This is a genomic window from Faecalicatena sp., from assembly GCF_058819085.1.
Genome location: NZ_JBZUUL010000013.1, coordinates 1 through 57671 on the forward strand (window position 1 = coordinate 1; position 57671 = coordinate 57671).

The 57671-nt window shown below is 47.7% G+C and carries 52 protein-coding genes and 1 pseudogene; 15 read left to right on the plus strand and 38 right to left on the minus strand.

All coding sequences use genetic code 11. From position 1 onward, the window contains the following. From AC4OGX_RS06285 to pepI, 3 genes and pseudogenes are all read left to right on the plus strand, one after another. Window positions 1-1128 (plus strand): annotated as a pseudogene (locus AC4OGX_RS06285) (DUF4368 domain-containing protein); the annotation flags it as partial. A 75-nt stretch (window positions 1129-1203) separates the two neighbouring features. Further along, complete coding sequence (locus tag AC4OGX_RS06290; RefSeq protein ID WP_493329479.1) at window positions 1204-1554, plus strand: amidohydrolase family protein; 351 nt, start codon at window positions 1204-1206, stop codon at window positions 1552-1554. A gap of 110 nt (window positions 1555-1664) precedes the next feature. Further along, window positions 1665-2546, plus strand: a complete 882-nt coding sequence (gene pepI, locus AC4OGX_RS06295) for a proline iminopeptidase (protein WP_216241310.1) — start codon at window positions 1665-1667, stop codon at window positions 2544-2546. Between the two features lie 76 nt (window positions 2547-2622). Here pepI and AC4OGX_RS06300 read toward each other — a convergent pair whose 3' ends face one another. The 8 genes from AC4OGX_RS06300 to AC4OGX_RS06335 form a co-directional block, all read right to left on the minus strand. Beyond that, window positions 2623-3822, minus strand: coding sequence for a glycine C-acetyltransferase (locus tag AC4OGX_RS06300; protein ID WP_493329183.1), 1200 nt, complete (start codon window positions 3820-3822; stop codon window positions 2623-2625). A 20-nt stretch (window positions 3823-3842) separates the two neighbouring features. Next, a complete protein-coding gene (gene tdh / locus AC4OGX_RS06305) occupies window positions 3843-4907 on the minus strand; it encodes an L-threonine 3-dehydrogenase (RefSeq protein WP_493329185.1) in 1065 nt (354 codons plus the stop codon). A 157-nt stretch (window positions 4908-5064) separates the two neighbouring features. Beyond that, the gene (locus AC4OGX_RS06310; RefSeq protein WP_493329187.1) at window positions 5065-6039 is read right to left on the minus strand and encodes an ABC transporter ATP-binding protein; all 975 of its coding nucleotides are present in this window, start codon (window positions 6037-6039) and stop codon (window positions 5065-5067) included. Between the two features lies 1 nt (window position 6040). Then, a complete protein-coding gene (locus AC4OGX_RS06315; protein ID WP_493329188.1) occupies window positions 6041-7015 on the minus strand; it encodes an ABC transporter ATP-binding protein in 975 nt (324 codons plus the stop codon). 11 nt (window positions 7016-7026) lie between these two features. Continuing rightward, window positions 7027-7941, minus strand: a complete 915-nt coding sequence (locus AC4OGX_RS06320) for an ABC transporter permease (RefSeq protein ID WP_493329189.1) — start codon at window positions 7939-7941, stop codon at window positions 7027-7029. 4 nt (window positions 7942-7945) lie between these two features. Then, window positions 7946-8962, minus strand: a complete 1017-nt coding sequence (locus AC4OGX_RS06325; protein ID WP_493329191.1) for an ABC transporter permease — start codon at window positions 8960-8962, stop codon at window positions 7946-7948. A gap of 150 nt (window positions 8963-9112) precedes the next feature. Further along, window positions 9113-10693 carry an ABC transporter substrate-binding protein gene (locus AC4OGX_RS06330; protein ID WP_493329193.1) on the minus strand — a complete coding sequence of 527 codons (1581 nt, stop codon included), beginning with the start codon at window positions 10691-10693 and terminating at the stop codon, window positions 9113-9115. 360 nt (window positions 10694-11053) lie between these two features. Then, window positions 11054-11779: a FadR/GntR family transcriptional regulator gene (locus tag AC4OGX_RS06335; RefSeq protein ID WP_493329194.1), complete on the minus strand. Its 726-nt coding sequence runs from the start codon at window positions 11777-11779 to the stop codon at window positions 11054-11056. A gap of 152 nt (window positions 11780-11931) precedes the next feature. Here AC4OGX_RS06335 and AC4OGX_RS06340 point away from each other — a divergent pair, with 152 nt between their 5' ends. Beyond that, window positions 11932-13332: a Sapep family Mn(2+)-dependent dipeptidase gene (locus AC4OGX_RS06340; protein WP_493329196.1), complete on the plus strand. Its 1401-nt coding sequence runs from the start codon at window positions 11932-11934 to the stop codon at window positions 13330-13332. Here AC4OGX_RS06340 and AC4OGX_RS06345 read toward each other — a convergent pair. From AC4OGX_RS06345 to AC4OGX_RS06360, 4 genes are all read right to left on the minus strand, one after another. Then, complete coding sequence (locus AC4OGX_RS06345; protein ID WP_493329480.1) at window positions 13329-14198, minus strand: DMT family transporter; 870 nt, start codon at window positions 14196-14198, stop codon at window positions 13329-13331. The two genes, AC4OGX_RS06340 and AC4OGX_RS06345, sit on opposite strands and share 4 nt — an antisense overlap. A gap of 133 nt (window positions 14199-14331) precedes the next feature. Continuing rightward, window positions 14332-15255, minus strand: a complete 924-nt coding sequence (locus AC4OGX_RS06350; RefSeq protein ID WP_493329198.1) for a SufB/SufD family protein — start codon at window positions 15253-15255, stop codon at window positions 14332-14334. Further along, entirely contained in the window at window positions 15245-15991 is a 747-nt protein-coding gene (locus AC4OGX_RS06355) for an ABC transporter ATP-binding protein (RefSeq protein WP_493329200.1), read from the minus strand. The genes AC4OGX_RS06350 and AC4OGX_RS06355 overlap by 11 nt, the downstream gene beginning before the upstream one ends. A gap of 18 nt (window positions 15992-16009) precedes the next feature. Beyond that, window positions 16010-16894: a LysR family transcriptional regulator gene (locus AC4OGX_RS06360; RefSeq protein ID WP_493329201.1), complete on the minus strand. Its 885-nt coding sequence runs from the start codon at window positions 16892-16894 to the stop codon at window positions 16010-16012. A 312-nt stretch (window positions 16895-17206) separates the two neighbouring features. Between AC4OGX_RS06360 and AC4OGX_RS06365 the strand changes: the two genes are divergently transcribed. Further along, window positions 17207-18214: a YeiH family protein gene (locus AC4OGX_RS06365; protein WP_493329202.1), complete on the plus strand. Its 1008-nt coding sequence runs from the start codon at window positions 17207-17209 to the stop codon at window positions 18212-18214. Window positions 18215-19048: 834 nt separating this feature from the next. Here the strand turns inward: AC4OGX_RS06365 and carB are convergent. From carB to AC4OGX_RS06380, 3 genes are all read right to left on the minus strand, one after another. After that, window positions 19049-22252 carry a carbamoyl-phosphate synthase large subunit gene (gene carB / locus AC4OGX_RS06370; protein WP_493329204.1) on the minus strand — a complete coding sequence of 1068 codons (3204 nt, stop codon included), beginning with the start codon at window positions 22250-22252 and terminating at the stop codon, window positions 19049-19051. Then, the gene (locus AC4OGX_RS06375; RefSeq protein WP_493329206.1) at window positions 22252-23322 is read right to left on the minus strand and encodes a carbamoyl phosphate synthase small subunit; all 1071 of its coding nucleotides are present in this window, start codon (window positions 23320-23322) and stop codon (window positions 22252-22254) included. The genes carB and AC4OGX_RS06375 overlap by 1 nt, the downstream gene beginning before the upstream one ends. A gap of 225 nt (window positions 23323-23547) precedes the next feature. After that, window positions 23548-24771, minus strand: a complete 1224-nt coding sequence (locus tag AC4OGX_RS06380; protein ID WP_493329208.1) for a transglutaminase domain-containing protein — start codon at window positions 24769-24771, stop codon at window positions 23548-23550. A gap of 631 nt (window positions 24772-25402) precedes the next feature. Here AC4OGX_RS06380 and AC4OGX_RS06385 point away from each other — a divergent pair. Further along, entirely contained in the window at window positions 25403-25552 is a 150-nt protein-coding gene (locus AC4OGX_RS06385; protein WP_493329210.1) for a hypothetical protein, read from the plus strand. Between the two features lie 179 nt (window positions 25553-25731). Further along, complete coding sequence (locus tag AC4OGX_RS06390; protein WP_493329212.1) at window positions 25732-26061, plus strand: hypothetical protein; 330 nt, start codon at window positions 25732-25734, stop codon at window positions 26059-26061. A gap of 50 nt (window positions 26062-26111) precedes the next feature. Here AC4OGX_RS06390 and AC4OGX_RS06395 read toward each other — a convergent pair whose 3' ends face one another. The 10 genes from AC4OGX_RS06395 to AC4OGX_RS06440 form a co-directional block, all read right to left on the minus strand. Next, window positions 26112-27398 carry a peptidoglycan-binding domain-containing protein gene (locus tag AC4OGX_RS06395; RefSeq protein ID WP_493329214.1) on the minus strand — a complete coding sequence of 429 codons (1287 nt, stop codon included), beginning with the start codon at window positions 27396-27398 and terminating at the stop codon, window positions 26112-26114. Window positions 27399-27486: 88 nt separating this feature from the next. Next, window positions 27487-28521 carry an RIP metalloprotease RseP gene (gene rseP, locus AC4OGX_RS06400; RefSeq protein WP_493329216.1) on the minus strand — a complete coding sequence of 345 codons (1035 nt, stop codon included), beginning with the start codon at window positions 28519-28521 and terminating at the stop codon, window positions 27487-27489. Window positions 28522-28527: 6 nt separating this feature from the next. Beyond that, the gene (locus AC4OGX_RS06405) at window positions 28528-29670 is read right to left on the minus strand and encodes a 1-deoxy-D-xylulose-5-phosphate reductoisomerase (protein ID WP_493329217.1); all 1143 of its coding nucleotides are present in this window, start codon (window positions 29668-29670) and stop codon (window positions 28528-28530) included. Between the two features lie 84 nt (window positions 29671-29754). Beyond that, window positions 29755-30564: a phosphatidate cytidylyltransferase gene (locus AC4OGX_RS06410; protein WP_493329219.1), complete on the minus strand. Its 810-nt coding sequence runs from the start codon at window positions 30562-30564 to the stop codon at window positions 29755-29757. Beyond that, window positions 30557-31273: an undecaprenyl pyrophosphate synthase gene (gene uppS, locus AC4OGX_RS06415; protein WP_493329221.1), complete on the minus strand. Its 717-nt coding sequence runs from the start codon at window positions 31271-31273 to the stop codon at window positions 30557-30559. The genes AC4OGX_RS06410 and uppS overlap by 8 nt, the downstream gene beginning before the upstream one ends. Window positions 31274-31353: 80 nt before the next feature. Beyond that, window positions 31354-31905: a ribosome recycling factor gene (gene frr, locus AC4OGX_RS06420; protein ID WP_493329223.1), complete on the minus strand. Its 552-nt coding sequence runs from the start codon at window positions 31903-31905 to the stop codon at window positions 31354-31356. 14 nt (window positions 31906-31919) lie between these two features. After that, the gene (gene pyrH, locus AC4OGX_RS06425) at window positions 31920-32615 is read right to left on the minus strand and encodes a UMP kinase (RefSeq protein ID WP_493329225.1); all 696 of its coding nucleotides are present in this window, start codon (window positions 32613-32615) and stop codon (window positions 31920-31922) included. Window positions 32616-32682: 67 nt separating this feature from the next. Next, a complete protein-coding gene (locus AC4OGX_RS06430) occupies window positions 32683-34254 on the minus strand; it encodes a ClC family H(+)/Cl(-) exchange transporter (RefSeq protein WP_493329482.1) in 1572 nt (523 codons plus the stop codon). A 115-nt stretch (window positions 34255-34369) separates the two neighbouring features. Then, window positions 34370-35047 (minus strand): LrgB family protein, encoded by a 678-nt coding sequence (locus AC4OGX_RS06435; protein ID WP_493329227.1) that lies wholly within the window; start codon window positions 35045-35047, stop codon window positions 34370-34372. Then, window positions 35047-35406: a CidA/LrgA family protein gene (locus tag AC4OGX_RS06440; protein ID WP_493329229.1), complete on the minus strand. Its 360-nt coding sequence runs from the start codon at window positions 35404-35406 to the stop codon at window positions 35047-35049. The genes AC4OGX_RS06435 and AC4OGX_RS06440 overlap by 1 nt, the downstream gene beginning before the upstream one ends. A gap of 316 nt (window positions 35407-35722) precedes the next feature. Here AC4OGX_RS06440 and aroF point away from each other — a divergent pair, with 316 nt between their 5' ends. The 3 genes from aroF to aroE all read left to right on the plus strand — a co-directional run bounded on the left by aroF (window position 35723) and on the right by aroE (window position 38713). Further along, the gene (gene aroF, locus AC4OGX_RS06445; protein ID WP_493329231.1) at window positions 35723-36736 is read left to right on the plus strand and encodes a 3-deoxy-7-phosphoheptulonate synthase; all 1014 of its coding nucleotides are present in this window, start codon (window positions 35723-35725) and stop codon (window positions 36734-36736) included. Window positions 36737-36825: 89 nt separating this feature from the next. Then, window positions 36826-37881: a 3-dehydroquinate synthase gene (gene aroB / locus AC4OGX_RS06450; protein WP_493329233.1), complete on the plus strand. Its 1056-nt coding sequence runs from the start codon at window positions 36826-36828 to the stop codon at window positions 37879-37881. A gap of 1 nt (window position 37882) precedes the next feature. Further along, the gene (gene aroE / locus AC4OGX_RS06455; RefSeq protein WP_493329235.1) at window positions 37883-38713 is read left to right on the plus strand and encodes a shikimate dehydrogenase; all 831 of its coding nucleotides are present in this window, start codon (window positions 37883-37885) and stop codon (window positions 38711-38713) included. Between the two features lie 62 nt (window positions 38714-38775). Here aroE and AC4OGX_RS06460 read toward each other — a convergent pair whose 3' ends face one another. After that, window positions 38776-39567: a Cof-type HAD-IIB family hydrolase gene (locus AC4OGX_RS06460; RefSeq protein ID WP_493329237.1), complete on the minus strand. Its 792-nt coding sequence runs from the start codon at window positions 39565-39567 to the stop codon at window positions 38776-38778. A gap of 179 nt (window positions 39568-39746) precedes the next feature. Between AC4OGX_RS06460 and pdaA the strand changes: the two genes are divergently transcribed. Continuing rightward, window positions 39747-40640 (plus strand): delta-lactam-biosynthetic de-N-acetylase, encoded by an 894-nt coding sequence (gene pdaA, locus AC4OGX_RS06465; protein ID WP_493329239.1) that lies wholly within the window; start codon window positions 39747-39749, stop codon window positions 40638-40640. A gap of 59 nt (window positions 40641-40699) precedes the next feature. Here pdaA and AC4OGX_RS06470 read toward each other — a convergent pair whose 3' ends face one another. From AC4OGX_RS06470 to AC4OGX_RS06480, 3 genes are all read right to left on the minus strand, one after another. Next, entirely contained in the window at window positions 40700-40987 is a 288-nt protein-coding gene (locus AC4OGX_RS06470; protein ID WP_493329241.1) for a BMC domain-containing protein, read from the minus strand. Between the two features lie 15 nt (window positions 40988-41002). Then, a complete protein-coding gene (locus AC4OGX_RS06475) occupies window positions 41003-41302 on the minus strand; it encodes a BMC-T shell protein (RefSeq protein WP_216241222.1) in 300 nt (99 codons plus the stop codon). 146 nt (window positions 41303-41448) lie between these two features. Further along, window positions 41449-42513, minus strand: coding sequence for an XdhC family protein (locus AC4OGX_RS06480; RefSeq protein WP_493329245.1), 1065 nt, complete (start codon window positions 42511-42513; stop codon window positions 41449-41451). Window positions 42514-42779: 266 nt separating this feature from the next. On the opposite strand from AC4OGX_RS06480, the gene AC4OGX_RS06485 reads away from it, so the two are divergent. Both AC4OGX_RS06485 and AC4OGX_RS06490 read left to right on the plus strand, forming a co-directional pair. Then, window positions 42780-43361: a TetR/AcrR family transcriptional regulator gene (locus AC4OGX_RS06485; protein ID WP_493329247.1), complete on the plus strand. Its 582-nt coding sequence runs from the start codon at window positions 42780-42782 to the stop codon at window positions 43359-43361. 51 nt (window positions 43362-43412) lie between these two features. Then, window positions 43413-44177: a nucleoside phosphorylase gene (locus AC4OGX_RS06490; RefSeq protein ID WP_493329249.1), complete on the plus strand. Its 765-nt coding sequence runs from the start codon at window positions 43413-43415 to the stop codon at window positions 44175-44177. A gap of 104 nt (window positions 44178-44281) precedes the next feature. Here the strand turns inward: AC4OGX_RS06490 and AC4OGX_RS06495 are convergent, their stop codons facing one another. From AC4OGX_RS06495 to AC4OGX_RS06525, 7 genes are all read right to left on the minus strand, one after another. Further along, window positions 44282-46177 carry a PTS sucrose transporter subunit IIABC gene (locus tag AC4OGX_RS06495; RefSeq protein WP_493329250.1) on the minus strand — a complete coding sequence of 632 codons (1896 nt, stop codon included), beginning with the start codon at window positions 46175-46177 and terminating at the stop codon, window positions 44282-44284. After that, on the minus strand, window positions 46164-47855 hold the full coding sequence (locus AC4OGX_RS06500) for an alpha-glucosidase (RefSeq protein ID WP_493329251.1): 1692 nt from the start codon (window positions 47853-47855) through the stop codon (window positions 46164-46166). The genes AC4OGX_RS06495 and AC4OGX_RS06500 overlap by 14 nt, the downstream gene beginning before the upstream one ends. Beyond that, window positions 47845-48717 (minus strand): HAD family hydrolase, encoded by an 873-nt coding sequence (locus AC4OGX_RS06505; protein ID WP_493329252.1) that lies wholly within the window; start codon window positions 48715-48717, stop codon window positions 47845-47847. Before AC4OGX_RS06505 ends, AC4OGX_RS06500 begins: the two co-directional genes overlap by 11 nt. A gap of 171 nt (window positions 48718-48888) precedes the next feature. Then, entirely contained in the window at window positions 48889-49659 is a 771-nt protein-coding gene (locus AC4OGX_RS06510) for a MurR/RpiR family transcriptional regulator (RefSeq protein WP_493329253.1), read from the minus strand. After that, complete coding sequence (locus AC4OGX_RS06515; protein WP_493329254.1) at window positions 49625-50425, minus strand: MurR/RpiR family transcriptional regulator; 801 nt, start codon at window positions 50423-50425, stop codon at window positions 49625-49627. Before AC4OGX_RS06515 ends, AC4OGX_RS06510 begins: the two co-directional genes overlap by 35 nt. 390 nt (window positions 50426-50815) lie before the next feature. Continuing rightward, a complete protein-coding gene (locus AC4OGX_RS06520; RefSeq protein WP_493329255.1) occupies window positions 50816-51802 on the minus strand; it encodes a diaminopimelate dehydrogenase in 987 nt (328 codons plus the stop codon). Between the two features lie 132 nt (window positions 51803-51934). Further along, the gene (locus tag AC4OGX_RS06525; protein ID WP_493329256.1) at window positions 51935-52117 is read right to left on the minus strand and encodes a hypothetical protein; all 183 of its coding nucleotides are present in this window, start codon (window positions 52115-52117) and stop codon (window positions 51935-51937) included. 217 nt (window positions 52118-52334) lie between these two features. On the opposite strand from AC4OGX_RS06525, the gene AC4OGX_RS06530 reads away from it, so the two are divergent. Then, window positions 52335-53015 carry an ABC transporter ATP-binding protein gene (locus tag AC4OGX_RS06530; protein WP_493329257.1) on the plus strand — a complete coding sequence of 227 codons (681 nt, stop codon included), beginning with the start codon at window positions 52335-52337 and terminating at the stop codon, window positions 53013-53015. After that, on the plus strand, window positions 53015-55696 hold the full coding sequence (locus AC4OGX_RS06535) for an ABC transporter permease (RefSeq protein ID WP_493329258.1): 2682 nt from the start codon (window positions 53015-53017) through the stop codon (window positions 55694-55696). The genes AC4OGX_RS06530 and AC4OGX_RS06535 overlap by 1 nt, the downstream gene beginning before the upstream one ends. A gap of 57 nt (window positions 55697-55753) precedes the next feature. Here AC4OGX_RS06535 and AC4OGX_RS06540 read toward each other — a convergent pair whose 3' ends face one another. Together AC4OGX_RS06540 and AC4OGX_RS06545 are read right to left on the minus strand one after the other, a co-directional pair. Further along, window positions 55754-56992: a sensor histidine kinase gene (locus AC4OGX_RS06540; RefSeq protein WP_493329259.1), complete on the minus strand. Its 1239-nt coding sequence runs from the start codon at window positions 56990-56992 to the stop codon at window positions 55754-55756. Beyond that, window positions 56989-57669, minus strand: a complete 681-nt coding sequence (locus AC4OGX_RS06545; RefSeq protein WP_493329260.1) for a response regulator transcription factor — start codon at window positions 57667-57669, stop codon at window positions 56989-56991. Before AC4OGX_RS06545 ends, AC4OGX_RS06540 begins: the two co-directional genes overlap by 4 nt. Window positions 57670-57671 lie beyond the last annotated feature (2 nt).

The window sequence follows — 57671 nt, forward strand, 5'->3', positions numbered from 1 at the left end:
CACGTCGTAAAACAGATTTTTGCAATGTATGTACGGGGCGACCGTATGTGTGAAATCCAGAACTGGCTACGGGATAATAAGATACTGACCGTCGGGGAACTGCGCTACCGTAGGACAGGAAGCAAACGACACCCCCGCCCGCAGCTCAACGCATGGTACAACTGGCCGGATAAGACGCTATATGACATTCTGACAAGGAAAGAGTATTTAGGGCATACCATAACCGGGAAAACCTACAAGGTATCTTATAAGTCGAAAAAGACGAAAAAGAACCCGGAGGAAAAAAGGTATTTCTTCCCCAACACGCACGAACCTCTGATTGACGAAGAAACCTTTGAACTTGCACAGAAGCGGATTGCCACCCGGCACCGCCCGACAAAGGTAGATGAAATCGACCTATTCTCTGGGCTTTTCTTTTGCGCTGACTGAGGCTATAAAATGTACGCAGTACGCGGAGCCGGGACACCTGAACGCAAACACGCCTACACTTGCGGCAACTATCGCAACCGGGCAAGAAATGATATGCTCTGTACTACGCATTATATCCGCAAAAGCGTACTGAAAGAACTTGTCCTTACAGACTTGCAGCGCGTAATGTCTTATGTGAAAGAACATGAACAGGAGTTTGTTGAAACTGCCAACGAGTACAGCGCAAAGGCAATCCAAAAGACGCTTACGCAGCAGCGGAGAGAGTTTGACAAGGCGCAAAGCCGGATTGACGAGCTGAACATCTTATTCCGCAAGCTCTATGAGGACAACGCTTTAGGGAAACTTTCAGATGAACAGTTTGCTTTTCTGATTTCCGGCTATGATGAAGAAAAAAAGACGCTGACCCGGAAGATTGCGGAGCTGTCACAGGAAATCGACACCGCCACCGAGCGCAGCGCGGACGTGAAAAGGTTTGTCGTACTGGTACGCAAATACACCGCGATTGAAGAACTGACTTACGAAAACGTCCATGAATTTATTGACCGTATTCTTATTCACGAACTGGATAAGGAAACGAACACCCGTAAAATCGAAATCTTTTATAGCTTTGTCGGCAGAGTTGATACAGGCGACAAGCCTACCGAAAGTATCTCCTATTTCAGACAGATAGGAGCCGACGTAAAGAGCTATGCTATCTAACATACATAAAAAAAGAGGTAAGATAACGCCCTCTGCAAAAAAGGTTACGTTATCTTACCTCAACAAAAGACATGCCTGGAAAACGACATCCCCGTAGGGCTTGGTACAGATACCGGATGCCCGTACACTATCCATTATGATATGTGGCGTGAGGTCAACTATTTCCATAAATACTGTGGTGTTTCCAACACCTTTGCTCTGTATACCGCCACAAAACGCAATGCTGAATTAGCGGGACTTAGGAACATCACCGGCTCCATTGAAGAAGGAAAATGCGCTGACTTTATTGTTACTAAGGACAATCCGCTGGAGGATCTGACCGCACTTCGCAGCATCAGTATGGTAGTAACCCGCGGAAATGTGATTCGTTCCCCAAAAGTAAAGAAAATGCCCCAGGTAGAAAACGAACTGGATAAATTCCTGTAACCAGTAAATTGTTAAGAATTTCTCATAGCTTGAATTGAAAGTATCATCCAAGTCTGTTATAATATAAAAGTATTATAAAAGAGCCGAAAAACGGCAAGGAGGGTACATATATGAAAGTCATTGAAGGTTATATGCCATATCTGGGGTACAAGACTTACTACCGTATCGTTGGGGAATGCAAAGGCAACAAGAAACCTCTTGTTTTACTACACGGCGGTCCTGGATCTACACACAACTATTTTGAAGTATTGGACAGACTTGCAGAAGAGGGACGTGCTATCATCTCTTATGACCAGATTGGATGCGGTAACTCTTATGTAGATGGACATCCAGAACTGTGGTGCTCTAAGACATGGGACAACGAGCTGATCGAACTGAGAAAGCACCTTGGATTAGATGAGGTCCATCTGTTAGGACAGTCCTGGGGCGGAATGCTTGCAATCGAGTATCTGTGCGATTACAAACCAGAAGGCGTAAAGTCCGTGATTCTTTCCAGTACACTTCCGGCTGCTGAGCTGTGGGCTCACGAGCAGCACCGCATGATCAAGTTCATGTCTAAGGAAGACCAGGAAGCAATTGCAAAGGCTGAAGAGACAGGCAACTTTGACGATCCTGCTTATCTGGCTGCAAATGAAAGATTTATGCTGCTCCACTGTGCAGGTGAAGTAACAGAAGACTCACCAGAATGCTTACGCCGTCCGAAGAAATCCGGTACAGAAGCTTATGTTGCTGGATGGGGACCGAATGAATACAATCCGACAGGAAGCCTGGGCGGATGGGAATACCGCGATAAGATCGGCGGCATCAAAGAGCCGGCACTCATTATCAGCGGAACAAATGACCTTTGTACACCATTCGTAGCTAAGACCATGTATGATCTGATTCCGAACTCCAAATGGGAGCTGTTCGATGGATGCAGACATATGTGCTTCGTAGAAGAAAACGATAAGTATTGCAAGCTTGTCAATGAATGGATGGAAAAGTACGACTAAATGCTATTTTAAAAGGCAGGGTTTCCCCTGCCTTTTCTATGTCTTTCTTTTGGATGAATCTAAACCTGCATCAATCCTATGCCTGCATCTCGTCTCTCGCCTCGATGAAGCATTTTACGATGTAATCGATATCCTCTTTTGTGTGGGATGCGCAGACCTGAGTTCTGATCCTTGCTTTTCCCTTCGGAACTACCGGATATGAGAATGCTACCACATAAACACCCTTTGCCATCATACGTGCTGCCATATCTGTTGCTTTATGCTCATCATACAGCATGATCGGCACGATCGGATGTACTCCCGGGATGATATCGAAGTTGGCTTCTGTCAGCTTCTCACGGTAGTAAGCTGTGATCTCCTCTAAATGGTCTCTCAAAGAGGTGTCTGCCTCCAGGATCTTGAACACTTCCATGCTGGCCTTCACGATAGCCGGAGCCAGTGTATTGGAGAAGAGGTACGGACGGCTTCTCTGACGGAGTAAATCGATGATCTCTTTTCTTCCGCTTGTATATCCGCCGGATGCTCCGCCAAGTGCCTTGCCCAATGTTCCTGTAATGATGTCGACTTTGTCTGTCACACCGCAGTACTCTGCTGTGCCGCGTCCGGTCTTTCCTACAAATCCTGCTGAATGGCTGTCATCTACCATGACAAGTGCATGGTACTTTTCGGCTAATGCACAAACACCCTTTAAATCAGCAATGATCCCATCCATGGAGAATACACCGTCTGTAGCGATCAGTTTTATCCTTGCACCGGCCTCGTCTGCCTCTTTTAACTTAGCCTCCAGGTCTTCCATGTTATTGTTTTTGTAACGGAAACGTTTTGCCTTGCACAGGCGGACACCATCGATGATACTTGCATGGTTCAGCTCGTCACTGATGACTGCGTCATCTGCTGTCAGGATCGTCTCAAACAGACCGCCGTTAGCATCGAAGCAGGAGGAATACAGGATCGTATCTTCCATTCCAAGGAAGTTACTGATCGTCTTCTCAAGCTGTAAATGGATGTCCTGTGTACCACAGATGAAACGTACAGAAGAAAGTCCATATCCTCTCTCATCATACGCCTGCTTCGCAGCCTCGATCACTCTCGGATCATCAGCCAGTCCAAGATAGTTGTTTGCACACATGTTGATGACTTTTCTTCCGTCTTCCAGGCTGATCTGTCTTCCCTGTGGAGAACAGAGCGGAGTCTCATTCTTCAAAAGCCCATCATCGGTAATGCTTTTGATCTCATTTCTGTAAATGCCTAATAAGTCGTTTTTCCACTGTTCCATTTCCAAAATCTCCCTCTTTCCTATCTTTCTTCGTGAATGTGGCTCCAATCCAGGACAACCTTTCCTGAATTACCGCTGTTCATGGCTTCAAATCCTTTTTCGTAATCGCGGATGTCGAATCTGTGTGTGATGATCTCATGAATATCAAGTCCGCTCTGAAGCATGGTCGTCATCTTATACCAAGTCTCCCACATCTCTCTTCCGTAGATTCCCTTGAGGGTCAGACCGTTGAAGATCACCTTCTCCCAGTTGATACGTGCATCGGCTCTCTGTAAGCCCAGAAGTGCGATCTTACCGCCGTTCTTCATGTGGTTTACCATATCATTGAAGCCGGACTGGTTGCCTGACATCTCAAGTCCCACGTCGAAGCCTTCTTTCATGCCAAGCTCATGCTCCACATCATCCAGGCTCTCCTTTGCGATATTAACTGTTCTTGTCGCTCCCAGTTTCTTCGCAAGCTCCAGACGGTACTCATTCATATCAGTGATAACAACATGTCTCGCACCAACGTGTCTGCTGATGGCCGCTGCCATACAGCCGATCGGGCCGGCTCCTGTGATCAACACATCTTCCCCAATCATGTTGAATGCCAGAGCCGTGTGTACTGCATTTCCTAACGGATCGAAGCAGGAGTATAATTCCTCTTCGATGGAAGAGCTGCAGCGCCATACATTCTTCGCCGGAATCACAAGATACTCTGCAAATGCACCGTTGCGGTTCACACCAACGCCCTGTGTGTTCCTGCAAAGGTGAGGTTGTCCTGCCAGACAGTTCCTGCACTTTCCGCATACGATGTGGCCTTCCCCTGAGACCAGCTCACCGATTTTAAACCCTTCAACGTTCTCTCCGATCTCCACGATCTCCCCAACATATTCATGTCCTGCCGTCAGACCGATCGGAATCGTGTTCTGTGCCCATTCGTTCCAATTGTAAATATGTACGTCTGTTCCACAGATTGAAGTCTTATGGATCTTAATCTTGACATCATTCTTTCCTGTCTCAGGAATCTCCCGCTGTCTCAGCCATAATCCAGGCTCCGCTTTTTCCTTTACAAGTGCCCACATCAGATTTCCATTTTGCTCCATTTGAAAAACACCTCTCTTTCTGCAAATTGCCTTTCCTATACGAAGGCAGTCTTGCTACGTCCTACATTATATCACGATTTTTTTACTCTTGAAAGGCTTCCCGGAAGATTTACAAAACTATCTGGCCCGCTGTTCCGAAAAGCATTTCAGCCGCTTATCACGCCTCCTGCTGTAAAAGACAGCAGGCCGCAAAATGTCCGGGCTTTATTTCCTTTAATTCAGGGACATACTCCCTGCAGCCGTCCTCCTTCTTGAAACAGCGCCCACAGAACCTGCAGCCCTTGGGAGGGTTGATCGGGCTTGGCACATCTCCCTTCAGGATGATGCGTTCCTTCTTCCTGCTGCCGATGGACGGCGCCGCAGATAAAAGTGCCTGGGTATATGGGTGAAGAGGATTTGAATACAATTCCTTTTTCGGTGCGATCTCCACCATTTTCCCCAAGTACATGACACCCACCCGGTCGCTGATATGACGGACCACATTCAGCCCATGGGCAATAAACAGATAGGTCAGCCCAAACTCCTCCTGCAGTTCACTCAGCAGGTTTAAGACCTGTGCCTGGATGGATACGTCCAGTGCGGAGACAGGCTCGTCACACACGATCAGCTTTGGCTCTACAGCCAGTGCTCTTGCGATTCCGACTCTCTGTCTCTGTCCTCCTGAAAATTCATGAGGATAGCGGTTCCTCTGGTGGTTCGCGAGTCCCACCCGGTTCAGCAGGTAGTTCACTCTCTCCTCCACCTGATTAGCAGGGAGCAGCTTATTGATCAGAATTGGCTCTGCGATGATGTCCCCGATCGTCATCCTTGGATTGAGGGACGCATATGGGTCCTGGAAAATGAGCTGGATGTCCTTACAATACTGGCGCCTTTGCGCAGGCTTTAACCCAGTCAGCTCTTTTTCCTCAAACAGGATCTTTCCGCCGCTTGGGCGATAAAGATTCACAAGCATCTTGCCGATCGTCGTCTTTCCACAGCCGGATTCTCCTACCAGACCGAATGTCTCTCCCCTGTGGATCTGAAAGGAAACGTCATCGACTGCTTTGAGTATCTTTTTATTTTTTCCGAAGGTTCCCTTGTCGACCGTAAAATATTTCGATAAATGCTGTACATCTAAAATGACTTCTCCCATCCTACGCCCCCTCCTTTTCTCCAGAATACAAAAAGCACCTTACCTCATGGCCGTCTAGATCTGTCAATCCGGGCAATTCTTTCTTACACCGCTCCATGCATTTCTCGCAGCGGTCAGAGAATGGACAGCCGGGCGGCATCCTCAGAGGATTTGGCACCATCCCTTTGATCATATACAGAGGCTCTTCACTGTCATTTTCAAGACTTGGAATGGATTTCAAAAGCCCCACCGTATAAGGGTGGAGGGGGTTCGTAAAGAGCTCTTCCACCTTTGCGTTTTCCATCACTTTTCCGCAGTACATGACCACCACTCTGTCTGCCGTCTCGGAAACCACTCCCAGATCATGGGTGATCAGCAGCACTGCCATATGAAACTTCTCTCTCATCTCACCGAGCAGTTCCAGGATCTGTGCCTGTATCGTCACATCCAATGCTGTCGTCGGCTCATCTGCAATGAGCAGCTCAGGGTTGCATGCAAGAGCCATGGCGATCATAACACGCTGCCGCATTCCTCCGCTCATCTGATGCGGATATTCATCCGCCCTCTCTCTGGCTGATGGAATTCCCACCAGCTTTAGCATCTCCACTGCCCTCTCAAGAGCTTCCTTCTTCGTAAGCTTCATATGAAGCATGATACTTTCTGTCAGCTGGTCCTTGATCTTATACACAGGATTTAAGGACGTCATCGGCTCCTGGAAGATCATGGAAATATGATGTCCCCGGATCGCCTGCATCTCTTTTTTACTCTTTCCAAGAAGATCCTCTCCCTTGAACAGTACCTCGCCTCCGGTGACCTTTCCCGGATCCTGTAAAAGCCCCATGATGGAAAGTGATGTCACACTCTTGCCTGAGCCGGACTCTCCCACCACTGCCAGGACCTCTCCCTGGCCGACGGAAAAACTGACATCATCCACGGCCTTAACAATGCCCTTGCGCATTTTAAATTCGGTCTTTAAATTCTTTACTTCAAGTAACATACACTCACCACCTAACGCTTTCTGGATTTCGGATCTAACGCATCGCTCAATCCGTCGCCGAACAAGTTAAAGGCCAGCACAGCCAGGGTAATCGCAAGTCCCGGGAACACCAGGGTATACGGTGCAGAAAAGATATAACCTTTTGCCCGGCCCAGCATATCTCCCCATTCTGCGAGGGGCGGCTGTACGCCCAGTCCCAGGAAGCCCAATGCCGCGGTATCCAGGATCGCACCGGAGATTCCCAATGTGGCCCTGACGATGATCGGGGAAATGACATTGGGAAGGATATGGTTAAAAATGATCCTGATATCTTTATTTCCGATGACCCGCGCCGCCTGCGTATAATCGCTCTCCTTCGCCTGGAGCACGCTCCCCCTGACGATCCTGGCATACTCCGGGATGGACACGATACCGATCGCGATGATGGCCTTATCAAGCCCTTTTCCCAGGGCAGCCATCAGCGTAATCGCGAACAGTATCCCGGGGATCGACAGCATGATATCCATCAGCCTCATGATCACCGTGTCGATGACGCCGCCTTTATATCCCGCAACTGCTCCCAGAATGATCCCGAAAAACATGGAAAAGATGACCACCGAAAAACCAACGAATAGAGAAATCTTTGTTCCGTCCAGGATCCGGCTGAAAATATCCCGTCCCAGTTCATCCGTTCCAAACCAGTGCTCAGCGCACGGAGCTACAAAGCTGGCCGACATATCTGCCTCATTCGGGTCATATGGCAGGATCTGGATTCCTGCCTTCTCAGTAATGAAGGTAACTAACGCGATCAGGATCAATATGATAATGATGACCATACCGATCACTGCAGTCTTGCTCAATTTCAAGGATTCCCATATTGATCTCAACTCTGATTCTGGCTTTTCCTGAAGCAAAGCCTCTTGTGCTGTTGTTTTTTTAAGTGCCATATGGTTATCCCTCCTTCTTTCCCAGCTTGATCCGCGGATCCAGGAATGTGTAAATAATGTCTACTGCCAGGTTTACAATCACATAGATCGTAGCTGTGAGAAGAACTGCCCCCTGAATGACCGGGAAGTCCGATTTCTGTACACAGTCCACGATATAGGAGCCGATCCCTGGCCAGGAAAAGACCTTTTCTGTCAGCACCGCACCTCCTAAAAGACTGCCAAACTGCAGGCCGATGATCGTAACGACCGGATTCATGGAGTTCCTAAGGACATGTTTTCTTAACACCCTTCCCTCTCCAAGCCCTTTGGCCCTTGCGGTCCTGACATAATCCTGCTTCATACTGTCTAACATGCTGCTTCTCGTGATCCTGGTCGTAATGGCCATGGAATACATAGAAAGCGCCAGCGCCGGCATGATGATATGCTTTAAGGAATCCTTAAGCGCTGCTGTATTTCCGGTAATGATACAATTCAAAAGATTAAATCTTGTCACCGCCTCAGGCTTTAAAAGAGGATCGATCTGTCCGCCTGACGGGAGCCAGTGCAGGATTCCCGAAAAGAGGATGATCATCATGACTCCAAGCCAGAAAATGGGGACCGAAACACCTACCAGTGAGAGAATCCGCCCTCCATTGTCCCAAATGGAATTCTTTTTCACTGCCGAGACCACTCCGATGAGTATCCCGAAGATCGAGGCAAGTATGATCGATACGACCGCAAGCTCGATCGTTGCCGGAAAACGTGCGGCAAGTTCCTCTGTCACCGGCATCTTGGTATAATATGAATTTCCCAGGTCACCTTTTACAATGCCTGCCATGTAATTCCCGAACTGGCTGACCGCCGAACCTGTTAATCCGTTTGCTTCGCGCCACTGCTCCATCGACTCTTCTGTCGCATGCTGTCCCAGCACGACCGGAGCCGGGTCGGGAGAAAACACATGTGTGATCGTAAATACAATGATGGATACGCCGAGCAGAACCGGAATAAGCATGAGAAGCCGTTTTATAATATATTTTCCCATATGTAATCCCCTGCTGTCTCCTTTCAAAATAAGAGTCCGCTAATTTCTATGCAGACTGTTTTACTGGATGAAAAGCTCTTCTGGGGGATTCTTACAAAAGCAATCCCCCAGAAAAGTCCTTGTTATTCTTTTTACTGCTGTCCTATCCGGCTATTTTTTTGTGACACCTGCCAGCTTAGTACCGCATGCAACATGATAGAAGAAGCCGTCCACATTCTTAGCTACTCCACACATGAAGTTTGCATGTGAGATCGGAAGCATAGGGGCCTCATCGGCAATGATCTTCTCGCATTCTGTGTAGATGGCACTTCTCTCTTCTCCTACCGGCGTGATCAGACCTTTTGCGATCAGCTCATTATATTTCTCATTGTGGAAATGTGAGTAGTTCATGGAAACATCATCTGTAGCAAGCAGATTCATGAAGTTATCCGGGTCTCCGTTATCTCCGCCCCAGCCAGCGAACATCAGATCGAAATCTCCGCCCTGTGCAATGGTCTTAAATGTAGTCCAGTCATAAGCGTCGATCGTGCACTCCACGCCGACCTTGGAAAGGTATCCCTGTACAGCCTCAGCCAGCTTCTGCCCGCCGACTGTGTTGTATGGCCTTGGATTGGAGTATGTAATAATATGAATGGAGGTCACGCCCAGATCACTTAATTTTGCCTTTGCCGCTTCCGGGTCATATTCTGCCGGTTTAATGCTCTCATCATATCCTGGCAGGGATGTCGGAAGGAATGTGGTTGCCGGTACATCATAGCCCTGGTACAGTGTTTCTACCATCTCAGGAACATTGATCGCTGCACAGACAGCTCTTCTTGCTTCCTTGTCTTTAAAGACACCGTCTGTCGTATTGAATGCCATGTAGTTTGTCATCATAGCCTCATCTGTCTGAACGATATTTCCGGCCTCCTTGATCTGGTCAACAACAGTTGCATCGATGCCGTCAATGATATCTGCTTCTCCGTTATTCAGAGCGATCACACGTGCAGAATTGTCTTTGATGATCTTGAAAATCACATTCTTCATCTTCGCCGGCTCTCCCCAGTACTCATCGTTTCTCTCCAGGATAATGGACTGCTCTGTATCCCAGCTTACGAATTTGTATGGGCCTGTCCCGCATGGACTCTTTGTCACATTACCGTTGTTCTCTTCCAATGCCTTCGGGCTTACGATCGGTGATCCCTGGATCATGGCAAGATTGGCAAGGAACGGGGTCTGGGCTTCATTCAGATGGATCGTAACCGTATACTCATCGTCCACGACGACATCTTTTACAGGTGCAAATACAAATCCTGCATAAGGCATGTCCTCTGTCGCATTGCCGGGAAGCTGCCTGTCAAAGTTATATTTTACTGCTTCGGCATTGAAATCAGTGCCGTCATGGAATTTGACGCCTTCTCTCAGGTGGAAGGTATATGTCAGGCCATCCTCGCTGATATCCCAGCTTTCTGCAAGACAAGGCTCGATCTCTGTGGTCTTCGGTGCATACTGTACCAGACCTTCATAGATATTGGTATTGATCTTTGTTGATTCTCCGTCATCTGCAAATGCAGGATCCAGACTTCTTGGATCGGCTCCCTGTGCAAAGATCAGGGTGTCCTCTGCCCCTGATGAGGCGGATGTTGTCTCTTTGTCATTCTTTTTGCTGTCACTGCCGCTTTTTCCGCATCCGGCTGCAAGTGTGACTGCCATGGCTGCTGTAAGTAATACACATAATAAACGCTTTTTCATTCTTCTCCTCCTAATTCTTTCTCATGTTTCCTCTTGCCATAAAGCAGGAAATCGGTACAATGGTTCAACCAATTTGTCTTAAAAAAAATACTGCCCTCCTTTCTTTTTCATACATACATTCGATCAGATCAAGAAACTCTGATAAGATGTTCCCGGGCATCCTGTGCACGGTGTGTTTAGTGAATCTGTCTGTATCTGCCAGTATTTTCCAAGTATCCACATGCATTTTTACACACATAACACTCCCACACACCACAATCTTGCACATTTTTCACAACTATGTTACTATGTTTTTGCATCCTTTTGTAGTAATCATATACATTGTTCATACATTTGTCAATATTTTTTGAAATTTTAGACCTATAAGCTGCCGGCTTCTTTTCCTGCGTCCAGATCTACGACTACTTTGATCAACTTCTGGTCGATCAGACAGATCTCATCACAGGAAGAAAGGGCAGTATCTGTATCCCGGTTTTTTATTGCATTCAGAAGATCCCTGTGGCAGCTGACGGTATCCAGGCAGAGCTGTGTAGACTGAGGCAGAACGCCATAATATTCGTCGAATGTCTCGATCATCTTCTTGATCATCTGGGCCAGCATCTTATTGCCGGACAGATCAGCCAGAAGATAATGGAACTTCTTGTCCGTCTCAGATGCGAAGACGCCCTTCTCACTGCTCTCTTCCATGATGCACAGGAGGCGCTCCAGTTCGTCCAGTGACTGATCCTCTGCCAGGCCGATCACAAGCTTTATGGCATATTTCTCAAGCTCCGTCTTAATATTGAGCATCTCGAGATAATTGATCTTTACAAAATCTAAGTAAAGGTTTGACTGTTCACGGATATGCGAAACATAAGTGCCGCTCCCCATCTGGGAACTGATTATCCCCTGATTCTCAAGGACGCGCAGTGCTTCCCTCAGGGAATGCCGGCTTGTCTGAAAGCGTGCCGCAAGCTCACGTTCAGAGGGAAGCTTATCCCCTGGTACCAGATTATTTTTCTTGATATAATCCGAAATCGCATCTGCTATCTTTACATATAATAAATCTTTGGATATCGGGGTTATTAAAGAAATATCATTTTTCATAAAACGTTCTCCTGTTTGACCAATTGTGAGAATACCACAAAGTAATTAATGCTATTATAAACTAAATTGACATGATTTCCAATCATTCTTCTGTATAATATTACCATATTTTCAGTCTGAATGATCAATTTTTAAAGAAAAGGAGTATTTCCATGAAAGAACAAATGCTTTTTGGCAGTAGGATTGATGCCTATTTTGACCATATTCTGGAGGATCTGGCAAAGCTCATTTCCATCCCATCCGTGTGTGACGCTGGTTTCGAGGGAAAGCCTTTTGGGCAGCCCTGTGCCGATGCCCTGGATTTCATCCTTGAGACGGCGGAAAGACTCGGCCTGTCTACGGAAAATGTGGAGGGCTATGCCGGAGAAGCCCGTCTGGGTGAGGGGAACGCTTACGTGGATGTGCTGACTCATGTGGATGTAGTCCCTGCCGGAGACGGATGGGACACAGATCCCTTCTTGATGACACAGAAAGAAAACCGTCTGTACGGACGCGGAACTGCAGATGACAAGGGCTCTGCGATCGCCGCCCTGTATGCACTCAAAGCTTTAAAGGATGCCAACGTAAAGGGGAATTACTGTCTCCGCACAGTTTTTGGATGCGGGGAGGAGATCGGAAGCGATGACCTGGATGTCTACTACAGCAGACGGGGCTTTCCTGTGATGGGTTTTACCCCGGACTGTTCCTATGGGATCTGCAACAGTGAGAAAGGAATTCTGAGAATTGATTTTTCATTTTCCCGCAGAGATGAAAGTGTCATCAGAAGCTTCCATGCAGGTACAGCGGTGAACGCCGTACCAAATCAGGCTTCTGCATCTGCCGCTTTGAGCACCCCACAATATGAAGCTTTGACAAAGCTTACCCGGGACCGGGCAGACTTCTCCCTGAATGAAAAAGACGGTCTGGTCCATCTTACCTGCGCCGGGAAAGCCGCACACGGAGCTGAACCTGAATTAGGGGAGAATGCCGCCTCCAAGCTGCTCTGCCTGCTGCATCAGGTTTTGCCTCAGGAAGACCTTGGGCCGCTTCTTACCTTTGCGGCAGAAAAGATCGGATCGGAGTATACAGGTCGTTCCCTCGGCATCCAGATGGAGGACGAAGATTCTGGTCCTTTGACTTTAAACTTAGGGGTTGTCTCCTGCCAGAATGGCGAGGAAAAGATTTCGGTGGATATCCGGTATCCTGTCACAGCAGACAAAGAGCAGATCCTCCATCAGCTGGAGGCAGCCTGTATGCCGTTTCATATCACACTGACAGAGGCAAACCATATGGCCCCTCTGCATGTTCCCAGTGATTCTATGTTAGCCGCCACATTGTCCGGCGCATACGAAGCCGTGACCAAAAAAACCTGCCCTGTCTATTCCACCGGCGGCGGAACCTATGCAAGACATGCCAACAACAGAGTGGCCGCATTTGGCCCTGCCTTCCCGGATGAACCGTCCAGCAATGCCCACGGACCGAATGAATTCATCGATCTTGAGTATTACCGTCTCCACTGCCGGGTATGTCTTGAAGCAATGTACCGGCTGTTTACCGCACCAAAGGCGGACTAAGAAGCCGCCTCTGCTTTCCGGGTATTATACAAAAACATCAGCACCGCCATGGCACAGATTACCGCATATCCGATCCAGCTTAACACATCCGGTATCTGTCCAAATACAAAGAAGCCCAGAAGTGCAGAGAAAATGATCTGTGAATAATCATATACCGATATCTCCCTGGCTGGTGCATGGAAATACGCCGCCGTGATACCGAACTGCCCGCCCGCGGCACAAAGCCCTGCCAGCAGAAGATACAGGATCTGCGTCCCGCTCATCGGATGGTACTCAAAGAGCAGAAACGGCAGGGTTGCGATACAGGAGAAGGAGGAAAAGATAAACACGATGAAAGGCCCCTTTTCTCCTCTTTCCCCCAGCAGCCTGACAAAGGTATATGCAAGTCCTGCCGTCAGGCCTCCCAGCAGCCCGATGAGTGCCGCAGGTGTCTGGAAGATGGATGCCGTGGGCTTAATGATCAGCAAGCTTCCCAGGAAGGCTCCTGCCACGATCAAGATCTGCGGGGGCCTGATCTTCTCTCTTAAGATAAAGTAACTGAAAACGATCACGAAGAACGGAGACATCTTATTGAGCATAGAGGCATCCGAAAGCACCATCCTGTCCACTGCATAAAAATTACAGAGTATTCCAATGGTCCCGGCTGCAGAACGAATCAACAAATACTTGATATTTTCCTTTTTTCCAGAGAACCAGGCTTTATCCTTTTTTAAGATCATAAGTGCAAAGAGGAGTGCCACCAGATTTCTAAAAAAACTTTTCTGCACAGACGGCAGGTCTCCTGACAGACGCACAAACATATTCATCAGTGCAAAACAGAACGCCGATATAACAATATAGGCGATCCCAAGCTGTTTCTTTTTCATCATGTTTTAAACTTCCTTCCTGTCCCGTTCCCATGCTCTTTTGCATCCGCCAAGTACTTTTTACTTCCTCCATCCCATCTGCCGGGTTTCATCCGGCATGGTGATGAGGGTTTCCGGCTTACCGGGCCCTTCCTTAATTCAGGAAGGTCTCGATAATGACTGCCTCGGCCTCCTCTTCAGACATTCCAAACGTCCTCAGCTTTGTCAGCTGCTCATCATTGATCCTTCCAATGGCGGCCTCATGGACGATCTGCGCATCCACATGCTTTGCATTGATCTCAGGGATGGAGCTGATCTCTGCCTGATCCATAATGATGGAATCGCACTGTACATGCGCGTGGCACAGGTTATTCCCGACTGCCCTTGGGTGGAATACCTGCCTGGAGGTTCCCTTTGCGACCGAACGTGATACGATCCTTGCGGAGCTGTTTTCACCATTTAACTGTACATCCATATTCGAAACCGCACTCTGACTGTCATGAGTCATCAGCTTCTCTGTCACAAAAAGCTTCGCCCCCTCGGCCAGCTCGATAAAGGTCTCCCTCTCCGTCGAATCTACCCCTTTGATCTGAGTTGTCTCCAAGGTAAACACAGAATTCTCTCCCACATAGATCTTCGTCACAGGATTCAGAACCTTCCCTCCGGTCCCGCTTCCCTCTGCGTAATGATTCTCAATATACTTCACATTGGCATCCTTTCCGATATGGAAAGCATGGATCCCGTCGTGGCGGCTATCACTGCATCCGTCATTATGGATCCCACAGCCCGCGATGATCGTCACATCCGCACCGTCTTCTATATAAAAATCATTGTAAACAACATCCTTCATACCAGACTCAGACATGACAACAGGAATATGGACCTGTTCCTCCTTTGCCTCTCCACTGATAAAAATATCGATCCCCGGTTTCTCTTCCTTCTTCACGATCCTGATATGGCGGCTGTCACCGTGACACACTGCCATCCCGTTCAATCGGAGATTATAAGCGCCCTGCTCCTGAAATCCATAAGAATCGATCACCTTGAGTACATTTTCTGCTGCTTCACTAAGCTTCACAGAGCTCACCTCCTTTTTGCTGTCTGCATGCACAGGATTCTGTTTCCTGAGCAAATAGCTGCGGCATGATCTCCTTTGCGGCGCCGATGGAATCCACCTTTCCGTCAGAGATCACCATGATCCTGTCTGCCATCCGGATGATCCTCTCCTGATGGGAAATCAGGATCAGGCTCTCCTTCTTTGCCTTGTGGATCTTCTCAAACCGCTTGATCAGCATGGAGAAGCTCCACAGATCGATCCCGGCCTCCGGCTCATCAAAAATACAGATATCATGATGCTTTGCCAAAACAGTCGCGATCTCGATACGCTTCATCTCTCCGCCTGACAAGGTGGCATCCGCCTCCCTGTCTATATATTCCATGGCGCATAAGCCCACACTGCTTAACAGGGAACAGCACTCATCCTCTGTAAGCTGCCTTCCCGCTGCATAGGATAAAAGACGTCTTACCGTCATCCCCTTGAACCTGGGCGGCTGCTGAAACGCAAATCCCATCCCCGCCTGTGCGCGTTCATTGATGGACATGTCGGTGATGTCTTCCCCATTCAAAATAATCTTCCCGGCAGTCTGTCTGTTAATACCCATCAGAAGCTTCGCCAGCGTAGATTTTCCGCCTCCATTGGGCCCTGTGATAACTAACATCTCACCGTCCCCAACAGAAAAACTGACATCTGAGAGAATCTCTGACTGTCTGCCCTCCTCCTTAACATCATATGATAAATGTTCTACCTGTAACATCTTGATCTTCCTCTTTTCCTACACAATCTTTGAAAAACGCTGAAATAAAACACGGTATGTATCTGCATAGATACTCCCCCGTCTCCAGATAAAGGTAAAATCATGGCTGAGCTTAAAATCCTTGATACGGATCTCCTTAAGCTCCCCATTTTCCAATTCCTGTCTTACCGCGATCTCATATAAAAATGTAATACCTAACCCCTCTTTTGTCAACTCCTTAATCGTATGCAGACTTCCGATCTCCGCAGTCTTAGCAAAATCATCCACACCAAAATTCTTCGAATCCAGATAGCGCTCCAATATTTCACGCGTCCCGGAACCATACTCCCGAAGCAGCAGCCTCTCACTAAATAAATCCTCCAGCTGTCTTATCTTTTTTTGAAACGGATAATGGGGACTGCACACCGGAATATAATTCTCTGTGGAATAATGGAGAAAATCATACTCGCTCTTTTTAAAAAATCCCTCCACCAGTGCAAAATCAAGTTCTCCATGATCCAGCTTCTGCAAAAGTTCCTGAGTATTCCCCACTTCCATATGAAGCTGAGCATCCGGATACTCCGCAAGATATCTCTTTAAGATCCGGGCCATGATCACCTCCCCCACCGTCATCGTGGCCCCAAAACGGATATCCTGGAATTCCTCATATGCACTCTGCATCCTCTTTCCCAGAGAGAGCTCATCATGGGTCATAGTAAGCGCCGCACTGCGCAGCATCTCCCCCGCCCGGGTCAGCTTAAGCTTCTTCCCTTCATAACGGAACAGCTTCACCTGATAATGCTTCTCCAAATACCGCACATGCTGGGACACTGCCGGCTGTGTGATATTCAGTGCTTCCGCCGCCCTTGTAAAATTCATATACTGACATACCGTAAGAAATGTCTCCATCCGAAAATCTAACATGACAATCCCCCATAAATCGAATCCAGGCGTGCCTGCTTCATACAACTGACCGCTGGCACACCAGCAGAAAGTACCTCTGCTGCCCGGATATTACTGTATCATTTCTTCATCTCATTTTATTGGTTGATCATAACATAATTTTATTGTAAAATAAATATATATCATTTTAATTTATGAATATTTTATGATATGATTAGAAAACAGCAGTCTTTATACGGATGAATCCGGCCCAAATACCGGGGCGTATAAAGAGCAGCATCTTACCGCTGCGCTGCTGCATTATGAGGTACAAAGGAACGGAGGATTCAACAAATGAACTTTATGAAAAAGAACGGTCCGGGGCTTCTCTTATGTCTCGCGATCGCAATACCGGCCTGGTTTTTAGGGAAGGCCGTACCGGTCATCGGGGGACCGGTGTTTTCCATTCTGATCGGCATGGTGCTGACACTGCTGATCAAACAAAAGGATACTTTAAAACCGGGAGTTACCTATACTTCCAAAAAAATCCTGCAGGCCGCAGTCGTTTTCCTTGGATTCGGCATGAACCTGACTGATATCCTGGCAAAAGGACGCCAGTCACTGCCTATTATCATTTCCACAATCAGCACTTCACTGATCATCGCCTTTATTTTATTTAAAGTATTAAAGCTTCATCCAAACAATGCGATCCTGGTCGGAGTCGGCTCTTCTATCTGCGGAGGCTCCGCAATTGCTGCGACTGCACCGGTCATCCATGCAACAGACGAAGAAGTGGCACAGTCCATCTCTGTCATCTTCCTCTTTAATGTAGTGGCTGCACTGATCTTCCCTGCTCTGGGAGGGGCGCTGCACTTAAGTAATGAGGGCTTCGGGCTCTTCGCCGGAACTGCCATCAATGATACCTCGTCTGTCACTGCTGCCGCAGCAGCCTGGGACGGCATGCATGCAAGCCACACCTTAGAGGCAGCTGCGATCGTAAAAATGACAAGGACCCTGGCGATCATTCCGATCACCCTGGCACTGGCAGTCTATGGGGAACGAAAAGAGAAAAAACTGGAAGGCTCATCCTTCAGCCTGAAAAAGACCTTCCCCTACTTCGTACTGTTCTTCATCCTTGCAGCCGTTGTCACAACCGTATTCCATCTGCCGTCCACTGTGACAGCCCCATTAAAGGATCTAAGCAAATTTTTGATCATCATGGCTATGGCAGCTATCGGGATCAACACCAATATCGTCCAGCTGGTAAAAACAGGAGCAAAACCCATCTTCACCGGATTCTGCTGCTGGGTCGGGATCGCATGCGTCAGCTTGGGGATGCAGTACTTCCTGGGGATCTGGTAGGAAGCGGGTGTATGTTCTAACCGGGAGAGGATGCGGGACCGGACGCTTAGGAGAAGCCGTGCCCAGTGTGCTTTCCCAAAGTGGCTGCTGGTTGCGCGGGCTGACCATTGCGCTAAGAGGTACTAAATGAAACAGAGGCGGATTTCGCGGCACGAAAGGGATTCACCGTGTTTGCCTGATGCAAACACGGCTCAGCCCTTTCTGATATTTGATTTTGTGAATCAAATATCATCCGTGAAATCCGCCTCTGTTTCATTAAGTACCTCTAAAGCTCATTTTATGCCCGCGAAACCAGCAGCCGCTTTGGGAAAGCGCGCTGGGCGCGGCTTCTCCTGCGCTGGGTGCATCATATCAGGTGGGTAGGACCATACATCGGGAGGGATTCCGGGTGGGAAAGACAGATGGTGACTGACAGGGTGAAACAAAATCCCACCCTGCCAGCCAACATCCGGTGCTTCCACAATGTTCCCCCTAAAATGGAGTGTGTCCCGACCGGATGCGCTTAGCTGTAAAGAAAGGCGAGCCTGTCTCCCGCCGGGACTTACATGCCGTTTCGAACGCCATCTAAGCGAGTTTTAGAATATGTTGCAGAAAATAAGGAGAAAACGGAGGGCATGCTTTGATGTCTCACATCAAAGCATGCTGACACCTGAGGCGCAAAATCATCAGATTTTGGGCTGAATGTGTCAGGTACCTCCATTTTCTCCTTATTTTCTGTTACATATTCTTTGCGAGCGGTAAGGCTTCGAAACGGCATGTAAGTCCCGGCGGGGGACAGGTTCACCTTTCTATACAGCGCCCCAACTCGCTCTCCACTTCATTCCTAACGAACGCCTACTGCACAGTCGCGATATCGATAAGGGTTAGCTTCTGGATATCTGTATTTTCAAGGCTTGTGATCAGTGCTCTTGCGGTATCCATAGCGGTGAGTACGTTAACTCCTGTCTCGATGGCATTCCTGCGGATGACAAATCCGTCTCTGGAGTGTTCTGCGCCCTGAGCCGGAGTGTCGATGACCAGGTCGATCTCGTGTCCTAAGATCAGGTCCAGTAAGTTCGGGGACTCCTGCTCGATCTTGCGGACCGGGATCGCTTTTACCCCACCTGCTTTTAAAGCCTCTGCAGTGCTCTTTGTGGCAAAGATACGGTAACCGATCTTCTCGAAACGGCGTCCGATCTCTACGGCTTCCGGCTTGTCTTCATCCCTTACGGTCATGATCATATTCTTGTATTTCGGCAGGTTGATCCCTGCGCCCAAGAAGGCTTTGTATAGAGCCTCGTCAAAGGTTTTCGCGATTCCTAAGCATTCTCCTGTGGATTTCATTTCCGGTCCCAGGCTGATGTCCGCACCGCGGATCTTTTCGAAGGAGAATACCGGCATTTTAATTGCCACGTAGTCGGCTTCCTTCTGAAGTCCCGGAGTGTATCCCAGTTCTTTGATCTTGCTGCCGATGATAACCTTCGTTGCCAGCGGCACGATCGGGATCCCTGTTACCTTGCTGATATACGGCACGGTACGGCTGGAACGCGGGTTCACCTCGATAACGTAGACATCGTCCTCTCCGCATACGATGAACTGGATATTGATCAGTCCGATAACATGGAGAGATTTTGCCAGTCTTCTGGTGTACTCCGCGATTTTTTCTTTTGCAGACTTGCTTAAGCTCTGCGCCGGATAGACGGAAATACTGTCTCCGGAGTGGATTCCTGCGCGCTCGATATGCTCCATGATCCCGGGGATCAGGATGTCTTCTCCGTCACATACGGCGTCTACCTCGATCTCTTTTCCCTGGAGGTATTTATCTACCAGGATCGGATGGTCCTGTGCGATCCGGTTAATGATTCCGATGAATTCATCGATATCGTGGTCATTGATGGCGATCTGCATTCCCTGGCCTCCCAGCACGTAGGACGGTCTGACTAAGACCGGATATCCCAGTCTGTTTGCCACTTCTTTTGCTTCCTCTGCAGTAAATACGGTACCGCCTGTCGGACGCGGGATCTCGCACTTTTCCAGGATCTCATCGAATAACTCACGATCCTCCGCCTTGTCTACATTTTCCGCAGAGGTTCCCAGGATCGGCACGCCCATCTTCATCAGGCTTTCGGTCAGCTTGATCGCAGTCTGTCCGCCGAACTGTACGACAGCACCGTCCGGTTTTTCCAGATCTACGATGCTTTTTACGTCTTCCGGTGTCAGCGGCTCGAAATACAGCTTATCGGCGATATCAAAGTCCGTACTTACCGTCTCCGGGTTATTGTTTACGATGATCGTCTCGTACCCTTCCTTTGAAAATGCCCAGGTACAGTGTACTGAGCAGAAGTCGAACTCGATTCCCTGTCCGATACGGATCGGGCCGGAACCAAGCACCAGGACTTTCTTCTTACCGCTTGTCTTTTCGGCCTCATTTTCTCTTCCATATACAGAGTAATAATATGGTGTCGCTGCCGCAAACTCTGCCGCACAGGTGTCTACCATCTTATAGGCTGCCACGATGCCATTTGCATGGCGCATGTCGTGGATCTCCTGCTCTGTTTTTCCGGTGAGGTCAGCGATCACATTGTCCGGGAATTCGATGCGTTTTGCTTCCTTTAAAAGTTCTGGTGTCAGCTCCTGCGTTTTCAGTGCCTGCTCCATCTCTACAATGATGGCAAATTTATCGATAAACCAGTGGTCGATCTTTGTGATCTCGTGGATCGTGTCATAGCTGATCCCCCGGCGCAGCGCCTCTGCGATCCTCCAGATACGCATATCATCCACCTTGGCAAGCTGTTCTGTCAGCTCGTCCTCTGAAAGGGCGGTAAAATCATAGGACATCAGACTGTCCACATGCTGCTCTAAGGAACGGATCGCTTTCATCAGCGCACCCTCAAAGTTATCACAGATACTCATGACCTCCCCTGTCGCCTTCATCTGAGTCGTCAGTGTCCTTTTGGCACTGATAAACTTATCAAACGGAAGTCTCGGGATCTTGACAACGCAGTAATCCAGCATAGGCTCGAAGCTTGCATATGTTTTTCCGGTGATCGCATTTTTAATCTCATCCAGGGTGTAGCCCAGCGCGATCTTGGCTGCCACCTTCGCGATCGGATAACCGGTTGCCTTGGATGCCAGCGCAGAGGAACGGCTCACACGCGGGTTGACCTCGATGACACAGTACTCAAAGCTCTCCGGGTGGAGGGCATACTGTACGTTACATCCGCCTGTGATGTTCAGCTCACTGATGATATTTAAAGCTGAGGTACGCAGCATCTGGTATTCCTTATCCCCCAGGGTCTGTGACGGAGCCACAACGATACTGTCTCCGGTGTGGACACCCACAGGATCGATATTTTCCATATTACATACGGTAATGCAGTTCCCATTAGAATCCCGCATCACTTCGTACTCGATCTCTTTCCATCCTGCGATGCAGCGCTCTACAAGCACCTGTCCCACACGGGAAAGACGCAGGCCGTTTGCCAGGATCTCCATAAGCTGCTCAGAGTTATGGGCGATACCGCCGCCGCTTCCGCCTAATGTATATGCAGGACGCAGCACGACCGGATAACCGATCTCATTGGCAAATGCAAGCCCGTCCTCTACATTTTCCACGACCAGAGACGCCGCTACCGGCTCCCCGATCTTCTCCATAGTTGCCTTAAATTCCAGACGGTCCTCCGCCTTCTTGATGGTCTCAGATGTAGTACCGATCAGACGGACATTATTTTCCTTTAAGAAGCCCTTCTCATCCAGCTCCATCGCCAGGTTCAGTCCGGCCTGTCCTCCCAGAGTCGGCAGAACGCTGTCCGGCTTCTCCTTTTTAATAAGCTGCTCCACTACCTCAACGGTGAGCGGCTCGATATAGACACGGTCTGCGATGTCCTTATCCGTCATGATCGTGGCCGGGTTAGAGTTTAAAAGTACGACCTCAATCCCCTCCTCCTTTAAGGAACGGCAGGCCTGTGTCCCTGCATAATCAAACTCGGCTGCCTGCCCGATGATGATCGGACCGGAACCGATGACTAATACTTTTTTAATACTATTATCTCTTGGCATTATTTTGCTCCCTCCATCATATCCATGAATCTGTCAAACAGGTAACTGGAATCCTGCGGTCCCGGGCATGCCTCCGGGTGGAACTGCACGGTAAAGATGTTCTTACCGATATATTTCAGCCCTTCGTTTGTCCCGTCATTTACATTGACAAAGGCCGGAACGGCGATCTTAGGATCTACATTTTCATCGTCCACCACATATCCGTGATTCTGGGAAGAAATATATACCCGGTTGGTCAAAAGATCCTTCACCGGATGATTTCCACCGCGGTGACCGTATTTTAATTTATATGTGGCCGCACCAGTAGCAAGAGCCATCAATTGATGTCCCAGACAGATTGCAAAAATCGGTATGTCCGTATTGTATAATTTCTTGATTTCTTCGATAATAGAAATGCAGTCTGCAGGGTCTCCAGGACCATTCGAGAGCATAATACCGTCAGGATGAGCTGAGATGATTTCTTCAGCAGTTGTGTGGGCCGGATAAACAGTCACGCAGCAACCACGTTTATTTAAAGACTTGGCAATGTTATTCTTTGCGCCTAAATCAAGGAGTGCGACTTTTTTTCCATTTCCTTCCAAAACATATTTCTTCGAACATGTTACTTTGGAAACAACATCCCCTGCCCGATAGGCCTTTAACTTCGGAAGGATCTCTTCCAGATTATAATTTTCATTGGTCGTGATCATACCATTCATGGTGCCTTTTTCCCTTAAGATCTTGGTAAGAGCACGGGTATCCACATCTGCGATCCCCGGAATATCCTGCTTAACAAGGAAATCCTGGATCGTTCCCTCACACCTGAAATTGCTCGGCATACGGGACAATTCCCTTACAATATAACCATCCGGCCATGCTTTTTTGGATTCCATGTCCGGTGTAATTCCATAATTCCCGATCAGCGGATAAGTCATCACTACTGCCTGCCCCGCATATGAAGGGTCGGTCAGCACCTCTAAATACCCAGTCATGGAGGTATTAAACACGATTTCACTTATCATCTCTCTCTTCGAACCGATACTCTTTCCTGTAAACACGGTTCCGTCTTCTAATATCAGAAACGCTTTCATATGTTCACCTATTCCCTTCGTATTCCCTGCCTTTGAGACCGCACTGCCGCTGATGCCGGATTCTCTCCCTTTTTAAGGTGAAGACCGGTACAGGGCTTTGCCAGGGTGTAATTTTACATAACAAAGGCACTCTTGGAATCCATTGTGTCCAGAGCGCCCCAGTGCTCAAATTGTAAAGATTATACTACAATTCAATTCAGATTTCAACAATTTTTTTAATTACTTTTATCCATAATTCCAATAAATACTAATCTTATCCATGACCTCATCCTCCACATATGTGTACTGTACGGATTCCAGCCCATAATAATCCAGAAGATTCTGAGCCGCCTGCTGCACCAGATCATTCAGGATCACATCGTGTGCCTCCTGATACAGGCTGTCATTGGCAAACTTGCAGGTAAAAGAGCTCTCCTGGTTATAAATGGACTGGTTCATAGCCTCTAAGATCTGATCCGGCCTAAACTCTTCATAATACATCCCGTTCAGTCTGTAATAATTCAGATCCATGGAAGTGCACTGCGGAAATGTGACAAAGGTATCTGCCGTATGATTCTTCATGATCTCTGCGTCGCTGCAGCACAGATAATCATAATTAATACTCTGCCCCGGCGGCCTTGTTCCCCCTTCTTCCTCGATGAACACCGGATCCCCGAAGGTCACATCCATCTGATAATACTGTCCGTTACATTTTACAATGTTCCATGCATGAGCGCCCTGATTCGGGATGTTTCCCGTCACATAGATACATTCGATCCCCAGCTGCCTTAAAAGATACTGGGCCGCGCGGGAATAGCCCGCACATACGGAAGCCTTTCCCACAAGCGCGCTGTATATATTCTGATTATCCGGGGCATCCAGGTTATAATCCACGGTGTTCACCAGATATTCGAAAACGTATTTGATCTTATCATACTCAGACATATCCCCGCTCATCCCGGAAAAACATTCTGCTCTTGCCGCCTCGATCTCAGCCTGTCGTTTGTCCTTCTCCTCTCCGGTATAGGTGTAGACCGGCTGAACCTCTGCGTACTGTTCATAACTGGTCACCTGCATCTGTCCGTCACACCAGAACAGCTCCGGTCTGTCCATGGAAATAAACTGACTAATCTTTTCAAGCACCTTCATATCCGGGGAGTGCATGTAAATAGTAGGAGCTGCTTCTTTGAGTCCCTGATACATCTCCTTGTACAGCTTTTGTTCCTCTTCGTCAAGCTGCTGATAATAATATCCATTTGACACGTCCTCCTCCGTGATCTGTATCTCTTCAAACGGTACGTCTGCCAATGGGGAAGTCTTCGTTTTCACCGTCTCGATCACTTTTTTTGTGGATGCAAAAAGATCTGGAAGCAGCATTTTGGATACCGCGCCCAAACCTGTAAATATACATATTATAATAATCATGCCGAGTATGAACGGCCATCTTCTTCTTTTTCTTCTTCTCGCCATAATTTTTTCTCCATAATGTCAACTCATCCTTAAATAAAGCCGGATACTGCCCGAATGTCATATCTCATCTTCCTTTTAAAGAGTTGTCTGCAGCTTCCCGCAAAAAATGTGTACTGCAACAAAACGTTGCTGCACTTTCTCATAATCCTCCATTTTTTCACCTCTTTTAAATTATAAGGCAATATACAGAAAAGTTCAAGTTTACTGCATATTTCTTCATTCTCTATTGTCACTTTTTGTAAGAAATCCTGCACCTTTTTCGCTAAAAAAACACATAATAACCTTTTTATCGTCCCTTTCCACCCTTATTTTACAATTTTCTCCCTGACATTTTTGTGATATGATATATCCAGGGGGTGATACTAATGATGCATGTATTCTATTGCGAGAAGTGCAAAAGATACCACTATACGAACAATAAATCCCACGCTCGCTGCTGTAAACAGCCTATGTGTCCTGTAAATGTGAGTTTTACAGATTTTGTAAGAATGAAACAGAACGAGCGTGAGCATTTATTGCAGCTTTATTCTATGGCAGAATAGAAGCTGATTTTTTTCTTTACCATAGCTCTCTGATACATATTCTTTCCTTTTTTGTGCATAATACATTAAAAAATGGAAGGAGATCCTATATGAGAGAGATTAAACTGCCCTCAAAAACCACAGAGGCCAACGTATATGATGATGACAATATCCCAGAGATCGACCTGCCCTCAAAAAACGGGCTAAAGAGTGTGATCCCGGATGAGGTTCCACCCAGAGAAGGTCCCGGGGGAGCTTAAAAGGCATTGTTTAGTGCCGGGATTCTGAGATTTTACCATTTTTGTATGCTTTAGTGCGAAAGTTTTTGCCCTTTTGATTGTTTATTTAATATAGGGAATTAAATGATCCTTGTCTTCCAGATATTACAAGTATCTTTTACAGGGAATACGCCCTATTATTATAAACAGGGGTGGTTCTCGTGAAGAAAAAAATCTGTACTGTAATCATTGTATTTTTATATCTGATCCTGCTGTATCTTAACACAACACCGGACTATGAAATGGCCGGAGACATCGTAACCTTATCTGATACAGGTAAAGAGGTCGAATTGAGTATCATTATACACAAATTCTGGAAAACAGACGAATATGTAGAAAAAATTGCAAGGGAACACGCAAAGATAAATGGGATTCCGGATTCACTCGTAGTGAACGTCTATCTCTCCCGCTATTGTCTGCGGAAAGGATATAAATACCGGACATTCCAGGTAACTTTTACCGGGTCCCCGCCAAAAAAACAGCTCTTATAAAAATTCAGGACTGACATCCCTTTGTCAGTCCTGCTTTTTTGCTCCTTTTCCTATACCAGTTCCGCGATTCTGGATACTCCCACGTAGATTTCAGAAATCTTATACCATGTTGAATAATCCACGATCCCTGTCTGCGGCAGTCCGAATACAGACTGAAAGATCTCCACTGCATTGGCTGTTGCCGGACCAAAGATCCCGTCCGCATCGATTCTTGGAATAGCAGGATATGCCCCTGCGATCACATTGATCTGCTCCTGCATCTGCCGTACCTTATCTCCGCTGGCACCGATCCCCAGATTATATCCTGGCCAGGAGGATGGCACTCCTGATATCTCCTCGGCGCTGTTGATGTACATATCGTCCCCGTAAAAATACCGCAGGATCTCGATCGGAGAATATCCCTGCTGACCTAATTCCATGGACCCCCACTGAGTCATCCAATTGGGACAGGATACCCTGCGCCCGTCACAGTACTGTGTCAGGATCGGCTGTCTGACATTCGGTCTGGACAGATAGCTCGCAAACAGCTCATCTACGATCACCGAGATCGTGTCAAATATGTTTCTCTCCGGTATCCACTTATGGTCAAATGCTGTGGAGGATGTAATAGTAAAGTCATAGCCTTTATTCCGGTACCACTCCGTATAGACCCTGTTCAGAGTAAATGACATGATCGCCAGCACATTTGCCCGGATCGTATCTGCGGGCCAAGTAGCATAGATCTCGCTGGAAGCCACATTCTTAATGTAATCCCTGTACCTGACATAATAATTATTAGCAGTCGGATCCCTTGGAGAACCGTCATGTACAATGATAAACTCCGGTACTACGACACGGCTCAATACGATTTCCCCTGTCTCGTCAATCGGCTTGATCTCATCCTCCGCGATCTTGGGCGGATAATCCCCATACAGTGTATGGGCCGGAATCACAAATACGGTTTCATCCTGGCTCACCTCTGCAAGGGGCCGAAGCCTTATATTCTGGATCGCCTTTACTTCCGGCAGCACTTCTGCCCCTGCAACACTGACCGTCTCATATCCCGGCGCACTGATATTCAGCGTATACTCTGCATAGGGCTGCGATTCAATGGTCGGGTTCAGACTGTATTCCAACGGCGGCGTACTCAGCTCAAGAACCTCACTCTGACCTGAAGCGTCCGTACCCACCTGTTCTAATGTACTGTCAGGTACTCCTGTATAAGAGATAGAAATCGTTGCATCCGTGATCGGGAAAGCTGTGATCTCCGAGGTGACATTGATCTGCAGCCGGCCTTTATCTACGGCATTGTCCTGCATTGCTTTTAGAGAAGTCATTCCATTCCTCACAAAACTCATTTCCATTATATATATGCCGGAAAACTCCATAGGATTACAAAAAAGCCGGCAGTCCTTCAAATTTAAGACTGCCGGCTTGTATCACCGGTTAAAAAAGATTCCGTATATCATTATACATAACGACCACCATCAATACCAGCAGAAGCGCGAATCCTGCGAAATGCACCATGCCTTCCTTCTCCGGGGGCACTCTCTTTCTCCTGACTGCCTCCACGACCAGAAAGACCAGACGGCCGCCGTCCAGCGCCGGAAGCGGGAGCAGGTTCATGACGCCTAAGTTGGCTGACAGAAGGATTGCAATGTTCAAAAGGTTCAATATAACCACCTGCCAGCCTGCCGGAGCCGATTCCTTGTAGATCCCATCCACTACATTCACGATTCCCACAGGCCCTGACATCTGCTTGATGCCCACCTCACCACTCACTAAAAGCTTTAAGCTGCCAAAAGTATAGTCGATCCAGTATCTAAGCGTATAAGCTCCATACTTCACAGATTCCAGGATTCCTGCCTTAGTGTACTCACCGGTCCCCTGGATCCCCATCATTTTGAAGGAATCGCCCTCAAGCTGTCTTGGTTCGATCTGGGCTGTATACTCTTTTCCGCCTCTCTCATAAGTGACCGTAACGGTATCTTCCTCCTTATTCATCAGATTGAAGAGGCTGACCTCTTTCCATAGATGAACATTCTTCCCATTCAGTTTTGTGATCACATCCCCCTTTTGCATTCCCTGTTCCATGGCAGAATAACCTGGCGTCACTCCTGCCAGCACCGGCTTGTCATATCCGATCCACGCTACCATGATGATAGAAAATATCAGTGCCATGATGAAGTTGAAAACGGGCCCTGCCACGATCACAGACATCCTTGCCCAGACAGACTTGCTGTTAAAGCTGCCCTCGGACATATCGTCCACTTCGTCCTCCCCCATCATACATGCACCGCCAAAAGGCAGCAGCTTCAAAGAAAACTTTGTCCCCCCGATTCTCTTTCCTATGATTGTAGGACCAAGTCCCAATGAAAATTCGTCCACACGGATTCCATTTAACTTTGCCAGGGTAAAATGCCCCAGCTCATGAAAAATGATGATTCCGCTGAACAAAAGTATTGCTAAAACGATACCCATATATTACTACCACCTGTTTTTAATAAATTCATATGTTGACTGTTCAGTATTTAGTATCTCTTCTACCGTTGGATCCTCGATCATCTTATGCTGCTCCATGCAGGTCTGTATGATTTCCGGAATCTCCAGGTAACGGATCTTACGCTCCAAAAACAATGCCACAGCCTTTTCATTCGCTGCATTGAGCACAGTCGGCAGCGATCCGCCCTTTCTGCCTGCTTCAAAAGCAAGCTTAAGACCATAAAACGTCTCCATGTCCGGCTTCTCGAATGTGATCTGGGATAATGTGCCAAAATCAAGCCTGTCTCCCGGCAGATATCTTCTCTCAGGATAATACAGTGCATACTGGATAGGCAGCTTCATATCCGGTGTGCCGAGCTGGGCAATGACTGCACCGTCCTCGTACTCGACCATGGAGTGAATGATACTCTGTGGCTGCACCACAACCTCCACCTGGTCAACATCGACATCAAAAAGCCACTTTGCCTCGATCACTTCCAGTCCTTTATTCACCATCGTTGAAGAATCGATCGTGATCTTACGTCCCATCTCCCAGTTTGGATGCTTTAGGGCATCCTCCACCTGGATATTCTCTAATTCTTCTCTTTTCCTGCCCCTGAACGGCCCTCCTGATGCAGTCAGAAGGATCTTATGCAGTGCCTTCCTCTGCCCGCCCTCAAGCGATTGGAATATGGCGCTGTGCTCGCTGTCTACAGGAAGGATGGCACTGCCATACTCCCTGGCCAGCGGCATGATGATATGACCTGCCGTCACCAGTGTCTCCTTATTTGCCAGTGCGATATCTTTCTTTGCCTTGATCGCCTCGATGGTCGGCCGGATGCCGATCATGCCCACGATCGCTGTCACAAGGATCTCAGCGTCCGGCTGTACTGCCACCTCCAAAAGTCCGTCCATACCGGATAGGACCTTCACACCCAGGTCTCTTACCTTCTCCCGAAGCTCCTTCGCCTTCTCTTCTGACCAGACTGCTGCCAGCTTCGGTGAAAACTCTCTGATCTGCTGTTCTAACAAAGCGATGTTATTTCCGGCTGCAACAGCAGTCACCTCGATATCCTGATTCTCTCTTACGACCTCCAGTGTCTGGGTTCCAATGGAACCGGTGGAGCCGAGTATTGCTATTTTCTTCATTTTAAAACCCTCTCTTGCGTATCTTCCTGGTCACTGTCTGCTGGCTCGCCAATGAACAGTAACTCCTTCTGGCTGACAGATTTTCTACAAAAGGACTGATAGATAATATATGATCGGTGCCGTAAAGATAACACTGTCGAACCGGTCAAGTATCCCTCCATGTCCCGGTATCAGCTTTCCATAGTCCTTGATATCATGGAAACGCTTGATGGCAGATGCCGCCAGATCCCCCACCTGGGAGATCGCACCGCCTGCTGCACCGATAATGGCGTATCTTGCCACACTGGCTCCGGCTCCTCCCCAATGATTGATCGCCAGAGCATAAAGAACACCGATCAGTGCCGCGCCGGCGATTCCTCCGATCCCGCCTTCAATGGACTTCTTCGGACTCAGCTTCGGTGCCATCTTATGCTTTCCGATGAGCATTCCCACACAGTATGCACAGGTATCACATCCCCAGGAGCATATAAATACGAGCCATACCGTAAACACGCCGCCTGGAAGGATCCTGGTCTGATAAATATAGGAAAGCATGACTGCCACGTAAAAAAAGCCGAAAAATGCTGCTAAGATCTGCTCCGTCTTAAACTTCGGATAAGAAAACACCATCACAGCCATCATACAGATCAAAAATGCCATAAAAAGCAGCAGGAACCAGTCTGTCGTATCCGGCAGGACCGGTTTGAAAAAGACCAGCCCGTAATACAGCACCGCAAACAGATATCCGCATATCCCCGGCGCCTTTGACTGGATCCCGAACACCTTGTAGAGCTCCGACATCCCGATCAGGCTGATGATGAATAAGGTGGCGAAGAGGATGCTCCCCCCGAAAATCAATGTGACCAGTGCAATGATCACTAAAAGTATCCCGCTCAATAACCGTGTCTTAAACATCCTGTGCCTCCTTTACCCCTCCAAAACGTCTGTCTCTGCTATTATACTGTTCGATAGCTTTGACCAATTCCTCTTTTGTAAAATCCGGCCATAAAACATCCGTAAAATAAAACTCCGTGTAAGCCAGCTGCCATAACAGATAATTGGAAAGCCGAATCTCCCCGCTTGTACGGATCAGCAGATCCGGGTCCGGAACACCATGGGTATCCAGATATGTCTCATAAAGCTTCTCGTCGATGGCTGACACATCCACCCTGCCTTCCACACAGTCCTGTGCAAGCCGTCTTGTCGCGCGAATCATCTCGTCTCTGCTTCCATAGTTGATCGCGATGGTAAAATTCAGCCCGCCGTTATTCTTGCTCGCTTCTTCCAATTCTTTTATTCTGCCCTTAATATCCTCATCCAATGCAGTGATATCTCCGATCACGCGGATCTTCATATCATTCTTCTGGGCAGTCTTAAGGCATGTTTTCATGTAATTGCGCAATAGCTTCATCAGGGCATCCACCTCGCTCTTCGGGCGGTTCCAATTTTCCGTGGAAAACGCATAGACAGTCAGGTACTTGATCCCCATGCGCCATGCCTCCTCACAGATACGCTCCACGTTCTTACTTCCCTGCGCATGTCCGTAATTTCTCGGCATTCCTTTCGACTTCGCCCAGCGGCCGTTGCCGTCAAGTATGATCGCCACATGCTGTGGTACATTCATTGTTATATCCTCCCATCTTATCAAAGAGTAAAAGAGGGGCTGTGTAAAAAACAAGCCCCTCTTATTCACTAAATACCCTTTTATACAGTCAGTACTTCTTTGGATTTTGCCTCTACAGCCTTGTCCACTTCAGTAATATACTTATCTGTGATCTTCTGAAGAGATTCTTCCAGGTCCTTGATGGCATCTTCGGAAACTTCGCTTCCTTTAAGTTTCTTAAAGGCCTCATTACCGTCGCGGCGGATATTACGGATAGCAACCTTAGCTGCTTCTCCTTTTTTCTTTACATCCTTCACCAGTTCTTTTCTGCGCTCCTCTGTCAGTTCCGGGAACACCAGTCTGATCGTGGAACCGTCATTGGTCGGATTGATACCGATATCTGACATATTGATCGCCTTCTCGATCTCTTTTAACAGGCTCTTTTCCCATGGCTGGATCTGGATCATGCGCGCCTCAGGTACAGAGATATTCGCTGTCTGCTGGATCGGGGTCGGTGTTCCATAATAATCAACTGTCAGCTTATCCAGTACATGCGGATTGGCACGTCCGGCTCTGATCGTCACCAGTTCGCTCTCCAGACTCTTAATTGTCTTTGTCATCTTCTCATCAAATACTTTTAATCTTTCATCCATGTCCTATATCCTCCCTATACTGTTACTTTTGTTCCTGTAAATGTACCGCTCATCGTCTCCACGATGCTGTTCTCTTCATTCAATCCGAATACCAGCATCGGCATCTTATTCTCCAGACAGAGAATGGATGCAGTCAGATCAACTGCCGCAAGCTTCTGGTCAATGACCTCCGAAATGGTGATCTCATCATACTTCTTAGCTTCCGGATTCACCTTCGGATCACTGTCATAGATTCCGTCGATTGCTTTGGCAAGAAGCATCGCATCTGCCTCTATCTCGATCGCACGCAGCACTGCCCCTGTATCTGTTGAAAAATACGGATGGCCTGTCCCGCCTGCAAAAAAGATGACCTTTCCTTCCTCCAATGCCGCCACAGCCGCATCCTTGGAGAATAAAGAAGTGAACGCTCCACAGACAAACGGTGTGAAGATCTCTGTCTTCATCCCCACATGTCTGAATATATCTGATACATAAATACAATTCATTACCGTAGCAAGCATCCCGATCTGGTCCGCCTTTGTACGGTCTATCGTCTCACTTGTGCGGCCTCTCCAGAAGTTACCCCCTCCGGTCACGACTGCTACCTGGATCCCGTCATCGACAAGCTGCTTTACCTGCTTCGCAACACCGATACAGGTCGCTTCATCAAAGCCTGTCTTCTTGTCTCCTGCAAGTGCTTCTCCACTCAGCTTTAACAATACTCTTTTCATACGTCTTAAGCTCCTTCAAATTCTGTAGTGTAGACTTATCAAACTGTGATTTGTCCAATAAGGTATTCTAAAATGAAGTATAACATAACTTTTCCATTTTGTCATGCACATATCCTGCATCTCTTTCATCTGTCATCGTTGTCAGTGTATCGCCCGCCATCAGTACGGTTTTCCCCTTCGGGATCAGCTCTTTTCCTCCCCGTTCCAGTGCAACCAAAAGACAGTTGTCCGGCCAGGTGATATCCTGCACCATCTTCTCCTCCAGCACCGAACCGTTCATGATCACAAAGGTACTCAATACCTTCTGGCTGGAGCCTTTTACATTGACCGCCGTTGCCTTGTGGTGAACCTTTAGAATACGGTCCAGCAGACTCTCATAGATCGGCTCCGATCTCAGCAGCGTGGCAATGATATAGGCCGTGACTGAGACGATCGCCAGTGAGAGCATCTGGCTCACCGAACCGGACATCTCGAATAAAAGGATGATCCCGGTGATCGGGGCACGCACGATCGCAGTAAAATACCCTGCCATGGCAAGCAGCACAAAATTATTGATATACACAGGATCCAAGCCGAAGAATTGTACCCCTGTCATAGCAAAGATACCTCCGATCATGGCCCCTAAGATCAACAGCGGGAAGAAGATGCCTCCCGGCGCTCCCGAGCCAAAACTGACTGCTGAAAAAATAAATTTTACAATAAACGTAAGGATCACCAGTCCTAAGACCATCTCCCCGTCCGTCAGCGAGACGATCAGTTCATGGCCGCTGCCCAGTACGGACGGCATGTAAAGCCCCAGTACCCCTGCAGCGAAAAAGGCGATCATCAGACGGCTTGTCTCGTTTAAGAACTTCGGTTTTTTATAGAGATCCTGTGCCTTTAGCATGGCCCAGTTATAAAAAGCTCCCATGGCTCCAAGGATGACTCCCAGAAGGATCAGCATCCAGTAATGGTCCTGGGGCAGGACATGCTCAAGCCGGAATTGGAAAACCGGATCCAGGCCGATGATGTAGGAAGAAATAAAATCTGCCGTCACAGAGGCCGTCATGACTGAGATCAGGATGGACATAGAAAAACCTTTATGTATCTCCTCCAGCGCGAACATCATCCCGGCAAGCGGTGCATGAAATGCTGCCGCGAGACCTGCACTCGCCCCGCAGGTCATCAGGTATTTTTCCTCCGTCTTCCCCCGGTCCAAAAGTCTTGAGATCCCTTGTCCTGTCATGGCCCCTAACTGGATGGACGGACCCTCCCGCCCAAGGGACAGGCCGCCGAACAGACAGAGGAACCCTCCGATGAATTTAGCCGGGAGCACCTTTTTCCAGCTCTGGGCCAGCTTGCCCGTCACTTCCCCCTCTACCTGGGGGATACCGCTGCCTGAGATCATCGGCTCCCATTTCACCAGCTTTCCTACGATATACGCCAGCAGCATCAGGATCAAAAACCATCCTGCGATCCGCAGCGGACTTTTCTTTACATACTCTAAGATAAGTTCCAGCCATTTTCCCGCGTATGTCAGTGCCACCCGGTAAAGCAGAACGATCAGGCCTCCGACCACGCCTACCAGGAGCCCCTCACCGATCAATATCACAGGAAAACGCTGCGCCCGCTTAATCGTATGCGAAGTATCTTTCTTCAAAATATTTCCCCCTCGTCTCTTCATCGACTTCTCTTTTGATCAACCTCAGTTTCGTGGAATCTGTCCTACATCCATTTCCGTGCTGTTTTCAATGTCCGGTCTTAAAGGGCGGTCATCAGATCAGCATCGAAAAGAGTACTGTAACGATTCCGCAGATTCCAATGGCGAGGCCGCTCATAGCCCCTTCCACTTCTCCGATCTGGATGGCTTTAGATGTTCCCACCGCATGGCTGCACGCCCCAATGGCAAGACCTGCTGCCACAGAGTCCGACACCCTGAAGACCTTGATCAATAAGGGGGCCATGATGCTGCCCAATATCCCTGTAAATATCACAGCCACCACCGTCACCGGGACGACTCCGCCGTGTGCCTGTGCCACTCCGATCGCGATCGGGGTCGTCACAGACTTCGGAACCATAGACATGGTAAGAGCCTCATCCAGCCCAAACAAAGCGCACATCCCATAAACACTGGCCATGGATGCAAGAGAACCTGCTATACATCCTACTATAATAGGCAGCCAGTATTTTTTCAAGATGGAAAGCTTCGTATAGATTGAAACTGCCAGACATGCCGTCGCAGGCGCAAGGAACATATTGATGATCTCCCCACCCACATTATAGGAATCATAGGGGATCTTAAACACAAGCAGGACTCCAATCACCAGGACGATCGCTATGATCAAAGGGTTGCAGATGGCTGACTTCGTTTTCTTCTGGATCTTCACACCGATCCCAAACGTGATGACACTTAATGCCACACCAAAATAGGGGGATGTATACAAAGCCTCCATTATTTCTTCCTCCTGTTCATAAGCTTCATTGTAAGAGTGACGCTGTAAGCCGTCACCACAAAGGTAATCACCGTTGATACAATGCAGATAATGACCAGCTTCACCGCACTGTTTTTCAACAGGTCAAAATAATTCATGATGCTCACTCCCGCCGGGACAAAGAAAAATGCCATATTCCCCAGCAGGAAATCTGATTTTTCCTGGATATGCCCAATTTTCAAAACGCCTGTCAGCAGGCATAAAAACAGGAAGATCATCCCGATGACACTGGCCGGAAAATCAAACGGAAGGAATTTTGCGATCACCTGGCTCAGCCAGCAAACTGTAAAAATAATACCGATTTGTTTTATTATCTTCATCTTACGTCCCCCTACTCTCCTAATGAGATCCACTGGTCTGGTTACTTTCATCTCGAATTTTGCTGTGTTTTCTATCTATGATAAAATACACCACAGAAAGGGAATTGTCAACGATGTCTGCCAGGAAAGCTCCACATGCTGCTGTAAGGTTTTAGGCAAATTTATGACTGTATTTTTCCCAAACTTATTGACATTCTCGGAAGGATGTTTTATGATACTTATGTTTTCACACTTTAAACAACTAAAATTTTACAGTATGAAGTCACGTATCATATCTAGTTACATAAGACATTACTGTTATTGGGAGGAAATAGAAATGATCATCGTATTGAAACCACACACATCAGAAGAAAACGTTACACGCGTAGAGTCTTTGATCAAGAAACGCGGCCTGGATACGCATATCGTCCGGGGATCTGAAATGACGATCATCGGCTGTATTGGAGATACAACCGCGATCGATCCGAAGATATTCGAAGTCGACATGTCCGTTGACAAAGTTATGCACGTACAGGAGCCTTACAAGCTGGCAAACCGTGCCTTCCATCCGGAGGACTCTATCATCGACGTGTCGGGAGTTAAGGTCGGCGGAAGCAATCTCGCACTGATCGCGGGCCCTTGTTCCGTTGAATCCTTCGATCAGGTCATGGAAATCGCAAAGGCTGCCAAAGCAGCCGGTGCCAATATGCTGCGCGGCGGTGCCTTCAAGCCAAGGACCAGCCCATACTCTTTCCAGGGCCTGGGAATGGAAGGACTGGATATCCTCTGCGAAGTGAAAAAGGAGGTCGGACTTCCGATCGTATCAGAACTGATGTCCCCTGACCATCTGGACGTATTCAACGAAAAGGTGGACTTGATCCAGATCGGTGCCAGAAACATGCAGAACTTCGATCTCTTAAAGCAGCTCGGACAGCTGGACCGCCCGATCCTGTTAAAACGCGGTCTCAACGCCACATACGAGGAGTGGGTGATGTCCGCAGAGTACATCATGGCTTCCGGAAATGAGAATGTCATCCTCTGTGAGCGCGGAATCCGTACCTTTGAGACCTATACCAGAAACACTCTTGATCTGCAGTGCATCCCGGTACTCAAGAAGAAGACACACCTCCCTGTCATCGTTGACCCAAGCCATGCCGGCGGAAAATGGTGGCTCGTGGAACCAATGGCAAAAGCTTCTGTTGCAGCCGGAGCTGACGGTCTTATGATCGAGGTACATAACGATCCTGAGAACGCACTCTGCGACGGTGCTCAGTCACTCAAGCCTAAGAAATATGATGAATTGCTGAAACAAATCAAACAAATCGCCTCCGTGGTAGGGAAAACCGTTTAGAATGAGGTAGGTTGTTCATGGGGGTCAGACTCTTCTGCAAAGGGGTCTGACCCTTTTGCGAACCATTTTGTAAGAAAGGAAGAATACTCTTGAAATTAACAGTTAACTTAGGTAAAAATAGCTATCCTATTTATATTAAACCTGGAATTTTGGCACATTCCGAACAATATATCTCTCAAGTCTTCCATGGTAAGAAAATCATGATTATCTCAGATGATAATGTCTTTCCTCTGTATGGCAGGAAGCTGATTCAGGCTCTGCCGTCCTATGAATGCAGCAGCCTTGTTCTGCCCCATGGTGAGATTACAAAAAGCTTTCAGACTCTGCCTCAGATTTATACCGCCATGCTGGAACAAAGGATCACCCGCAGTGATCTGGTCATTGCGCTGGGAGGCGGAGTGATCGGAGACCTTGCCGGATTTGCTGCCTCCAGTTATTTAAGAGGAGTAAAGCTTGTACAGATTCCCACTTCACTTCTGGCCCAGGTGGATTCATCAGTGGGCGGAAAGGTGGCAGTAGACCTGCCTCAGGGGAAAAACCTTGTGGGTGCTTTTTATCATCCGAAGCTGGTATTGATCGACCCTCAGGTCCTTGACACCCTGCCGCAGCGATTTATCACAGACGGCATGGGAGAAGTCATTAAGTACGGGTGCATCAAGGATGCTGCTCTGTTCGAAACATTAAGTGCTCACCGCTCCTTTGAAGACTTAAAAGAACAGCTTGCCTCTATCATTTACCGCTGTGTGGATATCAAACGGATCGTCGTAGAGCAGGATCAATTCGACACTGGGGAACGGATGCTTCTGAATTTCGGGCACACGCTGGCGCATACTATCGAACAGCATTATCAGTACGGACGCGAAAGCCACGGAGAGGCAGTTGCCATTGGGATGTACCAGATCACAAAAATAGCAGAAGAAGCAGGACTTACAGCCCCGGGCGAGGCACAGAAAATCGCTCACGTGTTAAAAGCCTACGGACTGCCAGCCACATGCGGGCTGCCGATGGCTGACCTTACAGACGCAGTCAAGCTGGATAAGAAGAACCTGGATGACCATCTGAATGTGGTTCTTCTCCATAAGATCGGTGACAGCTATGTTTACCCGACGGATTTAGATTTTTTTAAAAAGGCAGGAACTATCTGATATGAATACAGAAACCACAGACACAATCCATCTTGGAGTCCTGGGCAAAACGTTAGGCCACAGCCTGTCTCCAGAGATACATGAAGATCTATTAAAACAGCAGAACATCCGGGGAAGCTACCAGAAATATGAAATGGATGAGCAGGAAGTCCGTCAGATACTCGATGTGATGAAAAAAGAGCATGTCATCGGAATGAATGTGACAATCCCATATAAAGAAGTGGTTTACCGCCTGGTAGATAAACTGGACGAACATGCAGAGGCGATCGGTGCCGTCAATACGATTCTGATAGAAGACGGCGTTTCTTATGGGTACAATACCGATTATATCGGAATCATCAGTATGTTCCATAAAGCCGGTGTCAGCCTTGCCGGAAAGGACATCGTCATCCTGGGCTCCGGCGGCGCAGCAAAAGCTTTGATTTATGGCTTCCACCTGGAAGGTGCCGCCAGTATCACAGTCGCAGCCCGAAACGAAAAAGCAATCAACTGCTTAAAGGAGCTTTTCCCTTACATTCACACCTGTACGCTTACAGATATCTCCACTGGTGATATTTTGGTCAACACGACTCCGGTAGGAATGTATCCTCATACAAGTGAAAGCCCGGTAGGCCCTTCTATTATCAGACAATTCAAAATTGCTGCAGATATTGTCTATAATCCCCTGATCACTGAATTCTTAAAAATTGCCCGGGAAGAAGGCTTAAAAATCGTCACCGGACTGATGATGCTTGTAGATCAGGCGATTGCTTCCGAAGAAATCTGGCTCCATAAGAAGCTTGATTACAATATGGGCAACAAAATACACGACGAATTAGCTAAACAATTCTGACAATGGCGAGCAAAAGGGTCAGACCCCTTTTCAAGGCGCTCTGTCCCCTTTTGCTCTCGCCTCTACTCAAGCCCATAGTGTCTGATCGCCTGTGCGATCCCATCTTTCTCTACCTCCGCAGTCACATACTCCGTATAAGGCTCCAGTCCTTCTGCATGGTTTCCCATTGCGATCGTATGCACGGCGTATTCAAACATAGACAGGTCATTCATGCTGTCACCGAACACGTAAGCCTGATCCTTCTCCATTCCAAACTTTTTCAGGATAAAATCACATGCCGTAGCCTTAGAGTACTCCTTCTGTGTACATTCGTAGGTATCCCCTCCCCGGTCGATCACCACCATGTCACTCTCAATGAACTTAAAGAACGTTTCCCTGTCACTCTTCTCATCCGCATAGACAAACAGTTTATCATAAATAAACTTCCCGGTCTCAAGATAACATTCCATCCCAAGCCCCTCATTCTGGAAATATCTCCTGGATCCCTCCAGCCTGTCAAACCGGGATATCCGCTGTGGCAGATAAATATCATCCACCGCCTCCACAATCCCGTCCAGTCTGCATTCTATCATCTTATTGATGATCTCCCTCCCCCGCTTTTCCGGCAGGGAACTTGAAAACAACACCTCATCCTGATAAACCAGATAAGTCCCGCATCCGCATAGAAAGCCGTCAAACGGGAACTGTTTTATGAGGGCAGGTATACTGCACAGTGTCCTTCCTGTATTAATAAAAAGCAGATGTCCCGCCGCCTTTGCAGCCCGCATGGCATCTATGGCACTCTGGGGGATCTTCATCGTGATCTCACTTAATATGGTTCCGTCAATATCAAAAAATAACGCTGCCTGTTTCATATAACTCTCCCATCTCTTGTAATTTCTTCTATCACTTTATCACGGTTTTGTACAAAAATCCATTTCCATACTCAACAAAAAATACGGAATCCTTCCCATAACTTTTACCGTTTTCCCCCAACTGAATATAATTTTAAAATTCCATCATATACTATAGAGAATAAGATCTTGGTGATGCAATGAAAATCAACCTGAAACATCTGGAAAAGAAAAAACTCCTGAAAAAAACCGTTAAATCTGTCTTTCTGCTTGCCGCTGCCTTCCTGGCTGGAACCGCCGCCGGCAAAGTACAGGATCACTTTTTCCCCATCGTCAGTGAGACGATCACGTCCGCAGATACGATATCCGAAGGCAGCACCTACGCTTCTGCCGGGATCGCACCCGCAGCGGACGGAAACTGGGGTCTTAGCTTCCAGCAGGAGGGACAGCCGCCGATCGCCAACGCGACGGCCCAAGATTTGGAAAAGTATGACGCATACTATACAGGCAGCAGCGATGAAAAGGTCATCTATCTCACCTTTGATGCCGGATTTGAAAATGGAAATACTCCCGCGATCCTGGATGCCCTCAAAAAGCATAATGTCCCTGCTACATTTTTCGTAGTGGGAACCTTCATTACCACTAACCCGGATCTTGTAAAACGAATGGTGGAGGAAGGGCATACCGTAGGAAACCATACATACCATCATCCCGACATGTCAAAGATCTCCACAAAGGAAGCCTTTCAAAAAGAACTGAATGACGTGGCTGATGTCTATCAGGAGATCACTGGAAAGGAAATGATCAAATTCTACCGCCCGCCCCAAGGGAAATACAGCGAGTCCAACCTGCAGATGGCAAAGGAGCTGGGCTACAAGACCTTTTTCTGGAGCCTGGCCTATGTAGACTGGTATGAGAATGACCAGCCGACTAAAGAAGAAGCCTTCGAAAAGCTCCTCGGCCGGATCCATCCCGGCGCGGTCGTCCTGTTACACAGCACCTCCAAGACCAATGGGGAGATCCTGGATGAACTTCTGACAAAATGGGAAGAAATGGGATATACCTTCAAGCCATTATCAGACCTGGCCCAATAAAACTGCGTATTTAAAAAGACAGCAGCAGGACTTCAAAAGTCCTGTACTGCTGTCTTACTCTACTTTTTCCTGCGCTCTTTAAACATCTCTACGATCTCTACCATCTCCTGCGATGGATTTGAGATCACTGCGGAATTAAAAATCTTACAGGGAGAAGCCGTCGTCACGCTCTCCACGGCTGCACTCACTGCTGAAACACTTCCACTGATAAAGATCAGGGCATGTCCTCCGCACTTCGTATCCTGCGTCTCATAGGATACCTCTGCCGCCTTCAGCATCTGGTCTGTGACCAGAACCGCATTAGCTTCCCCAAGAACCTCAACCAGTCCATATGCTCCGTATGCCATAACTCTACCTCTTCCTTACTTATTAATCGTCATCGTAATCGCTGGTTCCGTCTCTGCTAATGGAGCCGCGATCACAGTATGAGAAACAATTTTAGAAATCGGCTCCGCAACGCGCAAGGCCGCCTCCATTGCCGCCTTCACATTCGAAACATTCCCGCGCATCTTTACACATGCGCCTGCCCCGAGGCGGTTTCTCTCCACTGCCTGGATCTTTACATCTGCAGCTTTGGCTGCTGCATCTAGTGCTACAAAACATGCGCATTCACTATCTAACTCAAACACGCCTATCGCCATACCTTCATACTGTCCGGCCATAATTCCCTCCTGACTGCAGGACCATTCTTCGCTCTAACCCTGCCGATAGTCTCATTATATATAAATGATCCTGTGATTTCAACTACATTCTTTTCAAGGCTTTCCCCTTAGGCAGGGTACACAGCACAATCCTGACAGTCCCACGGTTACTCATCGGCAGTCATACCGGCTGCTGCACTGTCCGCCTGTAATCGCTCCATGGGCTTATTCGCACGCATTTCTATCAGCTGCGCCGCAATGCTGACTGCGATCTCTGCAGGCGTCTCCGCCCCAATGGACAATCCGATAGGTGTTGTGATGCGTTCCAGATCTGCATCTGTAAATCCCATCTCTCTCAGTTTTTCAAACACGCCTGCCTTTTTGTGCCTGCTGCCGATCACACCGATATAATACGCCCCCGTCTTCAAGACCTGTGCCTGGACAGTCAAGTCATCTTTATGCCCCCGCGTCATAATACAGACATAGTCTGCCGGGCTGATATCCACATAATCTGCTATATGGCTGTTCTCGATCAAAAGCACCTCTTCCGCCCCCGGAAATAACTCCTTATGGCAGAACTCCTCCCGGTCCTCCAGCACCACACAGCGAAAATCCACAGCCTTCAATGCCGGAACCAGTGCCTGTGACACATGTCCCCCGCCAAAAATATAGACTCTGCCCGCCTTTACCATCTTTTCACAATAAAAGACCTTACCGTCCGCCTCAATTTGTTTTGTCTTTTCACAAAGGTTCTCTATCACCGGTTCCGGTACTGGTATTCCCACCAATCCGCCGGTCTGGGCAAAGACCGCCATGCCTCCTAGTCCGTCGAAAGACAGGTCATTGATCATCCAAAATTCTTCTCCTGTCTGATACAATGCCTCAATATGCTGCATCAATGCGATATTCTGCGGGTCTTCTGAGGAAACATATTGAAAATACACGTTCACATCACCACCGCATATCATCCCCAGATCCTGGACCTCATTCTGCCTCAGAGTAAAGTGCTCCATACGGGAATCCTTCGTTCTAAGCACTTCTATTGCGGTCTTCTCGCTGTGATGTTCTACTGCACCGCCGCCGATCGTCCCCCCGATCCTCCCGGCATTTGTCACTAACATCCTTGCCCCCGCTCCCCGGGGTGTGGAACCAGAGCTTGCCACGATCGTCACAAGTACTGCATCTTGCCCATGTTTTAAGGTTTCTTCCAGTAATTGAAATACTTTTCTCATTTATCTGTCCTCTTTTTTCATTTTATAACTTTATTTATTATAACCGATTCCCAGATAAATTGCACTTCTGAATTGATTTCGTTTTGTGGATTCGTTTTGTGGATTCATTTTGCAGATTTTGAATCCGTATGATGTCCAGCTTAAATTCATAGATCTAAATAAGAAGAGGAAAGTTTTCATGATTTGCTCTTGTTTTTCCGACACACATGTCGTATAATACTTTTTACAGACACATGTGTCGGATTTTTTAATAATAAGGAGCCCCTATGAGTAAACGTGGAGAATCAACCAGACAGCTGATCAAAGAAAAGTCTTATCAGCTCTTTGCAGAAAAAGGATTTAAAGAAGTGACCATGAAAGATATCTGTATGGCCACCGGCTTAAGCAGAGGCGGATTATACTGCCATTATACCGGTACAGATCAGATTTTTGGAGAGATCATCGAAGACCTAATGCAGATGCAGGATGAAGAATTTGACTTAAAGATAAGACTTCAACTGCCCGCTGCCCGGATACTGGATGAAGTTTTGAAGCGATATGAGCGTGAGATGGCAGACAGCAGCGCCTCTCTAAGCGTCGCAATTTTTGAATATTTCAGCCTGGAACACAACTGTTCCGAAGGAAATGCCATCGCTGCACAATATCTCCTGTCTGTGGGAATGTGGCAAAGGCTGATCCAATATGGCATCGAGCGGGAGGAATTCCATCCCGTTGATATCCAGGCCGTGATCGACCTGATCATTTTTTCCTATCAGGGCGTGCGTATGTACAGTAAACTCATGCCCATTAAGCCGGAGCTTCCTGCACGCATCACCGGACAAATCCGCAGCATATTAGTCAAATCGTAGCTGTTTAGAGCCATGAACAGTGACATCAAAACATAAAAAGGAGGTATCCTAATGTCAACCATATTCACTCACTTTACCGGGGAAAAACAGGCCTTCATAAATCCGCAGGATTTCATAGAACAGCTGCCTGATTTTCCCAAGCTGTGCGTCACCACTTTTTCAGAAAACATCATCCAGAAATTTGCCGGGATGGACGGGGTTAAAACGATTGCCTCCCTCTATTCAGCGAACGGGATCCTTCCCGTCTATGAGATTACCTATCAGGGAAACAGAATCGCCTTCTTCCTATCCCGGGTCGGCGCTCCCGCCTGTGCCGTCGGCCTGGAGGAAATCATCGCCCTGGGTGCGAAGAAAATCGTCATGTTCGGAAGTGCAGGGATTCTGGATGAATCCGTCGTCCGGGATAAGATCATCATTCCCACTTCTGCGATCCGGGATGAAGGAACCAGTTATCACTATCTTCCTGCGGATGAGGAGATCGTTATGGATGAACATTCCGTCAATGTGATGGTAAACTGCCTGTCCAGGCTTCAAATCCCATATGTCCTCGGGAAAACATGGACCTTAGACGGGATCTACCGGGAAACGCCAAAGGCCATCGATGCACGTAAAAAGCAGGGCTGCATTTCCGTGGAAATGGAATGTTCGGCCGCCATCGCTGTCACAAGATTTCGCGGGATCCCTTTCGCTCAGTTTCTTTACGGGGCCGACAGCCTGGCCGGCGAAACCTGGGAACCCAATGACCTGACGGATTATGGACTTAAGGGCGCCGAAAAATATATGACACTTGCTATTGAGTGTGCCGCCTGTTTATGATAAGGTTCGCACCTTTCGGGCACGCACTTTATCGGCATCCGGTCATTTAGAATCGCCTTTGGCGACGGACCGGATGCCTGGCTCCAAGACTTTTAAGCCTCCTCTTAATTTCCAACAATACATGCCATCTTCCCGCATGCCGTAACGGTCTGCTCATATTGCGTCCCCATGACCGTTTCTCCTCCCGTAAAGATGACCATCACGGTAGGATCTTTTTCCCGTCTGGCAAGGGTCTTTAAATCTACCCTAAGCAGGGGATCTCCTTTTTTCACTTCCTGGCCTTCTGACACCAGCCGTTCAAAGCCTTCCCCGTTTAAGGACACCGTATCGATCCCTACATGGATCAAAAGCTCTGTACCCAATACTGTTGTCATCCCGATTGCATGCCCGGTCTCATATGCCACCTCTATCCGTCCGTCTGCCGGAGCTTTGATGATCCCATCTGACGGAATTACTGCAAATCCGTCGCCTAAGAGTTTCCGGGAAAAAGTCGGGTCATTGACGCTTTCCAATGCGATCATCTGCCCGGTTACAGGAGATGCGATTTCTTCTCCCTCAAAATCGCCCTCCAGCTTAGTCTCCCCGCTGTCTGATACAAGCACTTCCTTCGGAATCCCGAACATGCAGGTCATCACAAAGCAGAACACGACAGAGAAGACAGAAATCACAAAATACCATAAAGGCTGTCTGCCCTCATAGATATACATCAGGTAAGACGGAAGCACTGCCAGTCCATATGAGTTAGACCGGATATTCAGGATGGATAAAAACGCGGCTCCCAGTCCTGAGGAACAGAGCATGATCACCAGCGGTCTCAAATTATAACGAAGCTGAATACCAAAAAGCACTGGTTCGCTGATTCCAAACAGCTGTGAGAGCATCGCGCCGATGGCTGTCTGGCGGACATTTTCCTTTTTTGATTTCACAAAAAATGCCAGACAGGTCCCTACATTTGCAAATCCATACATTGCGCAGAGAGTGATAACTGGATTGAAGCCCGTATTGGCCAGCAGGGAGGTCTCGATCATCGTATAGGTATGATGAAGCCCCGTGATCACCAGCAGAGGATAGGTTGCACCGATCAGGAATCCACCGATCCCAAACGGAATATGGATCAATAGTTCTACAATCTGTACCAGTTTCAGTTCTATCACATGCATAATGGGTCCGATTCCAAGAATGACAGCCAGAAATGTCACCAGCATGACGATAAATGGAGTCATGATCAAATCCAGTGCATTCGGCATGACCTTCCGAAGCTTCTTTTCCAGATTTGCACCGATCAGAGCAGTCAGTATGGCCGTCAGAACACTGCCCTGGCAGCCGACGATTGGGATCATTCCAAAAGCCTTCACCGCTTCTACCCCGCTGTTCGGATCCGCGACTGAATAGGCATTTGGCAGGATCGGTGAGACAAGCATCAGGCCCAGTACGATCCCGATGACCGGCATCCCACCAAACACCTTGTACGCCGACCAGCAGATAATCGCCGGAAGGAAGGCAAACGCCGTTTCTGTGAGTACATTTACCAGGGTCACCACATAGTCCGGGATCATGCCGGAATTGGCCCCGAAAAGTTCCAGCACATTGTCGTTAAATACACATCCCTTTAAGCCCAGGAACAGACCTGTCGCCGCAATCACCGGAATGATGGGGACAAAAATATCTCCCAGGGTCCGCATCAGGCGCTTGATCCCCTTTTGCTGCTTCTTCACGATCTCATCCTGTTCCTGCTTGGAAAGTGTGTTCAGATTCAGCTTTTCCAGTTCTGCGTATACCTTATTCACAATCCCGGTGCCCAGAATGATCTGATACTGCCCGGCATTAAAAAAGGTTCCTTTCACCAGCGGGACTTTTTCCAGTTTCTTTTCATCAATCGCATCCTTCTCCTTTACGATCAGACGGAGACGTGTCGCGCAGTGCGTTGCAGAAATAATATTGTCTTTTCCTACAATTTCAATGATCTGTCGTGCGATATCCTGATAATTACTCTTCTCCATTATCCTTTCCTCCTGTTTTTACTCTCAGAAGCAGTGACTGATATGGCTTTAGCACCAGTTGACCGCCCTTTCTTTCTGCCTCTCCATAATTTGACCAGATCGTTTCCACTTCATTTTCCGGCATATTTTCTATGGTCTTATCCCTGCCAAAGTTAAACCAGCAGTAGATTTTCTCGTCTTTTGTATACCGCTGGTATGCGATTACATTTTCACTGCTTACAGTGGGCTTGATGTTTCCATAAATCAGACAGTGACGATAAGGCCCCTTCTGCCTGAAAGAAATCATGGATTTATAAAATTCGTAAATGCTTCCTTCCCTTCCCACCTGATCCTTCGCATTGACGGCCGGATATGCTTCTGTCATTTCAAGCCATGGCTGATGGGTGGAAAAGCCGCCAAACTGTTCTCCATTCCACGGAAACGGAGTCCGTGCGTTGTCTCTGCTTCTTAAATTCACGAATTTTAACGCTTCCTCTTTGCTAAAGCCTTCTTCTAAGGACCGCTCATACTGATCGATACTGGACAGATCATTGAACTGCGCAATACTCTTCCGTTTGAAATTCTGCATTCCCAGCTCCTGTCCCTGGTAAATAAAGGGCATCCCTCTTAAGAAGAAATACATGGCAGCCAGTGTTTTAACGGCATCAGGATGATTCTCATCCTCTCTTAAGTATTTCGTGACGGCACGGGGCTGGTCATGATTTTCTATAAAATTCGCACACCAGCCGTATCTTTGCAGAGCCATCTGGCTTGCCATGATCTTCTCATTGAGGTCCCGGATCTTCCAGTCGATGCGCTTGAACCACTCACTCCCGGAAGCAATATCAAGATCCGCATAGCGGAAATCAAAGATCATCGAGAAGTATCCCTTTTCTCCGATGAACTCCTCCAATTCATCATAGGGAACTCCCGGAGCTTCTGCAACCGTAACACACTCATGCCTGTCAAACGTGTGCTCCTTTAATTCATGAAGAAAGGTTCCTATCCCCGGCTGGTTTCGGGAAGCCTTCGTACATTTTGCCAGTCCGTCCGCCCCGTCCGGACACCGTTCTTTAAAGGACAGATCCTTTTTCACGAATGTAATTGCATCGATCCGAAAGCCTGCGATCCCCTTTTCCAGCCACCAGTTGACCATCTCATATAACCGTTCCCGAAGCTTTGGATTCTCCCAGTTCAGATCCGGCTGCTTCTTCCCGAACGCATGGAAATAGTACTCTTCCCGGTCCGGAACCTTTTCCCACACGCTGCCGCCAAAAACAGACCTCCAGTTATTCGGCTCCCTGTCTCCTTCCCTGAAAATGTAGAAATCATGATATGGAGAATCGGGATCGGCCAATGCTTTTTGAAACCATTCATGTTCATCCGAAGTATGGTTAATGACCAGATCCAGCATGATCTTGATCCCTCTTTTCGCGGCCTCCGAAATCAGCTCATCTAAATCCTCCATGGTTCCAAATTCCTCTGCCACCGCCCTGTAGTCAGATATATCGTATCCATTGTCATCCATCGGCGATTGATAGATCGGACAGATCCAGAGCATCGTTATCCCCAGATCCTCCAGATAATCCAGCTTCTGAGTAATTCCTCTTAGATCCCCGATTCCATCCCCATTACTGTCATAAAAGCTCTTCGGATAGATCTGGTATACCACTTCTTCCTGCCACCACTTATTTTCCATACTCATTGTTCCTCCCTGTATTTGGTCTGATGATCCTTCGTCTGACAAGTTCCTTATAGATTCCGTCTTCCATCACCGGTTCACATATAGATGACGCCGCTTCCCGAACCGGTAAACTGCAGCTTCCTACCGCAACTGCTGCATTTGTTTCCTTCATCATTGCAATATCATTTTCACTGTCGCCAAAACTGATCGTATGTTCCTTCGAGATTCCAAGCCTTTGATTGACCCTTCGTACCGCCTTTCCTTTGTCACACCCCTTCGGCAGCAACTCCAGGTACCACTGTCCGTTCCATCGCTTCTCCTGTGCGATTTCCGATTCCTCTCTTAACAAAAGCCTCATTCTCTCTATCTCTGTTTTCTCCCCTGTCATGCACAGCTTGTGGACCTTGGTTGTTTTCTCATCATACCGCTCCAGATTCGCCTCATACCCGATCTTATTCTGGGTCAAAAATAATTCCTTCTGCGCTTCATTCAATCCTCTGATTTTCAAAGCGATGTCCTCCCGGTAAAATCTGGCAGCCCTCTCATCCATAAAAATATCCTTCCCAGTCTCCACAGCCAGTGAAAACTCCCCCTGCATATGCAGCTTTAACACTTCCTCTATGATCCGGGGTGAAAAATGCTGCTCCCACCAGGTTTCGCCGTGATACCGGATATAACAGCCGCCCCCCGAAATCATCCCGTCCAGGGGCAGGCTCCAGACATCATTCTGGATCGAGAATAAGTTTCTTCCGGTGCAGATGATGACTTTGATATTTTGTTCCCTGCATTGTTCCAGGGCCCATACTGCACTTTTGGGAATCCCCCTCTGTTCATCTCTTAAGGTCCCGTCAATATCCAGATAAACCGCCTCTGTCATATCTTTGCTTCCTCTCTCTTTGCTTCTTCTTTGTTTGATCTGAGGTCAGAGTAACACAAAAAAAAGAGTCCTTCAATCATCTGGACTCTTTTAAGAATTATGTACTCTTTTTGTACATAGTTTTTGTTTTTGTAACTTTGTACACCAAGTTTTATCCTTTTTAGATACGTTTTATTCGCTTTGTGGATCCACCTTTTTCCCGGACAGATAATTCTGATAAGAGAGGTAGAGATACTCGATCAGGATAAAATAAGGCGTACTGCTTTCATATTCTATGTGGTACTTTACCGGTAACCGAACCGAGTTGATATACAGATTTTCCTCGCATATTGAGGCCAGTCTGTTGCTTGTCAGCCTGGTGATGGAAACCATCGGCACACGGTTCACCCGCAAGGTCTTCGCAAGCTCCACCACAGTGTCCGACTCACCGGACAGCGAAATGATAATCACCAGATCTTCCGGGGACGCGCTCTTTAAGAGTGCATAGCACATATCATGTCCGTGCACATGGATGATTTCCCTGGCCGGAAGGAAGATCCGCTTCATCTCGCTGGCTGCACGTGCCTGTGACGAGCCGCTGCCATAGACAAAGACCCGCCTGGCCTGATACAGTTTTTCAAAAAATCCGGACAGATCCTTTTGATTCAGATCATCCATCATCTTGTGATAGCTGTCAGTCATGGTCTGCAGTAAGCCCTTCACATCCCCTTCCTGCTCTTTAAGCTCAAGCTTGATCCTCGCCTTTAATTCGCTGTACCCCGTCAGACCAAGCTTTTTTGCAAATCTGACAAGCAGGGTTTTCGAAACATTACAGGAAACTGCAAATTCATCAATTGTCTCTTTTACACATTCAGTATAATGACTGCGCAGATAATGGCATACATATTTTTCATTCTCACTGAATGCTTCATAATGACTGTTCAACAGCTCTTCCACTCTCATCTGCCATCTTCCTTTCCTGGTTCTGTACAAACTCAAGATAACGGACCGACAGTACATCCAGCAATATATAAAAGGATGCCACCATCTCATAAGTTCTGCCCGCCGACTGGCTGACCGTCCTCGTCCCCACGTATAAGCTTTCCTGACAGAGCCTTGCAAGCGAATTATTCTCCCACCGTGTGAAGGAAATGCTCTTAACACCTGCTTTTTGAACGGTTCTCACAACATCCATGGATTCCTTATTTTCTCCGGATAAAGAGATTGCAAGCAGAAGGTCCTTCTCTGTCATCCTGGCGGCAGCAAATTCTACCTCCCCCAGATCAAACAGATCCACGCAGCATTTCCCGAACGTCATAAAGATCCGCTTAAACTCTTCCGCTATCGTCTTCTGCTCATTGCCTGAACCGTACATATAAACCGTATCCGCTTCATAGATGCTCTGACATATTTTTTCATATCTATGCTTCTTAAGCTCATCTACCATAAGATGATATTCACTTACAATGTCCTGCAGATTATAGGAACAGGGCGAAAGCGCCTCCTCCCGTCTCATGTCCAGCAGCACCTTGAATTCTTTATATGTATCAATGCCAAGCTTTTTCATCAACCGAACCAGGGTAGTTCTCGATACATGCAGATAAGAGGCCAGCTGTGTACTGTTCATTTCCCTGACCCTCTGTTTATTACGAAAAACAGCCGTCACCATTTCCTTATCGTTAGCCGTCAGCAGATGATATTTTTGATTCACAAGTTCTTCCAGATTCATCTTCGCACCTCAAAATTTGTTCTGATTATCCTTCTGGAGAACATACGTTGTAAAATGTCCGCCAGATATAAAATATTTTTAAATCCTCTTAAAGTCAGACAACATTCTGCACGAAATTCCTTTAGGCGTTCTTTACTCTCACCTACTGACATGTTCATCCATATTCTCTTTTTAGAATATGGATGAACATCCTTAATATATTTTATAACATATAGAGGCTCCGCCTGCTATCCTTTTTTCTTGTTACAAATATTTCTGTTCTAATATTTCATAACAAAAACACAGGGATCAAGTCGTTTCCAATACTTGATCCCTGTGCTCTTAATGACTTATAGCGGATCTTCAAAGTCTGCTTTACTGTTACTCTGATAAGTTTAAATGCACGGCTCCTTACAACAGCTGTGCCCTTAATTCCTCTGCGCTCTTCATAGAAAGCATTCCCGGAGCAATATCGAATACGCTTCTTGCTCCTGACTCTCCTTTTTTAGACAGCCTGTATGCCGCTCTTGCATAGCATGCCAGAACGCTTGCTGTAAATTCCGGGTTCGAATCTAATTTCAGAGAATACTCGATCACATGCTTGCTGCCGTCATGTCCTGTCTCACCGCTTCTGATCACAAAGCCGCCGTGAGGCATCTTGCTGTGGTTCGCTTTCAATTCTTCCTCGGTAATAAATGTTACTGTTGTGTCGTAATCTGAGAAATAGTTCGGCATATTTTTGATCGTCTCTTCGATTTCCTTTAAATCTGCCCCCTCTTCTGCCACTACATAGCATTCACGCAGATGCTTGTCTCTGGTTGTCAGCTTCGGTCCGCAGCCGCTTCTTACCTTTTCCACTGCTTCTTCCACCGGAACGGTATACTGAATCGCGTTCTTCACACCTTTCACGCGTCGGATCGCATCTGAATGTCCCTGACTGACTCCCTTGCCCCAGAATGTATACGTGTCTCCCTGTACAAGGACGGATTCCGCATAGATTCTGTTCAGAGAAAACAGTCCCGGATCCCAGCCTACAGAGATGATACCGATATTACCGCCTTCTTTTGCCGCCTGGTCCATATTTGTAAAATACTCAGGAATCTTTGCATGTGTATCAAAGCTGTCGATCGTATTAAAATTCTTTACAATCTCAGGCCCGATCACCGGCAGATCTGTTGCAGAACCTCCGCAAAGGATCATCACATCGATCTCATCCTTCATACTCAGCATGTCATCTGTATGTATGACCGGCACACCTTCAGTCATGATCTTCACAGTCTCCGGTGCACGTCTTGTAAAAACAGCCTTCAGTTCCATATCCTCATTGCGTTCTACTGCAAGCTCCACGCCGCGTCCGATGTTACCGTATCCTACAATTCCAATTCTGATTTTGTCCATCGTATATCCTTCCTTCCATATATTCATGTCACATGTTACAACTTGGTTTTTTAACCGTTAATTAGTATACCATAACAAGAAGCGATGCACAATTTAAAATTGATTATCATTTTAAATATAACGTTTAAATTGTTATGGTTCAATCTCTTCCTCCAAACTTAAGATTATCTTCTGCACTTCGATGTCCAGATCATAATCATATTCAGCTATCAGCATATTGATCACCTCGCTGCCTTTCTTTTCCAGATAATCCGACAGTATCCCTTCGCGGATACATGTCTCAACCGCATGTTTGTAAGCATCTGAGTCACTCATCTTCTGAAATCTGCGCACCGTGTACGGTAAATCCCGTCGGTCCCCCTTCCGGCACCGCGTGTGCTGTTAGCAATTCTTACTGAAGTGGTCAGCTTTCAAAAAGTCTTGTATAAGGCACTGCCGTAGAAAATACGGGCAGGCGTCCCCCCTCTTGTCACTTTCTTGTCACTTTCCCCCTGTATTATGATATCATCATAAAAGAAAGGAGTTTCATTCTATGGAAATTTTACGCTGCACAAATCTGACCAAAACATACGGCAGTGGTTCAAATACCGTGACCGCCCTTGACCACGTGGATCTTTCACTGGAACGTGGGAGCTTTACCGCCATCATCGGCGCATCCGGTTCTGGAAAATCAACACTTTTACACATGTTAGGAGGTGTGGACCGCCCTACAGACGGCAGTATTTTTATCGAGGATACGGATATCTCCACACTGAACCAGGAACAGCTTGCTATTTTCCGCCGTAGGAAGGTCGGGCTTGTCTATCAATTTTACAACCTGATCCCAACCTTAAACGTACGAAAAAACATCCTGCTCCCGGTCCTCTTAGACAATCAAAAGCCTGATGAGAGCCGTTTTAACCAGTTAGTCACCACACTTGGCCTGACAGACCGCCTTACGCATCTGCCCAGCGAGCTATCCGGCGGACAGCAGCAGAGAGTGGCGATCGCAAGAAGTCTGATCTACCGTCCTGCGATCTTACTGGCAGATGAACCTACCGGAAATCTGGACCGGAAAAATTCAGAGGAAACGATCGAGCTTTTAAAGCTTTCCAACCGTCTGTATGGTCAGACGATCCTGCTGATCACACATGATGAAAAGACCGCGCTCAAAGCCGACCGCATCATCACCCTGGAAGACGGGAAAATCCTGCATGACGAGGTGGTGTCCTAATGAAGATTTTACGAGAATATGTTTGGGATTCGCTGAAACGCAACAAGAGAACCAGTCTCGCCATCATGACCGCCCTGTTTCTTATGACAACACTGATGACCTGTTTTTGCGGCTTTATCTACACGATGTGGACCGATAACATTGCACTTACCATCAATGAAACCGGGAATTGGCACGGGGAGCTGTTTGATGACACCAAAGGCAGCCATCTGGAAGACATCAAAAATTATGCATCCGTCTCTGCAGTTATGATCAAAGGCCCCTGGGAGGTTGCAAAGGTTGATGATGCCGGAAAAAGGAATTATATCATTACCCGGGGTGCAAATACTGAATATTGGAATTCAATGTCCGAAAAGGAGCTCGTCATCGAAGGCCGTCTTCCTGAAAATGAAAATGAACTCGTCATCTCCAAGCAGTTTTTCGACGACCACCCGGAGGTTTCATTGGGAGATACCCTCACGCTTCCGGTGGGACAGCGCATCTGCGAAGGAAAGGTCTGCCAGGAAACAGCTGCGTTCCACGAGAATGAAGATTTCCACCAGACAGGCACCAAAACCTATGTGCTGGCAGGCAGCATGGATATCACCACGTCCTCCAGCGTACCCGCATATACGGCAATGAGCTTTCTGGATGAAAAAAAGATCCGGCCGGAGGATAACCTGACGATTTACCTGCGGTTCGATCCGATGAGAAGCACCTACAAGGAACTGCCTGCGCTGGCAGAATCCATCGGCTATGAAAAAGATGAATATGGAAAATATGCGCTTCGATACAACACAGATCTGCTTTCCAAATATGCGATCCTGCCTCCGGGGCAGCTTCAGGGCATCAAAAGCATCTCTTTCCTATCTGTGCCGCTTATGTTTCTCATCATGGCTGCCCTGCTGATCGGGGTGTTTGTCCTGGTCATCCACAATGCTTTTGCATTATCGGCAAATGAAAAACTGTCCCAGCTTGGAACCCTGGCAGGGATCGGTGCCTCCCCGAAACAGATCCGGTCCGCCGTATCCACGGAAGCATTGATCCTTTTGCTGCCGCCGCTTCCGCTGGGTATCTTATGCGGCTGGCTTTTGGATACCAAACTGATCGATCTGATCAATGCCTCCAATAACATTGACAGAGCCACTTCAGATGTTGTTATGACATTCGGTCTGCCTGCCATCCTCCCTGCAGTTCTCTTGTCCGTCATCACGGCCTGGCTGTCTGCGAGGATCCCTGCCAAAAAGGCAGCAAAGATGATGCCTGTAGAAGCACTTCGTCAGACAGAGACCTTAAAAGGAAAGAAGATCCGGCGCAGCCGTATTTCCGGCCGCTTTGGCATCAGCGGTGAATTAGCAGCAAATGCACTTAGAGCGCGCAAAAAATCCTATCGCACCGCCACGATCTCCCTTTCTCTTTCTTTTCTGCTGCTGACCGGATTCTTATACATCATGACTGCACAGGATGCGGCCAGAGAGGTCTACCGGGCACAGGATGAAGCCAAAGGCCATATCACACTCTGGATCGGCGACGGCAGAGAGCCTGAACAAAAGGCCCTTGATGAACTCAAGGCAGTTCCAAACATAGCAAGCTATGTATTTTATAACAAAATGCCATGCGCTACCTGGATCACAGACAACCAGTCATCGGATGATATTGAATCCCATCTGGGCGGTTTTGATAAGATCGTCACAGAGAAGAAATATACTCCGATAAAGCAGGATGGAAAATACCGGATCTACAGTGCACTCATCGGATTGGAGAGGGATAGTTTCCTTGAATACTGCAAGAAAATGGGAATTGACCCCCAGCCCTATCTAAGCGATCATACCAGGGCATTGTTTTATAACAAGACTGCTGACCCCTATGCCAGCACACGCCGGAAACAGGTTTACCGGGAAATATTAAAGCTCAAAGAAGGACAGGTCATTCCTTTTACAGAGAGGGCCTATAATGAAGATACAGGAGACTTTGAGTTTGATCTGACTGTAGGCAGAATCGTGGATGAACTGCCTGTCGAAATACTAAACAGCCTTCCGCGTTTTACTCTGACAGCTATCATGCCTATGGAACACGTCCTGGAGCTGTCTAAATCCTGCAGCGACAAGAGACGGGTGAATGCATCTGCCATACATGGAGTATTTATGGTGAACAGTACAGGTGAATTGTCTTATCCAAAGGTAGAAGAGACCTCCGGGAGAATAGATGAGATTCTGGAACGCTACTATGGCAGTGGAGACTACCTGCTCACGGATGTTGCCGAAGACGAACAAATGCAGAAGAATACCAATAAAGTCATGAATACAGTGGTTCTCTTCCTGACAGGACTGTTGGGATTGATCGGGATCTCCAACATCTGGGCCAGCATCTCGGGGAACTTAAGGCAGAGGAGCCGGGAATTTGCTATGCTCAAATCAGCCGGACTTTCTCCTGCTCAGCTCTGGCGGATGCTGTTCTTAGAAGGACTCAACCTGGGACTAAAACCGCTGCTCTACAGCATCCCGTTCCAGATCGCAGTCCTTTGGGCCTTCCTCTCCATCAATGAGGTCACCCTGGCGGAATATCTGCCCTTTGCCCCCTACGGCATACTAATCGGGTACACGGCATTGGTTCTTTTGACCATCGTCGGAGCCTATCTCATGGGTGGAATCAGGATCCAGCGCCAGAATATCATCGAAGCCATCAAAGATGATACGATCTGATCATACCATCAGCCGGCTATCTGCCTTATCGCAGCATATGCTTCCTGAATCATCCACTCAGGAAGCATACATCTTAATACAAAACCGGGCATGTCCGTCTGCAGTATTTTCTGCACTGATCTGCCCGTTTTGTGCTTCTATTATCAGTTTCGTCAGAGCCAGACCGATTCCTGCACTGTCCTTTGTCCCTTGTTCACCTTTGTAAAATCTCTCAAACAGATGTGGAAGATCTCTCTTGGAAAAGCCTTTCCCACTGTCCTCGATCATCAATTCTGTATACAACGGATTTTTTGTACAGCTGACCGTGATCTTTCCCCCGTCCGGGGTATGCTCCACACAGTTTTTCAACACATTGAGCAAAGCCTCTGCGGTCCACTGAACATCCGCCTCGATCACGGTTTCCTCTGCCTGAACGATCTTAAGAAGGATCCCCCTTGCCGCCATCTGCTCACGCAGCGGTTCTGCCGCCTCCAAAAGCAGTTCTTCTACTTTGATCTGCTCTCTGTCAAATTGAATCGTATGGGAATCTAACTTTGCCAGTGATAAAAGTCCGTTCACCAGGCCTTTCAAACGCTCTGCCTGGTTTCTGAGTCTGTCCAGATATTCCTGTTCCTCCTCCTTTGCCGGTTCCAGCAGTTCTGTCATCAATGACATCGAAGTAAGCGGCGTTTTCAGCTGATGGGCAATATCTGCGATTCTGGCCGCAAGGATTTCGTGGTCCTTCACCGCTTTCTCTTTCGTACCGGCAAGCTCTGCAACCGTCTTATAAATCTCATCCTCCAGATGGGAAAATGAATCCTCGTGCCGCACAAGCACTGCCGCCTCGCCCCGGTCAACAGCCTTTAGATATTCCGTCAGCTTTTCGATACGTTCCTCGTTATACATCTCTTCTTTTCTTTTCACAAAAAACACGACACCCCCGGCAAGCTCAAAAAGAAGCAGATTGACCAGAAGCGTAAACGGCAGATTTCTGGTCAGTTTACCATATTTCCTGTAACCCAGCTTTTCCAGAGATGCCTTCCCAATTTCCGCAAGATCCTCATCTTCTGAAATAGTATTCTGTCCTGGAATATCATCCTTTCCTGAATCCGCATCCCTATGCACATCCTCTGTTCCCTGCGCTCTTTTCAGTGCCGCCGGAATCGTTCCTTCCTCCTCTAAAGCTCCCGCCAGGCGCGACATTTCCTGATACTCCCGGGCGCTTAAACATGCTGCGGACAAAATTCCCCCTGCCAGTCCCGGCAAGATCCAGAAGGCACAGGAGATCAGAAACGCCTTCATTCCCCGCCGTTTCATACGCATTCCTCCATCCGGTATCCGATCCCCCGTATTGTCACGATATGCTTTGTATCCAGCAGCTTCTTACGCAGACGCTTTACCGTAACGGTCAGCGTATTGTCATTGACAAAATTTCCTTCTGCATCCCAGAGCTTCTCCAGAATCAGATTCCTCGGCAGAGTCCGGCCCTTATTTTCCAGCATTACATAGAGAAGGCGGTATTCTAAAGCTGTCAGATCTACGGTACTGCCGTCCAGGCATACCTCCATCTTCTCCTTGTCCAGCCGGATATTTCCACAGGTAAGGACATTGGGATTCTCTCCAGGATCAGCTCCGTCAGGAACTCTGCGCAGGACCGCTGCGATCCGGGATTCCAGAACTGCAATGTGAAACGGCTTGGTGATATAATCATCCGCCCCCATGTCCAGCCCCTTAGTAATATCCTTTACATCATCCCGGACCGTCAGAAAAATGATCGGTGTATTCGAGCGTTCCTTCACCCAGCGGCAGAATTCGTATCCGGTCCCATCCGGCAGATTCAAATCCAGAAGAACTAACTGGAAGGAATCCCCGAATAAATTCTTAGCCTCCTCTATGGCCGTGCATGACGTACATTCATAATCTTTGCGTCTCAGTGCGGCCTTCACCCCAAATGAAATATTTTCATCGTCTTCTACTAATAATATCCGAATCATAT

Bases quoted from the DNA above. Each gene is read 5' to 3' on its own strand.
- aroE (WP_493329235.1), top strand. From the start codon at position 37,883: ATGAATACAGAAACCACAGACACAATCCATCTTGGAGTCCTGGGCAAA.
- AC4OGX_RS06440 (WP_493329229.1), bottom strand. From the start codon at position 35,406: ATGAAGATAATAAAACAAATCGGTATTATTTTTACAGTTTGCTGGCTG.
- AC4OGX_RS06460 (WP_493329237.1), bottom strand. From the start codon at position 39,567: ATGAAACAGGCAGCGTTATTTTTTGATATTGACGGAACCATATTAAGT.
- AC4OGX_RS06320 (WP_493329189.1), bottom strand. From the start codon at position 7,941: ATGGCACTTAAAAAAACAACAGCACAAGAGGCTTTGCTTCAGGAAAAG.
- AC4OGX_RS06360 (WP_493329201.1), bottom strand. From the start codon at position 16,894: ATGTTAGATTTTCGGATGGAGACATTTCTTACGGTATGTCAGTATATG.
- AC4OGX_RS06490 (WP_493329249.1), top strand. From the start codon at position 43,413: ATGTCAACCATATTCACTCACTTTACCGGGGAAAAACAGGCCTTCATA.
- AC4OGX_RS06340 (WP_493329196.1), top strand. From the start codon at position 11,932: ATGAAAGAACAAATGCTTTTTGGCAGTAGGATTGATGCCTATTTTGAC.
- AC4OGX_RS06355 (WP_493329200.1), bottom strand. From the start codon at position 15,991: ATGTTACAGGTAGAACATTTATCATATGATGTTAAGGAGGAGGGCAGA.
- AC4OGX_RS06330 (WP_493329193.1), bottom strand. From the start codon at position 10,693: ATGAAAAAGCGTTTATTATGTGTATTACTTACAGCAGCCATGGCAGTC.
- frr (WP_493329223.1), bottom strand. From the start codon at position 31,905: ATGGATGAAAGATTAAAAGTATTTGATGAGAAGATGACAAAGACAATT.
- AC4OGX_RS06480 (WP_493329245.1), bottom strand. From the start codon at position 42,513: ATGAGAAAAGTATTTCAATTACTGGAAGAAACCTTAAAACATGGGCAA.
- AC4OGX_RS06515 (WP_493329254.1), bottom strand. From the start codon at position 50,425: ATGAATCTGGAAGAACTTGTGAATCAAAAATATCATCTGCTGACGGCT.
- AC4OGX_RS06345 (WP_493329480.1), bottom strand. From the start codon at position 14,198: ATGAAAAAGAAACAGCTTGGGATCGCCTATATTGTTATATCGGCGTTC.
- AC4OGX_RS06525 (WP_493329256.1), bottom strand. From the start codon at position 52,117: ATGAGTGACTCAGATGCTTACAAACATGCGGTTGAGACATGTATCCGC.
- AC4OGX_RS06545 (WP_493329260.1), bottom strand. From the start codon at position 57,669: ATGATTCGGATATTATTAGTAGAAGACGATGAAAATATTTCATTTGGG.
- pepI (WP_216241310.1), top strand. From the start codon at position 1,665: ATGAAAGTCATTGAAGGTTATATGCCATATCTGGGGTACAAGACTTAC.
- AC4OGX_RS06435 (WP_493329227.1), bottom strand. From the start codon at position 35,047: ATGGAGGCTTTGTATACATCCCCCTATTTTGGTGTGGCATTAAGTGTC.
- AC4OGX_RS06300 (WP_493329183.1), bottom strand. From the start codon at position 3,822: ATGGAACAGTGGAAAAACGACTTATTAGGCATTTACAGAAATGAGATC.
- AC4OGX_RS06375 (WP_493329206.1), bottom strand. From the start codon at position 23,322: ATGAAAGCGTTTCTGATATTAGAAGACGGAACCGTGTTTACAGGAAAG.
- AC4OGX_RS06470 (WP_493329241.1), bottom strand. From the start codon at position 40,987: ATGGCATACGGAGCATATGGACTGGTTGAGGTTCTTGGGGAAGCTAAT.
- AC4OGX_RS06485 (WP_493329247.1), top strand. From the start codon at position 42,780: ATGAGTAAACGTGGAGAATCAACCAGACAGCTGATCAAAGAAAAGTCT.
- rseP (WP_493329216.1), bottom strand. From the start codon at position 28,521: ATGGGTATCGTTTTAGCAATACTTTTGTTCAGCGGAATCATCATTTTT.
- AC4OGX_RS06405 (WP_493329217.1), bottom strand. From the start codon at position 29,670: ATGAAGAAAATAGCAATACTCGGCTCCACCGGTTCCATTGGAACCCAG.
- AC4OGX_RS06540 (WP_493329259.1), bottom strand. From the start codon at position 56,992: ATGAAACGGCGGGGAATGAAGGCGTTTCTGATCTCCTGTGCCTTCTGG.
- AC4OGX_RS06385 (WP_493329210.1), top strand. From the start codon at position 25,403: ATGAGAGAGATTAAACTGCCCTCAAAAACCACAGAGGCCAACGTATAT.
- AC4OGX_RS06325 (WP_493329191.1), bottom strand. From the start codon at position 8,962: ATGGGAAAATATATTATAAAACGGCTTCTCATGCTTATTCCGGTTCTG.
- AC4OGX_RS06315 (WP_493329188.1), bottom strand. From the start codon at position 7,015: ATGTTACTTGAAGTAAAGAATTTAAAGACCGAATTTAAAATGCGCAAG.
- AC4OGX_RS06395 (WP_493329214.1), bottom strand. From the start codon at position 27,398: ATGAGTTTTGTGAGGAATGGAATGACTTCTCTAAAAGCAATGCAGGAC.
- aroF (WP_493329231.1), top strand. From the start codon at position 35,723: ATGATCATCGTATTGAAACCACACACATCAGAAGAAAACGTTACACGC.
- AC4OGX_RS06495 (WP_493329250.1), bottom strand. From the start codon at position 46,177: ATGGAGAAGAGTAATTATCAGGATATCGCACGACAGATCATTGAAATT.
- pyrH (WP_493329225.1), bottom strand. From the start codon at position 32,615: ATGAAAAGAGTATTGTTAAAGCTGAGTGGAGAAGCACTTGCAGGAGAC.
- AC4OGX_RS06380 (WP_493329208.1), bottom strand. From the start codon at position 24,771: ATGGCGAGAAGAAGAAAAAGAAGAAGATGGCCGTTCATACTCGGCATG.
- tdh (WP_493329185.1), bottom strand. From the start codon at position 4,907: ATGGAGCAAAATGGAAATCTGATGTGGGCACTTGTAAAGGAAAAAGCG.
- AC4OGX_RS06310 (WP_493329187.1), bottom strand. From the start codon at position 6,039: ATGGGAGAAGTCATTTTAGATGTACAGCATTTATCGAAATATTTTACG.
- AC4OGX_RS06475 (WP_216241222.1), bottom strand. From the start codon at position 41,302: ATGGCCGGACAGTATGAAGGTATGGCGATAGGCGTGTTTGAGTTAGAT.
- uppS (WP_493329221.1), bottom strand. From the start codon at position 31,273: ATGAATGTACCACAGCATGTGGCGATCATACTTGACGGCAACGGCCGC.
- AC4OGX_RS06535 (WP_493329258.1), top strand. From the start codon at position 53,015: ATGAAGATTTTACGAGAATATGTTTGGGATTCGCTGAAACGCAACAAG.
- AC4OGX_RS06520 (WP_493329255.1), bottom strand. From the start codon at position 51,802: ATGGACAAAATCAGAATTGGAATTGTAGGATACGGTAACATCGGACGC.
- AC4OGX_RS06530 (WP_493329257.1), top strand. From the start codon at position 52,335: ATGGAAATTTTACGCTGCACAAATCTGACCAAAACATACGGCAGTGGT.
- pdaA (WP_493329239.1), top strand. From the start codon at position 39,747: ATGAAAATCAACCTGAAACATCTGGAAAAGAAAAAACTCCTGAAAAAA.
- AC4OGX_RS06410 (WP_493329219.1), bottom strand. From the start codon at position 30,564: ATGTTTAAGACACGGTTATTGAGCGGGATACTTTTAGTGATCATTGCA.
- AC4OGX_RS06500 (WP_493329251.1), bottom strand. From the start codon at position 47,855: ATGGAAAATAAGTGGTGGCAGGAAGAAGTGGTATACCAGATCTATCCG.
- AC4OGX_RS06510 (WP_493329253.1), bottom strand. From the start codon at position 49,659: ATGAGAGTGGAAGAGCTGTTGAACAGTCATTATGAAGCATTCAGTGAG.
- AC4OGX_RS06505 (WP_493329252.1), bottom strand. From the start codon at position 48,717: ATGACAGAGGCGGTTTATCTGGATATTGACGGGACCTTAAGAGATGAA.
- carB (WP_493329204.1), bottom strand. From the start codon at position 22,252: ATGCCAAGAGATAATAGTATTAAAAAAGTATTAGTCATCGGTTCCGGT.
- AC4OGX_RS06365 (WP_493329202.1), top strand. From the start codon at position 17,207: ATGAACTTTATGAAAAAGAACGGTCCGGGGCTTCTCTTATGTCTCGCG.
- AC4OGX_RS06335 (WP_493329194.1), bottom strand. From the start codon at position 11,779: ATGAAAAATGATATTTCTTTAATAACCCCGATATCCAAAGATTTATTA.